This window comes from Caproicibacter fermentans (genome assembly GCF_014303955.1).
In the GTDB taxonomy this organism is placed as follows: Bacteria; Bacillota; Clostridia; order Oscillospirales; family Acutalibacteraceae; genus Caproicibacter; species Caproicibacter fermentans.
The window spans coordinates 688,369-745,777 of the sequence record NZ_CP060286.1; the positions used below are offsets into that span (position 1 = coordinate 688,369).

Sequence of the window (57,409 nt, forward strand, 5' to 3'; positions counted from 1 at the left end):
CATGTATCTCATAGCGGCCGTCAAGCCGTTTGCCGGTGTATTTATCCATGCAATCAACTCCTTAGCGGCTCAGTTTTCTACGACGGTTACAGTGATATTGTCGCTTCCCCCAGCCTTCTTAGCCAAGGCAACAAGCCGTCCGGTCAAATCATCCGCGTCCAATTCCTGAGCAAGTCGAAAAATCTGCTCCTCATCAACATAGTTTGTAAGGCCGTCCGTACAAATTAAAAGCCGGCTGCCTTCCGGGAACGGAACCTCACAGTAATCAGCTTGAAGAAAGGAATCGACTCCGAGCGCCCGGGTGATAACGTTCTTCTGCGGGTGCTTTTTCGCTTCCTGAACGGTCAAATCTCCTTTATCCACCAGCTCCTGAACCATGGAATGGTCGGTGGTCAGCTGCCGAATTCCGTCCCGGGTAATCAGATAGGCTCGGCTGTCGCCGGCATGCGCGATACGCGCCACGCCACGGGACACCACCGCGACCACAACCGTGGTTCCCATTCCGCTCAGAGCTTCATCGGTGCCGGCACGGGCGTGAACCTCGTCGTTTGCGTTCAGGACCGCTTCCGAAATCAGGTTTTGAATCTCCTCTTCACTGATTTCGGCGGAATAGCCGGTCAAAATCTGTTCGGAAATGCGGTCGACGGCAATCCCGCTGGCAACGTCGCCGCCGTTCGCTCCGCCCATCCCGTCGCAGACGACAGCCCAGGCCGCCCCATCGGGAAGAATCCCGCTTTTGCAGGCATCCTCGTTTGATTTTCTGACAAGGCCAATATCACTTTTACTAAAAATCCTCAACATTGGCCACCTCCTCTTTGAATCTGCGCTTCAACTGCCCGCAGGAGGCCTGAATGTCCGCCCCCAGCGTTCTGCGCACCGTCGCGGTAATTCCATGATTCAGCAAAGTCGATTCGAAAGCACGCAGCCGTTCCAACGAACTTTTATGAAACGCAGAGCCTCCCACATGGTTCACCGGAATCAGATTGACATGGCAAAGAATTCCGCGCAGCCTGCGTGCAAGCTCTTCGGCATTCTCCGTACTGTCGTTGACTCCTTCTATCATGGCATATTCAAAAGAAATACGGCGCCCTGTCAATTCGATATAGGTCCGGCATGCGCGGAGAAGCTCGTTCAGATTCCACCGGCTGTTGACCGGCATGATGCGGGAACGGATCTGATCGTTCGGCGCGTGCAGAGAAACCGAAAGCGTCAGCTGGTATTTCTTTTCTGCTAAATCATAAATTTTGTCCACGATTCCGCAGGTGGACAGAGAGATATGACGCATCCCTATATTCATTCCCTCTTTTGAGGAAACAAGATCCAAAAAGCGGAGCACCGCTTCGTAATTATCCAGAGGCTCTCCCATGCCCATTAAAACAATATTGGAAATTCTCTCCCCCGCGTCCATCTGTGCGGTCTGGACCTGCGAAAGGATTTCTGAGGCCGTCAGGTTGCGGGAAAAACCGCTCTTTCCGGTGGCGCAGAACGCGCAGTTCATTTTACAGCCGACCTGAGTGGAAATACAGACGGTACGGCCGTGGTGGTAGCTCATGAGTACGCCTTCCACCATTTCCCCATCGTTCAAGCGAAACAGGTACTTCACCGTATCGTCCAGTTCGGAGCAGTATTTTCGCTCGATTCGGGCGGCGGCTATGTAATACTCGGCCGCCAGTAGGTCGCGGAATTTTTTAGGCAGATTCGTCATTTCCTCGAAATCGGAAACGCCCCTGTGAAGCCAGCGGTAAATCTGTAACGCGCGAAAAGAGGGCTGGCCGGCAAAAGCCGTTTTCATTTCATCCAGCGTCATCGATTTCAGGTCCGTACGATTCAAAGTATCCTCCTATTTTTTGCGAAACGCCGCAACAAAAAATCCGTCCGTGCCGTGAACATGCGGCAAAAACGTCATCTGATTTTCCGGCTCCGCCACAGCACGCGGAAAACTCTCCGGCAATGAAATCGCCTTTGGCAGAAACCCCGGATGCTCGGAGAGAAAGCGGTCGGCAACCCGCCCGTTTTCCGCCGGATTCAGCGTACAGGTACTGTAGAAAAGGGTTCCGCCGTTTTGTACGAGTTCGGAAGACTTACACAGAATAAGGTACTGCAAATCAGGCAAACTGTCAATAGGGCCCGGTAATTTAAAACGTATCTCCGGTTTACGCCTGATCACGCCGAGACCGGAGCACGGAACATCGCACAGAACCCGATCCGCCTTTTCCGGGTTTTCCTCGGGATGCGCGGCGTCCCGAACCGAAGCCCTGACGCAGGAAAGGTACAGCCGATGCGCCCCCTCGCGGACTAACTTGACCTTTTGCGGATATTTATCATAGGCGAAAATTTTTCCGCGGTTCTCCATCCGTTCCGCAAGGGTAAAGGTCTTGCCGCCCGGCGCGGAGCAAACGTCCGCCAACGTTTCCCCCGGCTGAGGATCAAGCAGGGCACACAAAATCTGGGAGGAAAGGTCCTGAATATGGAACAGCCCGTCCCGGTAGCAGCCGCTTTCCGCAACGTCGATACCCTTTAGAAACCGCAGCGCATGATCGGGCCACAAGACGCTTTCCGCGCCCGTTCCCTCTTCCCGAAGCCTTTCGATTAATTGTTCCTCCCCGACGCGGGTATTATTCACCCGGGCGAAAAGTTCAGGCTTCTGCGCCATACCTTTCAATAGTCCCAGCGCCGTTTCATCTCCGTACGACCGGCTCCACAGCGAAATCATCCATTCCGGACACGAGTATTCCACGCTGAGCCTCCGAACAGAGTCCGTTTCCGGCGCAAGCGGGGGGATTTTCGCGCCGCTTCTGAGAAAGTTCCGAAGGACGGCGTTGACAAAGCCGGACGCCCGCCGCGCCCCGCAGGTTTTCGCCAGATTGACGGACTCGTTGACCGCCGCCGACGGTGGAATCTTTGACAGATATAAAATTTGATATACGCCGATCCGGAGAAGTTCGAGCGCGACCGGCATGATTTTTTTCAGCGGAGTGCTGGAAAAACGGCTGATCACATAGTCCAGCGTGATTCTTTTTTCCAGTACTCCGTAGAAAATCGTTGTTGCAAGGGACCTTTCCCGCGGCTCCAGGCGCAGGCCGGTAAGAATATGATCCAACGCCAGATTGGAGTAAGCCCCTTCCGAGTCGACGCGGAGAAGAGCTTTCAGCGCCGCTTCACGCGCGCTTGTCATCAGCGGCGGCCCCTCCTGTTGCCGGCGATCAAGACAAAACGGAGAAGCGTAAGCAACGCCGTAAAACTTGCCGCCAGATAAGTCATTGCGGCTGCGCGCAAAACCTTTTTTGCTCCCTCCAACTCATCCGGGTAAAGAATTCCGGCATCGTTCAGCGCGCGAATCGCGCGCGAGCTCGCGTTGAATTCGACCGGCAGGGTGACAAGCTGAAACAAAACGACAAGGCTGTACAAAATGATTCCGGCATAAACGATAAAATCGTACTGAACGGGCAGAATCAGCCCGATAATGATCAGCGGCATGGAAAGATGAGAGCCGAAATTGGTCACAGGCACCAGCGCCGCCCGGATTTTATTCGGGAAATAGCCTTCCGCGTTTTGAATCGCGTGGCCCGCTTCGTGCGCCGCAACCCCGACCGCCGAAATGGATACGGAGGAATAGACGGATTCCGACAAACTGATGGTATCGTTCCGCGGATCGAAATTGTCGGTAAGATTTCCCGCGACCCGTTTGATGAAAATCCGATTGACTCCGCCGAAACGCGCGACGCGCTCCGCGGCCTCTTCGCCGGTGATCTGATTCATCGTGCGCACGCGGGAATACTTCGCGAAGGTCGAATTCACCCGCGATTGTGCGATCATGGTGACGATGAGCGCGGGCACCATGATCCAGAAGTATGTAAAATTGAAAAAATAAAAACCATACATTCCGGCATCCTCCTTTATCCGTTTCCTAAAATCACGCCTTCAGCGGGATGTCCCCGCAGAAAATCCGAACCCTTCATTCTTTTGCCGCCCTCCGGCTGAACCTCCAAAAGCTCAAGCACAGTACCGCCGCCGCAAACGGCCTTCAGCTCCGCTCCCGGAAGAATCTGCCCGGGAACGCCGCTGCTTTTCCCCGCCGCACGGGTTTTGTGTAGCTTCAGCTTTTTCCCTTCAAAAAGCGTACTGGCACCCGGCCACGGAGACAATCCCCGCACCTGGTTGTGAATCCGGTCCGCCGGCCGGCTCCAGTCAACCGGAGACAGCTCTTTACTCAGCATCCCGGCATAGCTGGATTCCCGATCGTTCTGCGCGACCGGAGCAATGCCGCCCTTTTCCAGAGCGTCCAGCGTGCGGACGATCAGCCGGGCCCCAATTTCGGCAAGCCGCGCGGTCAGTTCGCCGGATGTCTCATCCGGGCCGATTTCCGTGCGGTCCTTCATCAGAATATCGCCGGTGTCCAGCCCTTCCGCCATTTGCATCGTTGTAACGCCGGTCACCGTTTCGCCGTCCAGAACCGCCTGCTGAATCGGCGCCGCCCCGCGGTACTTCGGCAGCAGGGAAGCGTGGACATTTACGCAGCCCAGGCGCGGAAGCTCCAAAATGTTTTTCGGCAGAAGTTTTCCGTATGCCGCAACGACGATAACATCCGGCCTGAGACGGGCAATCGCAGTCTGCGTTTCCTCTCCCCGGAGAGTATCCGGCTGGAACACCTCTATTCCGTTTTCAACCGCCAGAACCTTAACTGGCGGCGCCTGCAGAATCTGTTTTCTGCCGACCGGTTTGTCTTTCCGGGTAAAGACCGCCGCGATTTCATGTCCTGCTCCGATCAGCGCCGAGAGAGAGGGAACGGCAAATTCCGGGGTTCCCATAAAAACAATCCTCAATTTCAGCCCTCCGAAGAATTCATATGTTCCAGTTCTTCCTTCGTCAGCATCCTGATCACATGGGTCAGGAATAAAATTCCGTCCAGATGGTCGATTTCATGGCAGGAAGCCGTCGCCAGAAGGTCCTCCCCCTCATATTCGAAAAACTTTCCGTTGCGGTCCTGCGCGCGAACTTTAACGTGCTTGGGGCGCTTTGTGATCCCCCATTTCCCGGGGATGGAAAGGCAGCCCTCCATGGGCTCCTGCTCCCCCGATTTTTCAAGAATCACGGGGTTGATCAGCTCGCGCACCCCATTGCCGTCGCCGACATCGATAATCACGGCCCGGCGAAGAACACCAACCTGAATCGCCGCCAGCCCCACGCCGTTTTCTTCGCGAAGCGTATCCGCCATATCGTCCAGCAAAGTCCAGAGACGTTTGTCGAACTTTACAACCGGGCGGCATTTTTTATGAAGAAACGGATCCTCATCCGTTATAATGTTCCGTATTGCCAATGTTATTCCCCCATCTTATAAAATTGTTTCCGGGTTCATATCCGGAAATACCGTCACATCCGAATAGCTCCTGTCGGATGAAAAGCGAATCAGCAAATCGGAAATCATTCTGCGGATCCGCTTATTGTCGCGGCACTTTAAGATCAGCTTGTAACGGTACCGGTTGCTGACGCGCCCGACCAGAGCGGGAGACGGGCTCAGCACCCGCAGCGGCTGGTCCGCGTAATCCTCCTTGGCCGTCCGGCATAACAGCGTGAAAAAAGTCTCGCTCGCCGCGCGGACCTTTTCTTCTTTCCTTCCGACAAAGCCGATCACGCAGATGTCGGAAAAGGGAGGGTACAGCAGCGATTTTCTCAGAGCGATTTCCCTTCTGTAAAACTCTGCGTAATTCTGGTCCGCCGCGAGGCGGATAATATCGTTTTCCGGAGTAAAGGTCTGGATGACGGCTCTCCCGGTAAATTTCCCCCGTCCCGACCGGCCGACCACCTGCGTCAGCAGGTCGAACGCCCGCTCGTAGCTTCGGAAATCGTCGCCGTACAGCGATTGGTCCGCCGATAAAACCCCTACTAACGTTACATTTTCAAAGTCGAGCCCTTTCGCAACCATCTGGGTTCCGACAATGATATCATATGCTCCTTCGGAAAACTGTTTCAGCTTTTTGTCATAGGCAAACCGGGTCATCGTCGAATCCGCGTCCAGCCTTAAAATCCGGGCTTCCGGCAGCAGCTCCGCCAGCTGCTGCTCCGCGCGCTGAGTCCCGAACCCCGAATAGCGCATCTGCTCTTCACGGCAGTTCGGGCACTCCCGCGTGAACGGAACCGAATATCCGCAGTAGTGACACATCAGGCGGTTGTTCGCCGCATGGTATGTAAGAGAGATGCTGCAGTTCGGACAGGTCGCGACATGCCCGCACGCCCGGCAGGAGACAAAGGTATTATACCCCCTTCGGTTCAGCAATAAAATGGACTGCATCCCGTTTCGAAGGTTTTCCCGCAGCGACTCCGCCAGAAGGCCGCTGAGGATTCCGGCGTTGCCCTGTTCCGCCTCTCCGTTCATGTCGACCACGTCGACCTCGGGCAGGTGCGCGGAACCGTAGCGCTCGGGAAGGACATTCAGGGTATATCTGCCCGCCTGCGCGTGATAGTAGCTTTCAACGGACGGCGTGGCGGAGGCCAAAACCAGCAGGCACTTGTGATAGGCACAGCGGTATTTGGCGGCCTCGCGGGCATGATAGCGGGGAGATGATTCGGATTTGTAAGTGCCCTCCTGCTCCTCGTCCATGATAATGAGCCCGAGATTCTGAAACGGCGCGAACACCGCGGACCGGGTCCCTACGGCGATGGAAGCGTCCCCGTTCCGGACGCGCTTCCACTCGTCCAGCCTTTCGCCGAGGGACAGCCCGCTGTGGAACACCGCGACCCCCGCACCGTACCGGGCATGGAACAGGGAGATCGTCTGCGGAGTCAGGGAAATCTCCGGAACCATGACGATGACGCCCCGTCCGTCTTCCAGAACACGGTCGATCAGCCGCATAAAAACCTGTGTTTTCCCGCTGCCCGTGACTCCGTACAGAAGCGAAACCCCTCCCTGACCGGCGCGGTACTGCCTGTACAGGCTTCGATACGCCTCGTCCTGTTCTGCGGTCAGCTTTGCCGGCGGTGAAGCCGACCCCTCCGGAACGTCGCCGTACGGATTCCGGTATACCTCCGCGTCAAAATACTGGGCGGCTCCCTTCTTGACCAGAGCGTCCACCACCACGGGAGTAACGCCGGAAAAATAACAGATTTCCTTTAACGAGGCGCATCCGGCGCCTCGCAGTACTTCAAGAGCGCATTTTTGCCTTGGGGTCAGTTTCGGCAGCTCCTGCGGATCCGTAAAGCGAACCATCTTCCGGGTGGCGTCCCCAACCTTTCGGAACGTCACGCTGTTTTTTTGAAGCAGGCCCTTTCGAAGCATTCGCTCCGGAAGGCTGCTGTCCGCCGCAAGTCCAACGTCACGCAGAAGCTTATCGCGCCGGACCGCCCTCTTTCGGGACAGATAAGCGACGATTCTCGCTTCCTCTCCCTCCTCCGCTCTGGCGGCAATTTCGCCGGCGGGCCCGGCAAGAAGGTATTCCGTGGTGACCTGAAAAAGGATGCCCGCCGGAAAAAAGAGCCTTGCCGCGTCAAAGAGCGTGCAAAAGGTATGCTCTCCGATCCAGGGAATCATCTGAAGCGCCTCCGGCGTCAGGAGTGGTTCCTTATCCAGTACGGATTCAATGGGTTTCAGCTTCTGGTCCGGCTCCCCCTCCTGTTCCGTCCTTTCCAGAATCATTCCCTGCCGTTTGGAATTTGCAGTGCCGAACGGAACAAGGACACGGCAGCCTTCTTTTGCCTCGGACAGAAGAGAAGTCGGAATGCGGTAATCAAACAATTTATCAAAATGATAAACCGTGTTCTCCACCGCGACTTTTGCGACGGCCACGGACATCCTCACCTTTCAGGCATTTTTCAGTCATCCGTGTCGTCGTTCTCCGTTGTTTTTTCAATCATGGTAAACTCATGGTTCACGTATTCCTGAACCGCTATCTCCACCGGTTTTTTCTCCAGAACTTCCCGGTTTTTTTCCGCAGTCTCCGCAATTTCACGCGCTCTTTTCGCAATGGCGACCACAAGGGAGTAACGGCTCTGGTCCGGCGTCAGAATTAAATCGGCAATCGGCTTAATCATTTCTTCAGGATCCTTTCAATCAGTTCTTGATTTCTGCTGGTTTTGTTTTTTTCCGCGTGGATGATTGCTTGAATCTGTGCCACCGCGGATTCAACCGTATCGTTGATGACAATATAATCGTAGTGAACGGCTGCCTGAATTTCCCGGCGCGCAGCCTGCAGACGGCCCCGGATTCCTTCTTCCGTTTCCGTTCCGCGCTGACGCAGGCGGTGCTCCAGTTCCTGCAGGGAAGGGGGAAGAATAAAAATCCCAACCGCATCCGGCCTTTTTTGCTTTACCTGCGCGCCACCCTGAACTTCAATATCCAAAACGACGTCCAGGCCCTGAGCAGTCCACTCTAAAATGGGTGTGAGCGGCGTACCGTAGCAATTCCCGCAATACTCGGCGTTCTCCAGCATTTTTCCATCGGCGGTTATTTCATGAAAGCGTTCCCGCGTCAGAAAAAAATATTCCTTCCCGTCCGTTTCACCCGGCCGCGGCGCGCGCGTTGTGGCGGAAACGGAAAAGCGGATACTCGGATCCCCCGCCATAAGGTTTTTCACCACCGTTCCCTTCCCCGTGCCCGAGGGGCCCGAAAGAATCAGCAGGAGCCCTTCATTCGTCATCCTCGTCGAGCTCCTCTTCCGAAAGTTCGTCGCGGTCATTCAGTCGGTTGGCCACCGTTTCCGGCTGAACGGCAGACAAAATCACATGGTCGCTGTCCGTGATGATAACCGCTCTGGTTCTGCGGCCGTAGGTAGCGTCAATCAGCGCCCCGCGCTCCTTGGCGTCCTGAATAATACGCTTGATCGGAGCCGATTCCGGGCTGACAATAGCAACCAGGCGATTGGCGGAAACCATATTGCCAAAACCGATGTTGATCAACTTCATAATAATCCCCTTTTGCTTTTTCTATTCGACGTTCTGAACCTGTTCTCGGATTTTTTCTATTTCGGCCTTCATGTCCACAACCAGATGTGCAATTTCGGCGTCCACACATTTGGAACCTATGGTGTTCGCCTCCCGGTTCATCTCCTGGACCAAAAAATCAAGCTTGCGGCCGATTGCCTCACCGGTTTCCAGCATGGAATGAAACTGGCTGATGTGGCTGCGCAGACGAACCGTTTCCTCCGCCACGGAAACCTTGTCGGCGAAAACCGCGGCCTCCGTCAGAATCCTCTGCTCGTCAATGTTCACGTCCGTCAGCATCTCATGCAGCCGCTGGAGAAGTTTTTCCCGGTATTCCGTCACCGTTTTCGGCGACCTTTCCTCCACCTGACCGACAAGCTCCAGAATCGTTTTTGTGCGCTTGAGGAAATCGTCTTTCAGATGGCTCCCCTCCGTCTGCCGCATTGCGGAAAAGGACTGGAACGCTTCTTCGGCAACCCCCGGACGGCCGTCCAAATTTCCTCTTCATCTTCTGGAGCCTGATGCACTGTAAAAAGGTCGGCATAGCGGGCCACCGTCATCACCGACAGGTCGTCGCGCAGACCGTAGCGCTTTTGCAGGTCGCGCAGAGCGGCAATATAACCCGACGCCAGGGAATGATTGACCAGCACTTCGGCATCGGCGCTTTCCAGCGTTTCAACCGAAACATAAAGATCGAGTTTTCCCCGCGCGACCCTGTCCTGGAGAAAAGACTTCAGCTTGGCGTCCAAAAAACCGTACCCGCGGCTGATGCGGGAAGAATAATCGAAATACCGGTGATTGACGGATCGGATTTCAACCGCGATATCCCGCCCTCCGACGATTTTCTCACTTCTGCCAAAGCCGGTCATGCTCTTAATCAAACTTATCATCTCATCTCTTTATTCTTCCTAATAAATCATAGTGATAATAAAAAAACTTATTCAGAAACAAATCATAATCCTATTTATTTTATCAGCTTTCCGACCATATTGTCAACTGCGGTTCCAAAAAGCCGGAATATAAAAAAACAGCCCCGTGAAAAAGAAACACGGAGCTGAAAAATCAAAAAATCAGACGGGGTGGATCATTTCCTTCCGATCGGCATGTTTTCCGTCAATCCCGTACTTTTTTTCGGCACGTTTTTTAAAGAAGTCCGTCGCAACCTTTGGGAACTGCGCGTAGGACAGCACGTCTTCTTCCTGCTCGGTCCACTCGGCGCATTCCTTTCTCAGGCTTTCGAGTTCCGGCTTGAGAAGATCCGCCGGACGACAGGTGATCCGCGGAGCGTCCCCGATAATTTTCTTGACGAATTCGTCGTCGACAGGGACAGGGGTCGTCCCGTATTTCCCGGCAACCAGATCTTTGAATTCGTTGGTGCACATCTTATACCGTTCTCCGGTAATTACGTTAAACACCGCCTGTGTGCCTACAATCTGGGAGGTCGGCGTGACCAGCGGCGGATACCCGGCATCTTTGCGAACGCGCGGAACCTCTTCCAGAACCGCTTCGAACCTGTCCTCCTTGCCCGCCTGTTTTAACTGCGACAGCAGGTTGGACAGCATCCCGCCCGGCACCTGATAAACCAGAGCCTTCGTATTGGTCGCAAGCATTTTGGGGTCAATGAGACCGCTTTTGATATATTTATCGCGCAGAATCATGAAATACTCACGGATTTCATTGAGAAGAATCAAATCAAGCCCCGTGTCGTACGGCGTGTCTTTGAGAGCGGCGACCATGGATTCTGTCGGCGCATGGGACGTACCCAGCGCGAGCGGCGACATGGCGGTATCCAGCAGATCCACTCCGGCCTCCACGGCTTTGAGTTCACACATGGAAGCAAGACCGGACGTATAGTGCGTATGCAGCTGAACTGGAATCTTTACCGCCGATTTGATTGCCTTGACCAAGTCATAGGTCTTATACGGCGTCAGAAGGGCGGCCATGTCTTTAATGCAGATGGAGTCCGCGCCGGCGTCCTCGATTCTTTTCGCGTAATCGACATAATACTCTTCGGTAAATACCGGGCCCGTCGTATAGGAGATTGCCACCTGGGCATGGGCGCCTTCCTTTTTTGCGGCCTTGATAGCTACGTTGAGGTTTTTGATGTCGTTGAGCGCGTCAAAAATACGGATAATATCGATGCCGTTGGCAACCGAACGCTGTACAAAATACTCCAGAACATCATCCGCATAATGACGGTAACCAAGCATATTCTGTCCTCGGAACAGCATCTGCAGCTTGGTGTTGGGGCAGTTTTTGCGGATGATTCTCAAACGCTCCCACGGGTCTTCATTCAGAAAGCGAAGGCAGGCGTCGAAGGTAGCGCCGCCCCAGCACTCCAGAGAATAGAAACCCACCTGATCCATTTTGCCAAGGATCGGCAGCATGTCGGAAAGCGGCATGCGGGTTGCCAGCAAAGACTGGTGCGCGTCGCGCAGAACAACTTCTGTAATTCCAATTTTCTTATTCATTGCTCAGCCCCCTTACTGGAGGGTAACAAGGGGGGTCCCGCTCTCAACGCTGTCCCCTTTATTCACCAGAACGGATGCGACCTGCGCGTCATGCGGCGCCATAATCTCGTTTTCCATCTTCATGGCTTCCAGAACAACAAGGACGTCGCCCTTTTTGACGCTTTGCCCCGGTTTTACGTTTGCCGAGACAATGGTCCCGGGCATCGGGCTGGAAATCGTCTCTCCGCCGGCAGGCGCCGCTGGCTTCGGAGCAGGCGCGGACTTTGCCGGAGCGGGAGCGGCCGCTTTGGATGCGGGAGCGGCGGCAGGGACCGCCGCGGGAGCAGGTGCAGCCGGTGCGGGCGCCGCAGTTGCGCCAAGCTCTTCCACCTGAACGTCGTACGCCGTACCATTTACCGTAATTCTAAGATTTTTCATACTGATAGATCCCCCTGTCCTTCTCAATTAAAGCTGAATATCGGCATGCTTTTTCGGCAGGGTGGATACCCGTTTTCCGCTGAGCATGTCCAAACCCGCCAGAATTTCCGCGCGTGTTTCTTCCGGAGCAATAACCGCTTCAATGATCCCATCCGCTGCGGCTTTTTGCGCGGATGCTTCTGTTTTTCTGTACTCTTCAATCAGTTTTTTCCGGTCTTCCACCGGATTTTCCGACCCGGCAAGACGGTCGTTCCAAAGGAAAACCGCTCCCGTTTCCGGAGAAATTGCCGAGACGACGGCGTCCGGCCATGCCAGTGTAAAGTCCGAGCCGGCCCCTCTTCCCGCAATGGCGATATAAACGGGGCCGTACGCCGAGCCGGTCACAACCGTGATCTTTGCGGTCGTGGCTTCCGAATAAGCGCTGGAAAGCTTGGAAGCTTCCCGAAGCGATTCAAATTTTTCCGCGTTCACAATCGTAATAGCCGGAATGGAAAATGAATCGCAAAACCGCAGAAAACGCGCGGCCTTGGAGCAGGAATCTGGATCTATCACGCCCGAAAGGGCCGTAAAGCCCGCGACGGAACCGCCCATATAGGCCAGCCCCGTTACTGCGGAACAGCCGAATTGGGGGCTAAGCTCCAAAAATTCCCCGCCGTCGCAGATGGAGCCGATCAATTTACCGGCATCCGTTTCGCCCGCGGAGGGAGTCCCCGCAGGAGCTCCTGCGCCCTCGGACAGCAGCGCGGAGGACAGATTGTTGGATGGAAGCATGGAAAGAAGTCTGTGCGCGGCCTTGATTGCTTCCGTTTCATCCGCCGCGGCAATCTGGCACAGGCCGAGCTTTTCCGCTTCTTTTGCCGTACCGCCCTCGCCGTTCGTCGCGATGGTGAGTTCCCCCTTGTCCGACATCACGACAAAGTCCGCTCCGGCAGCGATCATCGCCGACGTGCCCGTGCAGGGACCCAGGATCACAGAGATCTGCGGCACCACGCCGGAAAGATTGTTTGCGTGCAGCAGAATTTCACCGTACGCCTCGAGGATGTCTCCATTCTCGTTCAGGCGCCCTCCGGCGGAATCAAAAATTCCGACGATCGGAGTTCCTGTTTTAACAGCCAGATGATAAATCTTTTTTATTTTGGAGGCCTGTGCTTTCGACATGGTTCCCCCATCTACATCGCTGTTCTGAGAAAAGACGCAAACCGGGCTTCCCTCCACAGTGCCGTAACCAGCCACCGCTTCCGCATACCCGCCCTGGGATTTCGCAAGGCCGTCTACCTCATGAAAGCTTCCATCGTCAAGCAGCGAAACAATGCGCAGATAGCCCTTGGTGTGCTTCACATCCTGCCCCGACTGCGCTGTTTCGGCATGACCGACATTCTTCATTTCCATTCCTCCGTTTTCGAGATTTCCCACCTGTTCAAGAAAAAAATAATTGTATTCATTATAAACGATTCCCATTTAATTGGCAAGTCATTCTTGCCCCGGGAACGGATTTAACGGCCTTTCCCGCCTCTTGAATCTTGATTTCTTTTCTCGCGCGTTCCGCGCGAAGTTTTTAAAGCGGAGGCCGCTTTCCGGATCGGAGCAGCCGGCCCTGTCAGGCGCCGAACCTCTTCACCGGTCAGCAGACGCCACTTTCCAGGCGGAAGCATGCCCAGCTTTAAAAAACCGACCGCGGTACGGCGCAGACGTGCGACCTCCAGTCCAAGCTGCTCGCACATTTTCCGGATCTGGCGGTTCCGTCCTTCTCTGAGGATAATTTCCAGCACGGCTCGTCCGGGTTCCTGAGAAAGAACATGCACCACGGCGGGCGCCGTTTTTCTTCCGTCGATCACCATGCCGGTTGACATCTGAACCAGCTGTTCTTCCGTCACTGAAGGACGCACGGTTACACGGTATACCTTCGGAACATGATGCGACGGATGCATCATCGAGTTGGCAAACTCACCGTCGTTCGTCATCAGAAGAAGTCCCTCCGATTCCCGGTCGAGCCTGCCGACCGGGAATACGCGTTCCGGCACGTCCCGCACCAGTTCGGCCACGCATTTGCGGTCCATTTCGTCACTCATCGTGGTGATGTATCCCCGAGGCTTGTGGAGCATCAGATACACCTTCTCCACTTTGGTTTCAAGCGGTTTTCCATCCACGGTAATCCGGTCTCTGCCGGGGTCCGCCCGGCCGCCTATTTCAGCGACAATACCGTTCACACGGACTTTGCCCGCAAGAATCAATTCTTCCGCTTTCCTGCGGGAAGCGACTCCGGCTTCCGAAAGCAGTTTCTGCAGTCTGATTTTTTCGCCCAATCGATTTGCACATCCTTCAGACCGAAAACAAAACGCGGATCCGGTCCCATAGTTTTTCAAAGATATTCTTTTTCACCGCTTGGCGGGAAACGTTCCCGCCGGCTAACAGCTTTGTGGTCGAAACCGTGCCGGTTTCGTTTTGATACCGGACAAGCCCGAGAACCTGCCCCCGCTTGACCGGAGCATATAAAAATTGCGGCAGTTCAACCGTGCGGCGAAGGTTCTGCACCTCGTCGGGCGGCAGGAGCGCGGCTGCGCCCGCCGTTCCCAAAACCGAAACGCTGCCCGCGGTCCCGCCGACCACGGGGAGATTCAGACGGAATTCGGAATCATCCGCCTGAAAACAGGTCAGTCTGGAAAAACCATAATCCAGCAGTTTTTCGTGATCCTCCCAGTCGTTCGGATCGCTGAGGGTAACGGCAACCAGCTGAACGCCGTCGCGCTGCGCCGCCGAAACAAGGCAGCGTCCAGACTTTTTCGTAAAACCCGTTTTGACCCCGTTACAGCCGGCATACATGCTTAAAAGCTTATTATGATTGGTATAGGTCACGGTTCGGTCTGGATCGGAAAACCGGACCTGTATTTTTTTCTGCGATACGATCCTTGCGAATTCCGGATTCTTCAGCGCGGCCGCGGTCAGCTTCGCCAGATCACCCGCCGAGGAATAATGCTCCGCATTATCCAGCCCGGACGGGGTGACATAATGTGTTTCGGACAGGCCGAGCTGAGCCGCCTTTTGATTCATGAGCGCAGCAAATCTTTCAGTGGAGCCGCCCACGGCGATCGCGGCGGAATTTGCCGCGTCGTTTCCCGACACGGAAAGCATCCCTTCCGCAAGCGCGGTCAGAGTGAGCTTATCACCGGCTTTCAGCCCCATGGATGATCCTTCCACCCGAATCATTTCCGGTGTGATCAGCACCGTCCTGTCATTTCGTGACGCGGCTTCCAGGGTAAGAAGAGCCGTCATGATTTTTGTCGTGCTTGCAATCGGAAGCTTTTCACGACTGTTTTTTTCATACAGGACCCGCCCGTCGGCAGCGCTGATTACCACAGCCGATTTTGCCGACACGGAGGGGGGAAGCCTCGGCGCCGGCCGGACAGGAAAAAGAAGCCGCCGTCAGGGCGGCAAGAAAAATGGAAATCGCTTTTTTTAACAAATCAACCACCTGCCGGTTTATTTATATGCAGGCGGTTGATGCGCTACCATTCAATTTTAGATTTGGGGATCCCCGGCCATTTCTTCAGCCGGAACGGAATGCTTTTCCGTCTTCTCCTTTTTGCCGTCCTTATGAAACACGGAGGATACCTTGTCGATCAGCTCGGGGGCCAAATCGATCATGCGGTCTACCGACGTGTTGCCGGGGTCGACGCGCAGCAGCTTGACGCCCCCGTTCGAAATTGTTAAAAACGCCACCGGGTTAATGGTGACGCCGGCACCGGACGCACCGCCAAACAGCTGTTTTTCTGGGGCTTTCCCCGGAAAATCGGACCCGCCGGACGCAAAACCGTAACTGATTTTTGAGATAGGGACGATCACCGTCCCGTCCGGCGTCGTAATCGGGTCGCCGATCACCGAATTTACGTCTACCATTTGTTTAATTTTTTCCAGCGTTGTGTCCATCATGCCTTCGATCGGATGGTCAGCCATTTAAAGCACCGCCTTTTCTTTCTGATCCGGATGTCCGGATTTTTTTCCATATTTTAAATATACTTTGATAAAGCCAGTCAGAGCCGACAGCGCGGCGGAAAAGAGAAAAAACAGCCTGACCGTGGCCCGGACGCGAAACCTTACTCTGTTTTCTCCCTTTTGAAAATCCGGAGCAACGGTAACATTCCGCTCTTTGCAGTTTGCGACGGAAAGCAGAGCCGTCAGCGCGGTCGATACGGCGCCGCATGCTCTTCCGTAATTCAAAGCCGTTTGCGCAGCGTCGTCTCCGCCGACGGTAAGATCAAGGGAGAGTTTTCGGACCACCGTGTGGGAAAGCAGTTTCTTCGCGCCTGTGTACGCCACACGGGTAAACGCCTTCAGAAGTTCCAGAAAACCGCCAAGGCCCTTCTGGTGAAAGAGCTCTTTTATTTTAGAGGGCTTTTTTTCCGGCGCTGGTTTCTCCTTTTTTTGTATCTTTGGTCCGGTCGGCTTCTCCTCCGGACGGGGCAGGAGGCGGTAGTGCAGAAAAAGGAATCCAATCCGCGCGGAAAATTCTTCTTCGAAACTTGCCTCAACAAAAACGGAGCAAAAGAGCAGCACCGCAAGCAGAGAAAAAACGACTCCTGTTATGATCAGTCCGGTCATTCGGCTGTTCCTTCTCCCTGCTGAAGAACTTCTTCCCGGCTGCCCTCAGCGTCCGTTTCCTCCTGATGCTGCTCCTTCTGCGGCTGCGGCAGCTCGGCAAGGGAAGAAATTCCGAGACACCGCAAAAAATCCGTGGTGGTGCCGTAAAGAAGCGGACGGCCCGGCAGTTCCAGCCTGCCCCGTTCTTCGACCAGGCCCTTTGAAACAAGGCCGCTGATAACCGCGGAGCAGTCCACCCCCGCGCACCTGTTCCACAAACGCCTTGGACACCGGCTGGTTATAAGCAACGACAGCCAGCACCTCCAGCGCGGCCTGAGTCAGCGGCATATTGCGGCGGATTTCAAGCGCGGCGCGCACCGCAGCGGCATGTTCCGGGTTCGTGCACATCTGATACCCGCCTTCCAGCCGTACGATACGGATTCCTCCGTGTTCGGTGCGGTACCGGTCCGCAAGGTTCTCCAGCATCTTGCCCGCCGTCGACCGGTCTATTTCCAACGCTTCCGCGATGCGGTCAAGAGAAACCGCTTCCCCGCTGGCGAACAGAATCGCCTCAATGGCTCCCTGAAGCTTTTTAATCTCCATGCCTTACACCGCCGTTTATCAGTTTTATTTCCGGATTTTGTTCCCCGTTCAGGTGAACCCGCTTCCCTTTGATCAGTTCCAGAATGGCAAGAAAGGTCGCCACACGCTCCGAGTGATCCAGGATGCCGTCAAATAAAGCCGTATAGCTTTGAACGCTCCTCTGCCGGAGCCTGCGCAGCACAAAAATGATGCGGGAAGATACGGAAACAATCCTGTGGGAAACAATCGCGGTAAAAGCCTCCTGGGGCGGAGGAAGGAAGCGTTTTCCCCGGCCCGCCGCGCTCAGATACGCCGCATAAAGCTCCTGCGGAGTATGGTGGCCCCGGTATCTGCGGTCCGGTTCAATTTTTTCCGGCTCACGGGGATAAGAGTCAAAACTGAACCGCTCCCCCAGCATGGCGGCCACGCGTTTGCAGTCCCTGTACTCAATCAGCTGACCGCTCAGCTCTCGTTTGAGCTGTTCAGCCTCCTCATGCTTCGGCAAAAGCGAAACGGTCTTGATATAAATCAGTCTTGCGGCCATTTCCAGAAATTCGCTGGACACGTCCATTTCCTGTTCCTGCATCGCCTGAACCTGCTCCAGATACTGATTCACCAACTCTGTAATTTGTATGTCGAAAATGTCGAGCTTGTTTTTTGCAATCAACGTTAACAGCAGATCAAGAGGGCCCTCGAACGTTTCCAGTTTATAACATATTTTATCCATCATTGCGCAATATATTTATACAAGTCCGAATAACCGGTACGGAAGAAGCGAAAGCCACTCAACGCCGCCCATTCCCAAGTTTACCAGCGCCCAGATGGGCCCGTCGAGCATTCCGCTGAACAGGACGACAAACGCAACCATAACGATGATATTCTGGTAACGGTAATAATTATAAAGGGCGCGGCTGGAAAGAAATGCGCCGAGGATTTTCGATCCGTCAAGCGGAGGAATGGGCAAAAGGTTGAAAACCGCCAGCGCAACATTGATATTGATGTATGCCGAAAAGAAAATATACAGGAAATTCGGCATGGCGACTTTGCCCACAAAGATCAGGCCGAAATAAATCAGTCCGCCGGCCCATGCCGCCAGAAAATTGGCGAGCGGCCCGGCCACGGCGGTCAAAGCCATATCTCGTTTCGGATTTTTAAAATAGCGGGAATCGACCGGAACAGGCTTGGCCCATCCGAAGCCGAACAGAAGAAGGAAAAGCGAGCCGATCGGGTCAAAGCTCGCAAGAGGATTCATCGTCAGGCGTCCGCTGTATTTCGCGGTGTGGTCGCCCAGTTTTCCGGCAGCCCAGCCATGCGCGAATTCATGCAGGGGAAGGATGCAGAAAATAATAAACAGCGTTGCAAGAATCTGGGAAATGACAGACATCAAGTCCACGGATCCGCCGGAAAAAAGACTTCTTAACAGATCAATCAGCATAAACATTCTCCTTACTTTGCTTATGATTATAATACGGAGAGGATAAAAAGGCAAGCGGCGCATGGATTTTCGGGCAAAACCGGCAAAAACACTTTTTTCAGCGTAAAACAGGAAAAAAAGCTTGCATTTGCAGGATAAATCTGATAACATAATACTGTTGCGATGAAAAGCCCTTTAAAGGAGGTGCAGACCTATGGCAAAATGTGAAATCTGCGGCAAGGACATTGCTTTCGGCATTAAGGTATCCCATTCTCACAGACGTTCCAACCGTACCTGGAAGCCCAATGTAATGCGTGTCAAGGCGATCGTGAACGGTTCTCCCAAACGTATTTACGCCTGCACCCGTTGCCTTCGTTCCGGCAAAGTGACCCGCGCCGTCTGATGCCTGACCTCGTTTTTCTAAATAAATAATAGAAAAGTAAAAGGAACCGTGATTGCGGTTCCTTTTTTCCATACCCGTTGCCCCTTGGAAGTTCCTTCGGGAGTGCGAATAATTTCATAGCCGATGAACCCCGGGTTCTCATCCATTTTTTAATAGAAGGCTGTGTCGGCAGAAACACCTGCCGACGCGGCCTTTCTAAACAGATCAATACCGTCCGTGTCGCGGCAAGGGGCATGGCGCCGTTCTATTTTTCGCCGCGCTCGCGGATCAGGAAACGGATCGGGGTTCCCTCGAAGCCAAAGGTGTCCCGGATCATATTTTCAAGAAAACGCTGATAGGAAAAATGGAACAGTTTCTTGGAATTGACAAAAAACACGAAGGTAGGCGGCTGAACGGAAACCTGGGTCATATAATAAATCTTCAGCCTGCGTCCCTTGTCCGTCGGCGGCTGGACTCGAGCGACCGCCTGTGCCAGCACTTCGTTCAGCATCCCGGTTGCAACGCGGCGGGTATTGGACGCCGCCGCCTCCCGAATGGCCTGGAACAGCCGATCCAGCCTCTGGCCTGTCTTCGCGGAAATAAAAAGAATTCCGGCGTACGGCATAAAGGAAAAATCTTCCCGCAGCTTTTTCTCGTACGCGTTCATAGTATAACCGTCTTTTTCCACCGCGTCCCATTTGTTCACGGCAATGACGCAGGCCTTGCCCGCCTCATGAGCCATGCCGGCAACCTTGGAGTCCTGCTCCGTAAATCCGACGGTGCCGTCGATCATAATGACGCACACGTCCGAGCGCTCCACCGCCATCTGCGCGCGCAGCATGCTGTACCGTTCAATATTGTCGTCCACCCTGCTTTTGCGGCGAAGGCCCGCGGTATCAATCAGAAGAAAACGGCCGAACTCATTTTCCACGGCGATGTCCACCGCGTCACGCGTTGTTCCGGCCACATCGGAAACAATGCAGCGCTCTTCACCGGCAATTTTATTGACCAGCGACGATTTTCCGGCATTCGGCTTGCCGATCACAGCGACCCGGATCATCTCATCGGGCCCCGCGTCGCCGTTTTGATCCGGAAATAATGAAACCACGCGGTCCAAAAGGTCGCCGGTGCCATGACCGTGAACGGAGGACACCCCAACGGGGTCGCCCAATCCCAGATTGTAAAACTCGTAGAATTCGGCCGGCGGATCGCCGATGCTGTCACATTTATTGACGCACAGCACGACGGGCTTTCCGCTTTTCATCAGCATGGCGGCGATCTCGTGGTCGGCGGCAACCGGCCCGGTGCGAACATCCGTCACAAAAACGATTACGTCGGCCGCTTCCATTGCAAGGCGCGCCTGCGCCCTTGTCTGAGCAAGAATCACATCCTCGCCCGGTTCGATGCCGCCCGTGTCCACAATAGAAAACCGACGGGATTCCCATTCGCTTTCCGCATACACACGGTCACGAGTCACGCCGGGCGTATCATCTACAATGGAAAGGCGCTGCCCCGCAAGTTTATTAAAAAGAGTCGATTTGCCGACGTTCGGCCGGCCGACAATCGCAACTACCGGTAAAGCCATAATTGATTACCCCTCCCTGCTTATCATCTTTTCCAGCCCCCGAAAAACTATGAATCGGGGACATTTTTCCTTGGTCCGGTATTTTGGGCAGTCCCGCAGACAAAAAAGAAGAGAAGGATTGCTCCTTCTCCGACTTTCTAAAACGGAAACGAATTACGCTTCCTTTTTAATTACTTCCCTGCCATTGTAGTAACCGCAGTTGCCGCAAACTTTATGCGGGACTGTCAGTTCTCCGCATTTCGGGCATTTTACCAGAGCGGGCGCGCTAATTTTCCAAACATTGGAACGCCTTTTGTTCTGTCTGGCGCTCGACTGTTTTCTTTTTGGTACCGCCATCCTCAGCACCTCCTTACAAGATCTATTCCATTAATGAAGCAGTTTTTCCAAAACTTCCAGCCGGGGATCCGTGGGATGCCCGCCGCAATCGCAGGGCCCCTCATTCAGGTTTTTCCCGCAGATCGGGCACAGTCCCCTGCAGTCGTCGATGCATAAAAATTTGGTCGGAAGTTCAAGCAGAATATCTTCCCGCATTAGTTTGTCCAGATCCAGTTTTTCATCCCGAACCTCGATAAACCGGTCGTCGTCCTCGTTATTTTCAAGAGAACGGACAAGAACATGGGAAAAAGCAAAATCATAGTGCCTGTCGATCCGTTCCGCACAGCGGTCGCATGGAATTGAAAAATCGAACGAAACGTTCGCCTTCAGCCTTGCGGAACCGTCACGGCTCTCAACGATACCTTTCACAGCCACCGGGGAAACAAACGGAAAAACCCCGTTTAATCCGGTAGAAGACAGGTCCATGCTGTAATCGAATGAGCAGCTTTCACTTTCCTGAGAGAATATTTTTTTTAAATCCAGCAGCATACTCCACCTCGGCGCTACAGTTCTTAATTATAGAGATTTTTCCCTCTTTTGTCAATAAAAATTTATAGGTTCGGGTTTTTCCCCAAGAAAATGTGCCGGAGTACTGGTCTCCGGCACATTTTTGTTGCTTGACCCTCAGACCACAGCAGAAACAGCCTTGATTTCCTGCGGCAGAATACCCTCGTCCGCAGAAATCAACAGTGTAATTTTAATATTGGACAGAGAGGATAACGCATCCATTTTCTCCGCGAAAGAGGTGAGGCCGCCCATATCCTGGCCGATGATTTTCAGCGTGGAGTCCACATAAATATCCGTAACGTCATAGTTGCCGGCGCAAATGCCGCAGATAAACCCGCCAAGCGCATCCGCTCCCTGAATCCCGTATTCATCAATATCGATCAGCCGTGCGTCGTGGGAAATATCATAGGTCAGCTTATTGCCCTTTTCAATCACAACGACATTGCCGCTGGATTTCGAAACCGATTCGTTGGCGCGCTCAATCAGCTTTTTGGTTTTTCCGGACCCCTTTTTTCCTACGATAACATTAATCATGATGATGCTCCTCCTATATAATTTTTGCGTCCCCGGTAAAACAACCGGGTTTATTTCAGTCGGGCTTCCAACACGGCTTTTTCGTTTTCATAACCCGGCTTGCCCAAAAGAGCAAACATGTTTTTCTTGTAGCTTTCCACACCGGGCTGGTCGAAAGGATTAATCCCCAACAGATAGCCGGAAACCGCAACCGAACGTTCAAAGAAATAGATCAGTCCGCCCAGGGATTTTTCTGAAAAATCAGGAACCCGGATGACAAGATTGGGAACGCCGCCGTCCGTATGGGCAAGCACCGTACCTTCAAATGCCTTTTGGTTGACAAAGGACATTTTCTTTCCCGAAAGGAAATTCAGCCCGTCCGCATTGTCGGCGTCCTCTCCGATTGTGAAGTCGGCGGCCGGTTCGTCGACCAGGACCACGGTTTCAAACAGGTTTCTCTTTCCCTGCTGAATATACTGCCCCATGGAATGCAGGTCGGTGGAGAATACGACGGAAGCCGGGAAAAGCCCCTTGCCGTTCTTTCCCTCGCTTTCGCCGCAGAGCTGCTTCCACCATTCGCACATCATCTGAAAACGCGGTTCATAGCTGACAAGGATTTCGGTCTCCTTACCCTTTCGGTACAGGATATTCCTGGCCGCGGCATACAGGCAGGAGGCGTCGGACACGGGATCTCCGCTCAGTTCGGACCGCTCTTCGGCGGCACCTGCCATCAGTTCGCCGATATCGGCGCCTGCCACCGCGATCGGCAAAAGACCAACGGCGGTCAGAACCGAATATCTGCCTCCGACGTCGTCCGGGACAACGAAGGTTTCAAACCCTTCCCGGTCCGCAAGCTGTTTCAGCGTTCCCCGGGCACGGTCGGTTGTGCAGTAAATCCGTTCCGCAGCGCCCTTTTTGCCGTATTTCTTTTCCAGCAGGCCGCGGAAAACGCGGAACGCCACCGCCGGCTCCGTGGTGGTGCCGGATTTGGAAATCACATTAATAGAAAAGTCCTTCTCCCCACAAAGCTCCATGATTTCAGAAAGGGCGGAAGGACTTAAACTGTTGCCGGCAAAATAAATCTGAGGTCCGGCTTTTTTCAGACTGTTGTAATTCTGGGACTGCAGATACTCAATCGCGGCACGTGCCCCAAGATAGGAGCCGCCGATGCCGATGACGACGAAGACTTCCGAATCGGAGCGGATTTTATCCGCCGCAGCGCGAATGCGGGAAAATTCTTCCCGGTCATATTTTACCGGCAGATCCAGCCAGCCCAGAAAATCGCTGCCGGCGCCGGTCCCGTTAGAAAGCGTTTCTTGCGCAAGACGTACCTGAGGAGCGATTGCCGTAAATTCACTATCGTCGATAAAACCTGTAAGATGGTGCAAATCAATTTTAACAGACATTTCTTTTCCCCCTACCTATTGCAGTTCTTGCAACTATATTTTACAATAGGCGGGCTGAGTTTGCAAGGCGGATTCACATTATTCAGGAAAAATTAAGAATTTTTACGGGTCCATCATGGTCAGACGGAACAGCAGGAAGAACGCCGAAGCAAACGTAATGGCCTCCACCGCTTTCTTTGCGCGAATCTCCGATTCCTTCAAGACCTCATTATTCAACGAATAAGTGATTTTTCCAAGGACCTGCCCTTGCTCCACCGGCGCGCGGATTTCGCTGTTGAGAGAAACCTTGGATTTCACATCCCCGGCCTTTCCCTTTGGAACCAGAATGCTCTCGTTGCTGTTGACATTGGGCTCCACAACTGCGTTCATGCCGTTTTCCACAACGATCGGCACGTTTGCTTCCGGCGGTATCTGCGGTTTGACGACCGACCAGTTGGCGAAGCCGTAATCCAGCAGAGTTGATGCCGCGTTAAAGCGGTCGGATGTGCTGGAGCTTCCGAGAACCACCGCAACGAGGCTGACCCCGTCCCTCTCTGCCGTGGCGGAGATGCAGCTGCCCGCCTTGCCGGTCGTGCCGGTTTTCAGTCCTGTAATCCCTTTGTAGCTTTTCAAAAGCTTGTTGGTGTTAACCAGCTGGGTTTTTCCGCCTCTTACATTATCCATCCACGTTTTCGTGTAGTCGTAGATTTTTTTATGCTTGATTAATTCTTTTGACATCAGCGCGATATCATAAGCGGATGTTACATGCCCGTCTTCGTCAAGTCCGTTGACGTTTTTAAAGACGGTGTCTTTCATTCCAAGCTCTTTGGCACGCTGATTCATCTGCGCGACAAACTCGTCCTCGCTCCCCGCGACATATTCCGCCAGAGCCACTGCAGCATCGTTGGCGCTGGCAATTACCGTCGCTTTGAGCATGTCGTCCACCGTCATGCTTTCGCCGGGCTCCAGCCAGATATCGGAGCCGCCCATCGAAGCCGCGTGTTCACTTGCCGTTACGGTGTCGTTCAGGCCGATTTTTCCGCTGTCGATCGCTTCCATCACAAGCAGCAGCGTCATAACCTTGGTAATGGAAGCGCACGCGCGCTGCTCATGATCGTTTTTCTCGTACAGGACTTTGCCGGTCTGTGCCTCCATCAGCACGGCGGAAGGCGCCTTGACTTCCTCTTCCGACATCGCCGAAGCCCCCAGCGGCAGGCTGAAAATTACGGCCATGGCCGCGAGCAGGCAGGCCGACATTTTTTTCAACTTCATTTCCAGCACCTCCAATTTCATACTAATTCTTATGCCGTACGGGGACGTTCTATCCATAAAAAATGAGAGCCTTAAAGCAGCTCCCATCCTTTTTTCTGCAATTTTATTTTCGAACCGGAATTCCGCGCTGCGAAAGGTAATTTTTCAGATCCGGAATCCGGATTTCGCCAAAGTGAAACAAAGACGCCGCCAGCACGGCGTCCGCTTTCCCGCGGGTAAAAGCGTCGTAGAAATGCTCCGGTTTCCCGGCTCCCCCGGACGCGATTACCGGAATGGAAACCTTTTCGGATACGGCCGCGGTCAGTTCCAGGTCATACCCGTTTTTCACGCCGTCGCAGTCCATACTGGTCAGAAGGATTTCCCCCGCGCCGCGCCGCGCCGCTTCCCGCGCCCACTCTACGGCGTCCATCCCCGTGTCGACCCTGCCTCCGTTGCGGTAAACCGCCCAGCCGCCCTCCGCCCGGCGTTTCGCGTCGATTGCGCAGACAACGCACTGGCTGCCGAATTTTTCGGCTGCCGCGGAAATCAGGCCCGGATTTCGAATCGCGGCGGAATTCACGGAAACCTTGTCCGCCCCGGCACGGAGCAGAGCCGTAAAATCTTCCACCGTGCGGATTCCCCCGCCGACGGTAAACGGAATAAAAATGCTGTTCGCCACCTGCCCGACAAGATCGATGATAATGTTTCTCGCGTCCGAGGAGGCGGTGATATCCAAAAAAACCAGTTCGTCCGCGCCCTGTCGGTCATACTCCACCGCAGCTCTCACCGGGTCGCCCGCGTCGCGCAGATTCACAAACTCCATTCCCTTGACCACACGACCGTTATTTACATCAAGGCATGGAATAATTCGTTTCGCGTACATTATCAGCCCTCCGATTTCAGCGGCAGGGCAAAATTCCGGAGCATTCTCAGCCCCGCCGCCCCGCTTTTTTCCGGGTGAAACTGCGCGGCAAAGACATTGCCGCTGTGGATTGCCACATCCAGTTCCGCTCCGTAATCCGCCGTGGCGGCAACAAGACCGCGGTCGTCGGTTTTTAAATAATAGGAATGGTCAAAATAAACAAACGGATTTTCCTTCAAACCTTCAAAGAAAGCATCTTTGCGGAACAGATTTAAACTGTTCCAGCCGATATGCGGAATTTTTAGCCCGGAGGCGTCGGGGATGCGAAGAATTTTGCCTGGGAAAACAGAAAGTCCGCGCACCCCGGGCGATTCCTCGCTGCTTTCGAACAGAAGCTGCAGCCCCACGCAGATTCCGAGAAAAGGCTTTCCGGAACGAATAAAATCCAGCGCCGGCCCCACCATTTTGGAGCGTTCCAGGCAGCGCATCGCGTCCCCGAACGCGCCCTGCCCGGGCAACACTGCCGCATCCGCTTCCGCCAGGCGTTCCGGGTCGTCTGTAATGCAACATTCACAGCCGATATGCCGGAATGCCTTCACAACGCTCTGCAGATTTCCGGCCCCGTAATCGATGACTGCTATCATGATGTTTCCCCGCTTTCGTATAGTAATTCATTCTATCATGAAAGTGAAAAAAACGCAACAACAACTCCTGAAAATTCGGTTTTTGCCGAATGAATTGACAGAAAATCTGAAACAAGGTATGATAATTTTTAACGCTTGAATTCGGAGGGAAAGAATGGATTACGTTTCTCTGTGCGGGATTGGAATTGGCCTTGCGATGGATGCGTTTGCCGTCTGCATCACGAATGGGGCTATCACAAAAAAGGTAACGCCGTGGTTTGCCATGAAACTGGCGATTTGCTTCGGGCTGTTTCAGTCCGTAATGCCGCTGCTCGGTTGGTTGATCGGCAAAGCGGGAGAAAGCCTCATCAGCGCGGTGGACCACTGGGTCGCTCTGATTCTTTTGAGCTACCTGGGAATCGGCATGATCCGCGAAGCGCATAAAAAAACATACTGCGGAATCCATGACCGCAGGCAGAACGACATCAAGCCAAAAACTCTGGTCGCGCTCGCGGTGGCAACCAGCATCGACGCGCTCGCAACCGGAATTATTCTTCCCTCGGCGGTCGGTGCTTCCACCGTTTTTTTAATGGGCGTATCGGTCGCTGTCATCGGCCTGATTACTTTTTTTATGTGCCTGGCCGGCGTTTATATCGGCAAGAGATCCGGAGCGCTTTTCTCCTGCCAGGCGGAATATTTTGGCGGCGCCGTTCTAATTGGAATCGGAATAAAAATCTTTATCGATCACGTGTTTCTTTAAAACCCATAGGCTTTCCCAATGCATCGCACCCGCTCCGCCACCTGATCCCGTAACTTTTGCGGCGCCAGCACGCAGATTCGGTCGCCGTACTGCAGCAGCCATTCCACCAGACCCTCGCCCGCAAATACTTTGACCCGCACACAGAAAAATCCGTTCTCTCTTTCAGAAATTTTCAGATTGCCTCCGAATTTGTCCAGCAAAGGCTCCAAAGCCTCGTCGGCGCAGCGCAGAACGACCGTCTGCAGCTCACCGTGGTACAAATGAAACGTTTTGGCCGCGTAGTCCTCCGCGTCGAAGCGGTCCCGGTAACCGCTCACTTCTTGGAACGGCCTCGCGGCCCGCGCGGTAATCTCCGCGTGTTTGATCCTGTCCAGACGATAAACGCTGACATCGTTGTATTTCTCGTAATTTCCCGCCAGATAATATTTGTCGCTGTCCCAAATCAGCGCATACGGACTGATTACAAATCTTCTTCCTTCCTCCCGCACAATCCGGTTTCCCCGGATGACATGGCGGCGATAGAGGAAGGAAATTTTTTTCTTTTGGGCAACGGCCCGGCTGATGGCGTCAATCGTATAATAAATCTCCTCATTATCATATTTGGGCCGCAGATTCATGTGTGTTTTTCCCGCCGTTTCCCCGGCCTGGGTCCGGCTCATCAGCCCGCTCAGCTTCCGCATCAGTTCCGCGGTCTTTTTTTCCGTAAGAAACGGCGCGGCCTGCACCGCATCCATCAGCAGGCGGACCTCCGGCAGCTCAAACCGCCGTTCGGCGAGAAAAAATCCCGCTTTTGGCTTCCGCGAGAAAAGAATTTCAAACCCGTGCGCGCGCAGAGCGGAAACGTCCCTGTATACGGTTTTCCTGCCTGTTGAAATCCCCTGCTCCTGCAGCAGCCCGATCAATTCCTGGGAAGAGAGAGGATGCTCTTCATCCGTCAGTTCATCCAGAAGCTCGAGTAACGCCAAAATCCGGATTCTGCCGGTCTCATTTTGCCGCAAGCGATTCACCCCTGTCGTATGAAATTTTCCTGATAAAAAACGGCCGCGGGAAAAGCTTTTCCCACGGCCGTACCGGCGTTGTGCAAGCGGAACCTGTTTATTTCAAAAACTTTTCCGTCTCTTCCGCAATATGAGAAACACAAAGACCGAACTGCTCCAAAAGATCCGCCGCAGGACCGGAATGTCCAAACTGGTCGTTTACGCCGATTTTACGCAGCGGAATCGGGTATTCTTCGCTCAGGACGGCCGCAACCGCATCCCCAAGACCGCCGATCACATTGTGTTCCTCGACGGTAACGATCTTTCCGGTTTCCTTGGCCGCCTTTAAAATCAGTTCGCGGTCGATCGGTTTGATCGTGTGAATGTTGATCACGCGCGCATCGATTCCCTTCTGCTCCAGCAGCTTCGCTGCTTCCAGCGCACGGGAGACCATCAGGCCCGTCGCGACGATTGTCACGTCCCCGCCGTTACGCAGCGTAACGCCTTTGCCCAGTTCAAACCGGTAATCGTCGGAATTATTAAAGCTTTCCACCGCAAGGCGGCTCAGGCGAAGATAAACGGGGCCGTTATGCTCCGCTGCCGCGCGAACCGCCGCCAGTGTCTCGTAGTGGTCCGACGGACTGATGACCGTCATGCCCGGCAGGGAGCGCATCAGAGCGATGTCCTCCAAGCACTGGTGCGTCGCGCCGTCCTCTCCGACGGAAATCCCGGCATGCGTTCCGACGACCTTCACGTTCAGATGTGGATAGCACACGGAATTGCGGACCTGCTCAAAGGCACGACCGGTTGCAAACATGGCAAAAGAGGTCGCAAACGGAATTTTTCCGCAGGTTGCAAGACCCGCCGCTACGCCGATCATATTCGACTCCGCGATGCCGCAGTCCACAAAACGCTCCGGATACTTTTTTTGAAAATCCCCGTCTTGGTCGCCTCCGCAAGGTCGGCGTCCAATACGACGATCTGCGGGAACTCATCCCCAAGCTGAGAAAGCGCCATTCCGTAGCTTTCCCTTGTCGCTTTTTTCACCATTTCCGCCATTTATTCCGCCTCCAATCCGGCCAGGGCCTGTTTCAGTTCGCGCACGGCAACCGCGTATTCCTCGTCGTTCGGCGCCTTGCCGTGCCAGCCCGCCTTGTTTTCCATGTAGGAAACGCCTTTGCCCTTGACGGTTTTTGCGAGAATCACGGACGGTTTTCCCTTTACGGTTTTAGCGTGTTCAAACGCCTTTTCAATCGCGTCAAGGTCGTGCCCGTCGATGCCCTGAACGTCAAACCCGAACGCGCGGAATTTTTCATCGATCGGTTCGGGCCCCGCAACTTCGGCGGTCGGGCCGTCGATCTGCAGGCCGTTGATATCGACAATCAGGCACAGGTTGTCCAGACTGTGGTGCCCGGCAAACATGGAGGCCTCCCATACCTGGCCCTCTTCCAGCTCCCCGTCGCCCAGAAGAGCATAGACCCGGTAATCCTTCCGATCCATTTTGCCGGCAAGCGCCATGCCGCAGGCAGCCGAAATCCCCTGCCCGAGCGAGCCGGTGCTCATATCGATTCCGGGCGTTCCCTTCATATCCGGATGCCCCTGAAGCATCGCGCCGATCTGTCTCAGCTTTTTCAGTTCATCCTCTGCAAAATAGCCTTTGAGCGCCAGAGCCGCGTACAGTCCGGGACAGGTGTGCCCCTTTGATAAAACGAAACGGTCGCGGTCGGGCTCTTTCGGATTTTTCGGATTGACCCGAAGCTCCTGAAAATAAAGATAAGAGAAAATATCCGCCGCGGACAGAGAGCCGCCCGGATGCCCGGATTTTGCATGATAAACGCCTTCGACGGCGCCCAGCCGGATTTTGCACGCGGCAATTTCCAACTGCTTTTTCAGTTTTGTGTCCATTGCTAACCTCCTAAATTGAATCCGCTGCAATTCACTTTCATTATAGTATGAACCGCAGCATTATTCAATACCGTCGTAAAAGTTCGGCAGTTATTCGGCCGCTTCGGCGGAATCATCATAGTCGTTCGCCGCGTGAAGTTTGTCGATGATCCAGAAAATCAGGCCGAGCAGCATGGCGACAACGGCCCCGAGAGACATGCCGGTCAGCTTTACCTGCCCCAACTGAACAAATGCTCCGGAAAGTCCCGTTACCAAAACCACGCTCGTCATGGCAAGGTTGCGGGAACGGCTGTAATCCACTTTCTGATCAACCAGCAGCCGCACGCCGGAGGAAGCGATCATGCCGTAAAGCAGGAAGCTGACGCCGCCCATGACCGGGCCCGGAATGGATTGAATTACTGCGGAGACCTTGCCTAAAAAAGAGATGGCAATGGACAGAACCGCTGCCCCGCCGATCACCCAGACGCTGTACACGCCGGTCATTGCCATAACCCCGATGTTTTCGCCATAAGTTGTCGTCGGTACGGAGCCGCAAAGTCCGGAAATCATGGTCGACAGTCCATCGCCGAGCATTGTTCGATGCAGGCCGGGAGTCCGGAGCAGGTCACGGCCGACAATTTTGCCGGTTACGATCTGGTGGCCGATGTGTTCGGAAACCACGACCAGCGTCGCTGGCAGGATAATGGAAATGGCGTTCCAGTCAAACCGGGCGGGCTGGAAATTCGGAACGGCAAAGACCGGCGCGGCGGCTGCCGCCGAAAAATCGACCATTCCCATGCCCCAAGCGACACAATAGCCGGTAAGGATCGCAATCAAAATGGGGATTACCGCGAGGAACCTGCGGAACAGCACGCTGCCGAACACAGCCATTCCGAGCGTAATCAGGAAAACCGTAATCTTTTTCGGATCGATCTGTGTGTATGTATCGCTTAAAATCAGCCCGCCCATATTGGCTGCCGAACCGGAAAGCTCCAGTCCGATTAAAGCCACGACAGATCCCATCGCCGCAGGAGGCAGAATTACATCGATCCATTTTGTGCCGCAAAAACGGATGATGACGGCAACGATGCAGAACACCGCGCCGGAAACGACAAACCCGCCGAGCGCATAAGGGTAGCCAAGTCCCTTGGTTGCTATGATGATGCCAGCCGGCGCGAGAAAGGCGAAGCTGGACCCCAAAAATGCCGGAGCTTTCCCTCCCGTTACCAAAATGTAGATCAAAGTGCCGATTCCGTTCATAAAAAGAACCACGGAAGGACTGATGCCGAACAAAATCGGAACAAGGACCGACGCGCTGAACATCGCGAACAGATGCTGCACCGAAAGCGGAATCGCTTTCAGAATAGGGGGTTTTTCTTCTACCTGAATGATATGCTTTGCCATGGAATGAACACTCCTCAAACGTAATATATCAGTAAAAAGCATTGCTTTTTTACCCTAAATTGCCCAAAAAAAAAGCCCGCCCGGTGCAAAGCAACTGCATCGGTGTGGCTTTTCTATTACTGCTGTCGTTTAAATGCCGATTTCGGCGCCCCGCAAATGGGGCACACCCAGTCATCCGGAAGTTCCTCGAACGGAACAAAAGGATCGCTGTATACATAGCCGCATACGGTGCAAATCCAGCTTTCTCCGCCCTGCTCCTGAGCCGTTTGCTTTTCTTCGCGATAGGTGGGGGCGTTTTTTGGCGCCCTGCCTTTAATGACTCTGTGATAATACTCGTATGTCATCGGTTTGCCGACAGCCTTTTCACTGCCCGCGATCACTTCCGCGAGAAAAACGGTATGAGTCGCCGTTTCCGACGAAGTCAGCACCCTACAGAGAAACCAGCAGCAGGTATTTTCCTTAATTACGGGAATGCCTTCCGCAAGGACGCGGTGCCTTACGTTCTTTAATTTATCCGTATCGCGTCCGGAGGAAAATCCCAAAGCGCCGATCACAGCGCCGGAGGTGTCCTCCGACAGAACGGAAACGGTAAAAAGACCGTTCCTTTGAATGCATCGGCAACTGTAATTGTCGTGGTTCAGACTGACGGCAATGATGTTAGGCGTATTTGCGACCTGAATGACCGTATTGGCAATGCAGGCGGATTTTTTCTCCCCGTCCTTCACGCCAATCGCATACATACCGTAGGAAAGGCTGTTCAGAATAACATCGTTCAAGCCATATGCCCCCAAAAACGCATTTTTACTATTATATCTCAAAACCACCCGAAAATCAACAAAATTTTACTCTTCTTTTTTAATTTCCGCCCAGTATTTGCGAAAGGCCTGCTCCGTTTTATTTTCTCCCCACCGGTAGTAAACCGTGTCCTTCAAGATGTCCGGAAGATACTGCTGCCGAACCCAGTGATGCGGAAAATTGTGGGCATATTGATAAAACTGCCCTTTGCGCGGGTTATCTTCGCCGTCATAATGCTTATTTTGCAGTTGCCGGGGAATCGGCCCGGACTTTCCGGCCCGCAGGTCGGCGATGGCCGCGTCGATCGCGCAATAGGCGGAATTGGATTTTGGCGAACAGCAAACCAGAACCACCGCGTCGGCCAGCGGAATCCGAGCCTCCGGCAGACCGACCTGAAGCGCCGTGTCGACCGCCGCCTTGACAATCGGGATAATCTGCGGATAGGCCAGTCCCACGTCCTCGCAGGCGCAGACCATCAGCCTGCGGCAGGCGGAGGGAAGATCCCCCGCCTCCAGCAGCCGGGCCAGATAGTGAAGTGCCGCGTCCGGGTCCGAACCGCGCATCGATTTCTGGAACGCGGAAAGAATGTCGTAATGCTCGTCCCCCACGCGGTCGTATTTCATCGCGCTGCGCTGCGTAAGGTCCCTGGCGAGCTGTTCCGATACGTGACAGACGCCGTCTCTTTCTTCCCCGGACAAGGCGCATAGCTCCACTGCGTTCATCGCTTTGCGGACGTCGCCGCCGCACGCGGAGGCAATCACATCCAGGGCGGCCGGTTCCGCCTTGATTCCGCGGTGCTGTTCCTGCTCCAGAATTCCAAACGCCCGTTTCACTGCTTCACGGACATCCTCTTTTTGAACCGGTTTAAATTCAAACACTGTCGAACGGCTCAAAATCGCGCCGTAAACATAGAAATAAGGATTCTCCGTCGTCGAGGCAATCAGCGTAATCGACCCGTTTTCAATAAATTCCAGCAATGTCTGCTGCTGTTTCTTATTAAAGTACTGAATTTCGTCCAGATATAAAAGGACTCCGTTCGGCGCCTCCAGGGTGTCCAGCTGATTCACGACATTTCGGATATCCGCCGTGGAAGCGGTTGTGCCGTTCATTCTGACCAGTTTCCGGCTGGTCCTTGCGGCGATGATGGACGCAAGCGTTGTCTTGCCGATTCCCGATGGGCCGTAAAACACCATATTGGGAATCTGGCCCGATTCTATGATGCGAACGAGCGGCTTTCCGGGGTCCAGCAGATGGTGCTGACCGACAATTTCATCCAGACTTCGCGGGCGGATCCGATCCGCTAAAGGAGCCGACATCGGCACCATCCTTTCGCTAATTATTCATACAGCGGGTGACGGGCGCAGATTTCGCGGACGGTTCCGCGGATTTTTTCACGGTTCGCTTCAAAATCGAAAATCGCAAGAGCGATGCATTCCGCAATGAGGTCCATATCCGCCGCGTCCAGGCCGCGCGTGGTAACCGCCGGCGTACCCAGCCGCAGGCCGCTTGTGACAAACGGGCTGCGCTGCTCGTTCGGGACGGTGTTTTTGTTCGCCGTGATATTGACGGAATCGAGGCGCTGCTCCAGCTCCTTGCCCGTGAGTTCCAGCCCGGTCAGGTCGACCATCATCAGATGATTGTCCGTACCGCCGGAGACAAGTTTCACCTTGCGTTTGAGCAAGCCTTCCGCAAGCGCCCGGGCATTACCAACAATCTTATGGGCATACTGCTTAAATTCGGGTTTCAGAGCTTCTCCCAGACAGACGGCCTTCCCCGCGATGATATGCATCAGCGGGCCGCCCTGCGTCCCCGGGAAAATTGCTTTATCGATCGCTTTCGCGTATTCTTCCTTGCAAAGAATCAAGCCGCCGCGCGGGCCGCGCAGTGTTTTATGCGTCGTCGTGGTGACAATCTGCGCCCATTCGACCGGATTCGGATGCTCCCCGGCCGCGACGAGTCCGGCGATGTGAGCCATATCCACCATTAAAATCGCGCCGCAGGCATCGCAGATCTCACGGAAGCGTTTAAAGTCAATCACGCGCGGATATGCGCTGGCGCCCGCCACGATCATTTTCGGCTTCACCTTCATTGCCGTTTCATAGACCGCTTCGTAATCGATCCGTCCGGTTTCCGGGCTGACGCCGTAGGATACGAAATTGTAATAGCTGCCGGACATGTTTACGGGAGAGCCGTGGGTCAGGTGGCCTCCTTCCGAAAGGTTCATGCCCATGACGGTATCGCCGGGTTTTAAAAGGGCGAAATACACCGCGAGATTTGCCTGCGCGCCGGAATGCGGCTGCACATTGGCGTGCTCCGCGCCAAACAGTTCGCATGCACGCTTGCGCGCCAGATCTTCCACAATGTCAACGTACTGGCATCCGCCGTAATAGCGCTTTCCCGGGTAACCTTCCGCGTATTTGTTGGTCAGGACACTGCCCATTGCGGCCATCACGGCGGGAGAAACAATATTTTCGGACGCGATCAGTTCCAGATTCGCCTGCTGTCTTCCCAACTCCTTGGCCATCGCGGCGCCGACTTCCGGGTCGGCCTTCGAAACAAAGCCGATGGTATCCATGAGATCACTGTACATCGTATTCAAACCCTTTCCCGAACAAATTTATCAATATTATACCCTGTAACATGCAAAAACGCAACGGCGTTCCTGCAAAAAAGGCCCTGAAAACAGGGACGTTTCGCCATTGCCTTACGCCGAAGAAAATATTATAATGAAAAGGCAAATATTGATGCCGAGTGAAAGCCATTCTGCCAAACGGAGGATAAAAATGACCAAAAAGCAGCGTGCCATTCTTGCGATACAAGCGTTGAAAAAAGAATACCCGGATGCGATCTGCTCCCTGACCTACGCCGACCCGCTGCAGCTTTTAATTGCGACCCGGCTTTCCGCGCAGTGTACCGACGCGCGTGTGAACATGGTGACGCCGGAATTGTTTGAGCGCTTTCCCAATCTCGACGCATTCTGTAACGCCGCGGTGGAAGAGATTGAACCGATCATTCATTCCTGCGGACTCTACAAAACCAAGGCCCGCGATATTCTCGCCATGTGCCGCATGCTCAAATCGGATTTTGGCGGCACCGTGCCGGACACCATTGAGGAGCTGACAAAGCTGCCCGGAGTCGGACGAAAGACGGCAAATCTGGTCGCCGGGGACATCTACGGGAAACCGGCGGTCGTAACGGATACGCACTGCATCCGGATTTGCGGCCGGCTGGGCCTGAGCGAAGGCAAAGACCCGTTCAAGGTGGAAATGCAGCTGAAAAAGATTCTTCCGCCCGAAGAATCAAACGATTTCTGTCACCGCCTGGTGCTGCACGGAAGGACCGTCTGCACCGCCAGAAATCCGGCCTGCAGCAAATGCCGCATGAAGGAGTTCTGCAAAAATCCCGTTCAAGCCCCCTGAAACATCCGCAATATTAAGAAAAAATTCAGGAGCCCCTCATGGTTCCTGAATTTTTTCTGTCATGTGCTCTATTTAGATGCAAGCTGTAACTATATAAATTTTACGGCTTGCTGGCGGGACCCGGCCGCGGTTTCGTGCTATGGAATTATCCAAAGTTATGCGCAGCCTGCTTTTACAAAACGCTCATGCCCTTTCTTGGGGCTGGGCATTTTTCACACCTAACTTTCAGATAACTCTCTACTCATCATGTAAAGTAAAACGGATTCATTATGTTTTGCCCACCACACAGTTTCACAGCCATCTTGTACATTGCCTTTGCATGAATACGATCATGCCAAATAAACCTTCTGCATACCTTTCTAAGCGACCACTGTTCATCACAGCTTCCGTCATAGACCGTATTTAACAAGAAATCCGTCCTGTGCTCAAGCTTTTCAAATCCTTCTCTCCTGCATGAGAGAATGTCCGGTTCATTTGTTACAGGTATGTTGATTTCTCCAAAATAGTAGCTGTTTACATTCTTTGTGTGTTCATACATCTCTTTCGCTGTAATAGGAACATTGCCGTAAAAAGTTTTTCGAGGCTGCAGCACCGTATTGAATTTGTCTGGTATGGAATTATATAGCCGCAGAAAATCATCGGCGGATTTTAAAGCTAACTGCTTCAATTCAAGGTATTCCGACCGCGTAAGCAGCTGCTTTTCACTGTCAAATATCACATCGGAGTCTGCATCTTCAATTCGCAGAGAAGTACTCTTTTCCTGAACAACGGATATTTAGCATTCTTCTGCTGAAGGAACAGCTTTTCTTAGCCACCGTGTATACTGTTGTACTTCACTGGCGAATTTGTTCAGTGCTTCTCGTTGAGTTCTTCCACGGGCAAAAGCGCCTATATAATTTTCCGCATAAATGAGATGACCTTCAGAGTTGAACTCATCTATTGCCTTAATCAACATTTGTATGCCTCCGAAATCAATAGCATATCGTATATAAAATAGAAAAAGTCATGTGCGGATCAAATCCAACACATGACTTCACTTTCTGGAGCTACTGGTCAGACTCGAACTGACGACCTGCGCATTACGAATGCGCTGCTCTACCAACTGAGCCACAGTAGCACTTTTCACCGACTAAAGTATTATACTAAATAAACCCAGAATCGTCAAGTCCATTTTAATAAAAGCTTAAACTTTCGCAAATCTGTGAATAATAATCACGAAACTTATAACAGGCAAAAGAATGAATATATAATCGAATTAAGTTAGAAATCAATATTTACTTGGATAATATGTATTAAAAGGCGGAATTGCAATTGATGAAGATTCGCATTAATGAAAGGCTGCGCGAATTGCGTATCAAAAGCGGCTATACCCAGAATCAGATTGCCAAGATACTGAATATAGACCGTTCGACTTATTCTTATTATGAAATCGGCAAAACCATGCCGGACGTTTCCGCCCTGATGATTCTTGCAAAGGTATTTAATATCTCAATCAATGAGCTTTTAGAGGATGAATCCCGCCCGCATTCGGTTGCTGACAGCGGAATCCGGTCGGACTATGTTCACGGCAAAAAAAATTCCAGCCATATTTATGAACTGTCGCCACAGGAAAAAGAACTGGTCGGGCTTTTCAGAGCTTACCCGGACGACCAGAAAACGAGCCTGCTATTAAACCTGAAAGACCGCCTGAAAAATTCAAAAGACTCCGAATGATAACATCCCCGCTGCACGGCAGCGGGTTTTTGTTTTATATCCTGTTTTTCTCTCCTTTGCACAAACGCCATTCTGTGGTAAAATAATCAAAAAGAGGCAGGGGGCGCTTCAAGTGGCTTTTGATGCTTTTACCGCCGGAATCGAACCCGGCGGATTGAGGTCAAAAAACGAAATCAGAATTTTGATCTGCTATTTGCTTGACAGCGTTGGAGCCGCGCTGTCGAAAGCCGATATGATCAACATTATGCAGGACAACGCGCTTGCAAATTATTTTGAAGTAGCGGACGCCATTGCAGAAATGTCGGAAAAAGGGATTTTATGCAGTGACTCCGGCCGGCCGGACTTCTATACTCTTGGAAGCAGCGGAAAAATCATCGCCAAACAGCTGGATACCGCGCTGCCGCCTTCCGTCCGGCAGAAAGCCGCGGGCGCCGCAATCCGTCTGCTTGCCGATGCAAAACGCGAGCGCGAAAACCGCGTGGAGTTTATAAAATTCGACCGGGGATATCACGTGGTCTGCCATATTTCCGGCGGTGACATGGATTTAATGAATATTACCCTTTACGTGCCGGACCTTTATCAGGCCAATATGGTAAAAGAAAATTTCCACCGCTCGCCTGAAACTGTTTACCGGATGCTGCTGGCTCTTGTTACGGGCCGTAATGATATTGCCGCGGGTTTGATCCCTCCGGAGGAAAAGAATCATTAATCGTACGCTGCAATTTGTCTTTTTTGACACAGTAACCGGGAGTAAATATAACTATTTTTGTGTGGTTTTTATTGCCATTTTTGTGCTTTTATATAATTTTAACAAAGAATAACATTTCATGTGTTCTATTTTTGCTATGATTTTTTATATGGAACAAAAAATTTGAATTCTTTCTTGTTAATAATGATTGTTGAATCTTAACACCCGTTGCGTTACAATTTATTCACAATTAATTAATATTGGAGGGAGTTCAAATGATAACCTTTTTCGTAGCCTTGGTGCTCTTGATTGTTGGTTACCTGACCTACGGCAAGGTAGTAGACAAAGTGTATCAGCCTTATCAGGCGCCAACGCCTTGCGTAAAACACCCTGACGGCGTTGACTACATACCTCTTTCAACTCCACGGGCTTTCCTGATCCAACTGCTGAACATCGCGGGACTCGGCCCGATTTTCGGCGCTCTTTCCGGTGCTCTTTGGGGCCCGGTCGTGTATTTCTGGATCGTTCTTGGTTCCATTTTTGCGGGCGGCGTGCACGACTACACCAGCGGTATTCTTTCCATCCGCAACGACGGTGCCTCCATTTCGGAAATCGTCGGGATTTATCTTGGCAAAGTCATGCTTCAGGTGATGAGGGTTTTTTCGGTCATCCTTCTTGTGCTGATCGGCGCTACCTTCACAAGCGGTCCTGCCGGCTTAATTGCCATGCTGACCCCTGCGGCCCTAGGCAAAAATTTCTGGCTTGTGGTTTTGATCATTTATTATTTCACCGCGACGCTCTTCCCGATCGACAAGATTATCGGCAAACTGTATCCGATTTTCGGCATTCTGCTCATTATCATGTGCATCGGCGTCGGCGGCGGAACTTTGATTGAACGCACCGCAAGCATGCCTGAAATGCAGCTGGCTAATCTTCATCCGGCAGGCACTCCGATCTGGTCCATGATGTTTATCACCGTAGCCTGCGGCGCATGCTCCGGGTTCCATTCCACACAGTCTCCTTTAATCGCCCGCTGCGTCAGTGACGAAAAAGAAGCGCGTAAGATTTTTTACGGCGCAATGATTTCCGAAGGCGTCATTGCTCTGATCTGGGCGGCTGCCGGTATGTCTTTCTACAACGGCGGCACACAGGGACTTTATGACGCACTGAAAGCTATCAACAATAACCAGTCCCAGATGGTTTACAATATCGGTAAGGGTCTGCTTGGCCCTGTCGGCGTTGTTCTTACGGTTCTCGGCGTCGGTATTTGCCCGATTACTTCCGCGGACACGGCATTCCGCAGTGCAAGGCTTACAATCGCGGACTGGTTCCATATCGACCAGACTAAAATTCCGAAACGCCTGGCTATTACCATCCCGCTGCTGGGAGTTGGCGCGATTTTGACTCAGATGAACTTCTCCGTAATCTGGAGATATTTCTCCTTCTCCAACCAGACTCTTGCCATGATCGTCCTTTGGGCAGGCGCAGCTTATCTCTGCAAGTGGAAAAAGTCTTCTATGGTATCGCTCATGGCGGCTGTTCCCGCAACATTTATGTCTGCCGTGACCAGCACATACTTTGTCATGGCTCCTGAATGCCTGCATCTTTCCACTTCCATCGCCTATCCGGTCGGCATTATCTTTGCAATTATCTGTGTGGTGGTTTATGTCGTCAAGGGTATCCTTCCCAATTACAAAAATATTGATGATGCTCCAAAAGTTGCGAAAGCGTAATATCAATACTTTCTTCAGACGGGCGGCTCGGAAAATTTCCGAGCCGCTTTTTCTTGTGTATCAAATATAACCGGCTCCGCCGGTGGTATTTGATACACAAGAAAATAGGCTGCCGGAAATCCCGGCAGCCTATCTTAAAATGAGATTCAGCAAAAGAAGCATTGTGACCCCCGAAATTCCGGCAGCGCCTGAAACGCCAAGCGTTAAAGGACTGATCGGAAGGATCACTCCTGTAAAACATCCTGTCAGATCGACAACGGCAAGAGCGCATAACCCAGTTAAAACACCTCCGATCGCCTTTCGAACCGGGCGTTCTGCCTTTACGATCACCTGAATCACGACCAGCAATGCAAATACGCCGAGCGCGCAGGCGATCGCCGTAAAATCCTGCAATTTTACACCTCCGCTTCTTATTTCTGGAAGGAAGCGCAGTTAACACCCTTCTGTTTCGCCAGTTTGAGCAAATAACGATACCGGGATTTTAATTCTTCCCGTTGATAGATGCACGCATCAATCAGATTCTCGTCGGATTCCGTTTGAAACCAGCATTCGTTATATGCCAACTTGCGGGAAACGTCTCGGATTGAATCAATGATCTGCTGTTGATCCAGACCGTTTTGTACCTCCTCACAGTCCGTGGTGTGCTGCAATAGCTTTAATACCGATTCCATACTAACAATTCCGCCTTCCGGTTTCATACTTATGTCAGTAGGATGGGCATTTATTCCATTTTTTATGCAGTATAGGGAGTCAACACCAAATTAATCCGGATTTTCACAAGGAATAAAATCAATACGGCCTCCGGCGACATCCGCAGCCGCAACCTGAATTCGCAACGGCTGCCCAATCGTCAGCTTATGTCCGGTATTTCGGTCAACCTGAGTGATCATGCCGTCAAATTGATACGCGGCGTTCTGAAAGCTGTCCACCGGCACAAAGCCTTCCACAGTATTGGCAAGCTCCACAAAGATGCCGCGCTGAGTTACCCCGCTGATCACGCCGTCGTAAATTTCACCAATGTGCTGACCGGCATACTCAGCCATATAGCAGTCTTCCGTATCCCGTTCCGCCGCCATTGCGCGCACTTCGGCATTCGAGGATGCTTTTGCGGCGCCGGCCGCAAAATTTTGGAAGCGGCTGATTTGAGAAGCATCCTTGCCCAGCAGCAGTGCCGTCAGGATACGGTGAATCGCGAGGTCCGGATATCTTCGAATTGGGGAGGTAAAATGGCAGTAATCCTCCAACGCAAGCCCAAAATGCCCGATCGGCTGCGAATCGTAACGAGCTTTTGCCATTGTTCGAAGCAGCTGATGCGAAATAATTTTCTGAATCGGGGTATCCTTGGCCTGGTCCAGCACGGCTGCGAAATCGGCGGCTGTGAGCTCCCCTTTTTTCTTCAGGGTTCGTGAATTCAAGCCTACCGCCTCGACCAGTTGGATCAGCGTCTGTACCCGTTCCGGGTCAGGCTGTTCATGAACCCGGTACACAAATGGGATTCCCTTTGATTTCGCCAGTTTCGCCGCAGCCTGATTTGCCGTAATCATCAACTGCTCAATCATCTGTTCCGCTTCTCCGCTTTTACGGGGACGAACGTCCACACAGACTCCCTTTTCATCCAAAGTAAACTCGGACTCCGTGCTTTCTATATCAAAAGACCCGTTTTCTCCCGAACGTTTCTTCAGAATTTCCGCAAGCTCTTTCGCCGCATGTAAAGAACGGATCACCGGAGAGTATTTCTTTTTCAGCTCTCGGCCTGCCTGACCGGAAAACAGCTGGTTCACTTCTGAGTATACACCGCGAACGCGGGAGCAAATCACGCTCTTTCGAAAGCGGTAGGATAAAATCTCTCCCCGCGAGCTTAGGTCGATGATCGCGGAAAAGGTCAGTTTATCCTCCCCAGCATTTAAGGAACACGCCCCGTTGGAAAGCTCCTCCGGCAGCATCGGAACGACCCGGTCGGCGAAATAAACGGATGTTCCGCGCTCGAACGCCTCCTGGTCCAGAGCGCCGCCTTCCCGCACATAGTGGGAAACATCCGCAATGTGAACGCCAAGCCGAAAGCCTTTTTGCGTTTTGCTGACAGAGACGGCATCGTCCAGATCTTTTGCGCCGGCGCCGTCTATGGTGCAGATCGCAAGCTTTCTCAGGTCCAGTCTTCCTTTCAGGTCCTTTTCGGAAATGCCGGCCGAAGATGCACGTTTCGCCTCTTCCAGTATTTCCTTTTCGAACTTCGTGCGAATTCCGTATTGATCCAGTATCGCGTCCGCGCAAATTTTCGCGCTGTTCGATTTTCCGTAAATCTTAACGATTTCAGCCTGGAGCTCGGAAGAATTCTTTTGCCTGCTGATCTTCGCCTGCACTTTATCGCCGTTTTTCGCATTGCGGGGCACGTTCTGAACGACCCGGATCGGATAGCGGATTGCGTCGTCCGGAACCATTTCGCACGTTCCTCTTCCTTTGTTGAGGGTTCCTGTGATGATCCGGCTGCTCTTTTCAGAAATGGAGTCGACTTCTCCGCTGGGCCCTTTCGGACTCTGTCTGATTCGATAAAGCCGTACTTTGTCCTTGATAAATGCACTTTTCAGATGATCGGCATGGATAAAAATATCATTCCCGCCGCTCTCCGGCCGGGCAAAAGCAAAGCCTTTTGAAAGCGAGACAATGGTTGCGTCAACGGTTGATTTTTCTCTTACTTTACGGATTCTCCGACTCTTGCTGAGAGTAATTTTGCCCTCTTTCTCCAGTTCTTCCAGGGCTTTATAATAATCGTTTTTATTTGCTTTGACTCGTTTCAGCAAGTCGCGCGACGAGATACTCTGAGAAATTTTATTTAAACATTTTATAATTTTATCTTTTGTTTCTTCCAAATTATTTCCTCCGGTCAATCATTTCATAATAATTATCATTTCCCAAAAGTACGGCGATTAACAGAAAACAGATGTCGTCATCTTATTCCCAATCATCGAGTAAAATGAGAAACGCCCCGCTTTTGCCAAGCGGGGCGAAATTGCATCTGTTTAAGCTACAAAGAATAAATAAGCATTAATTGCAATAACAAGCAAAAAGAAACCGATCGCAATAACTTTCGTCCAGCGGGCCAGAAAGGCGTCTACCGACCGCGCCTTGTTTTTCGTCAGGAATGTATCCGCACCGCCGGTGACAACACCGACGTTTTGCTCATGGCCTTCCTGCAGTAATACGACGATTGTTATCGCAACGGAAAAAAGCATCAGCACTATTCCTAATATAATCTCGGCGACTGACATAAAATACCTCCAAAATCTTTACAATTCCTTATTTAAAATGGTATCACAAACAGAGTCCGTTTGCAAGGGGTGTTCCGGATATCTTTTGAAAAACAGACAGAAAAATGAATAATGGCCCTCAAATCAGGAAACTCTATGTCATGGACAAAGAAAAGTGTTTACGTTTCGGTTTGCGTTTGCCGCTCGAATTGTCCCACCGCTGAAAAGCTATTGGTTTTTCAGCGGCGTTTTTTATTTCACAGAGTCATCTGTTCGCCCTGGGTATCTTCCGCAGCGGGCATGGAGCCGGCTGCCGGAATCGTTTTACGGTAACGGTCCGGCTTTTGCAGGGACCCTTCCCGGTACGGGTCCGCGCGGAGCAGTCTGGCGCTCCGTTTAAGCGTCATGACCGCCACGCCCTGGGTCGATCTGGTTGTTTTGCTCTGGATTGCGCCCGAATGCAACAACAGCATTCTGCCCTGAGAAGATACCAGCAGAAATTCCCGGTCCTCTTCGACCTTTGTACAGGATACCAGAGGACTTTTATCGCTGTAGGCATTTACCAGCCTGCGTCGGTTTGTTTTTGTTTCATAAGAAGTAAGATCAACCTTGGACGCCTTGCCGTTTTCATAAAAAAACATCATAAAACCTGCATAATCCGTCGTGACCGCAAGATAAACCGGCGTTTCGCCGTCCTCCATCACGAGCCTTGCCGGGATATATTCGCCTAACACGCTTGCTTTCATATCCGGAAAATCAGAGGCTTTCGCCTTATAAACGGAACACCGGTTCGTAAAAAACAGCAGCTCGGCCGAGTTTGTGCTTTCAATATGCTGGCCGACCTCGTCGCCTTCCTTTAATTTTTGCTCTCCGCCCATCCGCAGCGAAAGCGGTGTGATCTTCTTAAAGTAGCCGTCTTTCGTCAGAAACAGGTTAACCGGGTAATCAGGAATCTCTTCCTCGGCATATTCCTCGATCTCGCCCGGATAAATCAGTTCGGACCGCCGTGGTTTTCCGTACTTTTCCGCCACCTGATTCAGCTCGTTGCATATAATTTTGCGGATTTCCGCTTCGCTGCCCAATATTTTTTGCAGCTTTGCAATCTCAAGCTCCAGCTGCGCCGTTTCTTCGGTCCGTTTCATAATGTATTCGCGGTTCAGATGGCGCAGCTTTATTTCGGCAACATACTCGGCCTGTGTGCGGTCAATGCCAAACCCGATCATCAGATTGGGAACTACTTCCTCTTCCCCTTCGGTCGAACGGACAATGGCCACCGCCTTATCAATATCAAGCAGAATTGCCTGAAGTCCTTTGAGCAGATGCAGCTTTTCCTGCTTCTTTTTCAGGTCGTATTCCGTCCTGCGGCGAACACACTTGACCCGGAATTTGCTCCATTCGTTCAGCAGTTCCCGAACGCCCATGACGCGCGGCGTTCCATTGACAAGGACGTTGAAGTTGCAGGAAAAGCTGTCCTCCAGCGGCGTCATTTTAAACAGGCGCAGCATCAGCTTATCCGGGTCTGTTCCCCGTTTCAGGTCGATGGTGATTTTCAGGCCGTCAAGACCCGTTTCATCTCGGATGTCTGAAATTTCCTTCACTTTTCCCTGCCGGACCAAGTCAACGACCTTTTCAACGATTACTTCCACCGTCGCGGTAGGAGGAATCTCCACCACGTCGATACAGTTTGCATCCGCGTCATAGCGATATCGTGACCGAACCCGAATGGAGCCGCGGCCCGTTTCATAAATTTTTTTCAGAGTGTCCCGGTTCATCAGAATCTGCCCGCCGCCCGGGAAATCCGGCGCAAGCAGCGTAGAGAAGATATCGTGCTGCTGGTTTTTCAGCAGAGCCACTGTTGTTTTGCAGACTTCCGCCAGATTGAACGGACAGATAGAGCTTGCCATACCGACGGCGATCCCCGTGTTTGCGTTGACAAGCACGGTTGGAAAGGTTGCCGGCAACAGTGTGGGCTCCTTCATAGTCCTGTCGTAATTGTCGACAAAATCAACGGTATCGCGGTCAATATCGCGGAACAGCTCTTCGCAGAGGTTGTCCAGCCGGGCCTCCGTATAACGGGAGGCCGCGTAAGCCATGTCACGGGAATAAAACTTGCCGAAATTGCCTTTGGAATCCACATAAGGGTGAAGCAGGGCCTCATACCCCCGGCTCAGGCGCACCATCGTATCATAAATCGGAGCGTCGCCGTGCGGATTCAAACGCATGGTCTGACCGACGATATTGGCGCTCTTGGTCCTGCCAGGCCCCAGCAGACCCATTTTATACATGGTATAAAGCAATTTTCGATGCGACGGCTTAAAGCCGTCTATTTCGGGAATTGCTCGGGAAAGGATGACGCTCATGGCATAGGGCATGTAATTCTTCTCAAGCGTATCCGTGATTCTTTCTTCAACAGTTTCGCCCGCGCGATTGATCACGCCGTGCGCACCGGTTCCGCGGACGGGTTCTTTCCTCTTTTTTGGCATGTGTTCTGCCGCACCACCATTTCGTTGGGATTTAATCAAGCACTCAGCTTAAATCCGATGTATCAATGTATTGAGAGCCGTTTTGAGCGATAAAATCTTTTCTGCCCTCCAGATTGTCGCCCAAAAGAAGGTCAAACACTCTGCTCGTCTGCTCCGCCTCATCCGGAAGCACTTTAATCAGCCGGCGCGTCGCCGGATTCATAGTTGTAAGATTCATCATATCCGGCTCGTTTTCACCCAAGCCCTTCGACCGCTGAATGGAAAATTTCTGACCTTTCAGCTTTTCCGAAAATTCTTCTTTCTCACGTTCCGTGAAAGCAAAATAGGTTTCATTTTTAGCCTGAATCTCATAGAGAGGCGATTCCGCGATAAAGACCTTGCCCTCCTCAATCAGCGCGGGTGTCAACCGGTACAGCATGGTCAGAAGAAGCGTACGAATCTGATATCCGTCCACGTCGGCGTCGGTGCAAAGAATGATTTTGGCCCACCGCAGAAGCTTGATATTAAAGGAGGAAAGCTCCCGGTTGGCTTTCGACTTCACCTGAACCCCGCAGCCCAACACCTTAATTAAATCAGTTATGATCTCACTTTTAAAGATTTTATCGTAATCGGCCTTCAGGCAGTTCAATATTTTGCCGCGGATCGGCATGATCGCTTGAAAATTCGGATCGCGGGCCTGCTTGCACGCGCCGAGAGCGGAATCGCCCTCCACGATAAATATTTCTCGTTCGCCGGTATCCCGGCTGCGGCAGTCGACAAATTTCGCGACCCGGTTCGTCAGGTCCAGACTGCTGGTCAGCTTCTTTTTCAGGTTCAGCCTTGTTTTTTCCGCGTCCTCGCGGCTGCGCTTGTTGATGAGCACCTGCGCCGCGATTTTTTCCGCGTCGGCGGGATTCTCAATAAAATAAACTTCAAGCTGATGGCGAAGCATTTCGACCATGGCTTCCTGAATTCCTTTGTTCGTAATCGCTTTTTTCGTCTGATTTTCATAGGACGTGCGGTTGGAAAAGGAGGAGATAATCAGGATCAGGCAGTCCTCGACGTCCGCGAAATTAATCTTACTCTCATTCTTATTGTACTTATTGTTCTGTTTAAGATAGGAATCAATCTGATAAACAAACGCATTCCGGGCGGCTTTATCCGGGGAACCGCCGTGTTCCAGCCAGCTGGAATTGTGGTAGTATTCAATTAAGCGGTTGCGGTTGGAAAAAGCAACCGCAACGTTTATTTTCACTTTATACTCCGGCTTGTCCGACCGGTCGCGCACCATGCGTTCCGACTGCCAGAACTGAACCGGAGTCAGGGCGTCGTTCCCCGCGATTTCCACCGCATAATCCGCAATTCCGTTTTCATAGAGAAATGTGGTTGTATCAAAACCGGTTTCGGTCTGGCTGCGGAACAGGAATGTGATTCCTTCATTGACGATTGCCTGACGCTTGAGCATATCCATGTAGTATTCGACGGGCACGTCGATATCCGTAAACACCTGCAAATCAGCTTTCCAGCGAAAACGGGAACCGGTGTCTTTCCCCTTGTATTCTTCCTTTTGCAGTCCGCCGATATTTTCGCCGTGTTCAAAATGCAGCCTATAACGAAAACCGTCCCGGCGAATATCCGCATCCATATATTCGGAGGCATACTGCGTGGCGCAGAGGCCGAGGCCGTTTAAGCCCAGCGAATACTCATAGCTCTCGTCCTCGCTGTTGTTATATTTCCCTCCGGCGTAAAGCTCGCAAAAAGCAAGTTCCCAGTTATAGCGCTTTTCATTCGGGTTGTAATCTACCGGACAGCCGCGCCCATGGTCTTCCACTTCCACCGATCGGTCCATGTACCTGGTGACTGTAATTTGTTTTCCGAAGCCCTCTCGCGCTTCGTCAATCGCATTTGACAAAATTTCAAATATGGAATGTTCGCATCCTTCGATTCCATCCGAACCAAAAATCACGGCCGGACGCCGCCGAACGCGATCAGCGCCCTTCAGAGAAGAAATGCTTTCATTTCCATAGGCCTGTTTTCGTGCCATTCAGGGGCCTCCCTAAGATTGTATTTTCATGAACTTATTTCCAATTTTTTAAGAGGCAGTCAAAAGGGGAATGCAGCTACATTCCCCTTGATTTTTATTGACCTTTTCAGCCGGCCTCTCCGACCATATGCCCGGCAGAAGCGCCGGGTGTGATTCCATCCTGCGGAGACGGTTCGGGGTCACCCTTCATCATCTTTGCAAATTCTTCTCCGCTCATCTTTTCGTTTTCAAACAGATATTTTGAAACTTCATGGAGTTTTTCCATATGGGATCTGAGAATGTCTTCCGTCTTGTTATAGGCCTCCGTCATCAGGCGTTTAATTTCGTGGTCGATCGCGGAAGAGGTATCCTCCGAGTAATTCCGGATATGTCCCATATCCCGCCCGAGGAAAGGCTCGCCTTCATCCTGTCCGTAGGTGATGGGACCAAGCTCGTCCGACATCCCGTATTTTGTCACCATACTGCGCGCCAGTTTGGTTGCGCGTTCAATGTCGTTGGAGGCGCCGGTCGAAATATCGTCCAGTGTAAGCGCTTCCGAAACACGGCCTCCAAGCATGACAACAAGGTCTTCTTCCATTTCCTTGCGGGAACGGTAAGCGCGGTCTTCCGCCGGAATCTGCATCGTATAGCCGCCTGCCATACCGCGCGGAATAATGGAAATCTGATGCACAGGGTCCTGTGTGGGGCAATAAAATGTTGCCACCGCATGACCCGCTTCATGATAAGCTGTAATTTTCTTTTCTTTATCGGTCATGACATGGCTCTTCTTTTCGGTGCCGACCACAACCTTGATCGTGGCCTCCTCAATTTCATCCATGGTGATGGCCTTCAGGCTTTTTCTCGCCGCAAGCAGCGCGGATTCATTGAGCAGGTTTTCGAGGTCCGCTCCGGTAAATCCGGCGGTGGATTTCGCGATGGTTTTTAGGTCGACGTCCGGGGCAACCGGCTTGCCGCGCGCATGGACCTTCAGGATTGCCTCGCGGCCCTTGATATCCGGGTAACCGACCATGATCTGGCGGTCGAAACGGCCGGGACGCATCAGCGCCGGATCAAGAATATCGGGGCGGTTTGTCGCGGCGATCATGATCACGCCCTCATTCGCGCCGAATCCGTCCATCTCAACCAGCAGTTGGTTCAGCGTCTGCTCACGTTCGTCGTGGCCGCCGCCGAGACCCGCGCCGCGCTGGCGTCCCACGGCGTCGATTTCATCAATAAAAATGATACAGGGCGAATTTTTCTTTGCCTGATCGAACAGGTCGCGTACGCGCGACGCGCCGACGCCGACAAACATTTCCACAAAATCGGAACCCGAAATGGAGAAGAACGGGACGCCCGCTTCTCCCGCGACCGCACGGGCAAGCAGGGTTTTACCGGTACCCGGAGGGCCCACGAGCAGCACGCCTTTCGGAATGCGGGCGCCCAGCTCGTTGTACTTGCGGGGATTCTTCAGGAATTCCACGATCTCCTGAAGTTCTTCCTTTTCCTCGTCCGCTCCGGCAACATCGGCAAATGTGGTCTTCCGCTTTTCGTCCGCCATCTGCTTGATTTTCGCCTTGCCGAAATTCATCTGTTTACCGGCGTCGCCCATGGAGGTGTTCAGGCGTTTCATCATGAACCACCAGAACAAAAGCATCACGGCCAGCGTCAGCAGCATCGGCAGCAGACTGGACAGCCATGTGGTTTCAGCCGGCCTCTTCCAGTTAAAGGTCATCCGGGCATTCGGGTGCTCCGCATTGTATTGCTCCACATAAGGACGGATATCTTCGACCATTTGTGCGGTGCTCGGCGCAACATAAGAAATCTGAGTTTTGTCCTTCAGATGGATAATCATTTCGCCGCTGCCAAGATCAAGGGAATAATCCGTAACCTTTTGGTCCTCAAAGTAATACAGAATCTCAGAATAATTATAGGTTTTATCAGAATGATTGTTTAAAACCATTGCAAGCAAAACCAGCAGCAGGATCGGTATGCCCAAAAACATGGCAATATTTTTTACGGTCTTTCTGTTGTCCAAACAAATTTCACTCCTTATAGGAATCGGCCCTCCCCTGTGCGGGTCAGCCTCCGTAAACCTCCGGTTTCAGAATCCCGACAAACGGTAGGTTCCTGTATTTTTCATCATAGTCAAGGCCATACCCGACAATAAATTCATCCGGAACAACCGTCCCAACATAATCCGCCTTGATGCCGACGGTTCTGCGGTCCGGTTTGTCAAACAGCGTGCAAAGCCGGATGCTTTTTGGCTCACGCGCCTGCAAAAGTTCCAGTATGTAGCTTAAGGTAAGGCCGCTGTCCAAAATGTCCTCCACAACTAAAACATCATACCCTTTCAGGTTGATGTCGAGATCCTTAATGATTTTGACGACACCGGAAGTTTTCATGCCGGAGCCATAGCTGGAAACCGCCATAAAATCGATGCTGCACGGAGTCGTAACGGAACGCATTAAATCGGACATAAATACAACGGAACCCTTCAAAATGCTGACCAGTAAAAGGTTTTTGTCTTTATAATCCTCACTGATTTTGGCCCCCATTTTTGAAACGATCTCGGCAAGCCGTTCCTCACTGAATAATACTTCCTGAATGTCATCGGTCATCTGATGCACGGGTTTCAGCACTCCTTGATGATTATTTCGGCCGCCCGTTCGGTGCGGTCTGTAACCGCGGCGCTTTGCGACGGGCCGATTCCTTCAATCCACAGAATTTCTCCGCCGCGTTCCAGAACCGCAAGTCTGCCGCGGCGAAACGGCGGAATTTTCCGTTCGTTTAATAATTTCTTCAAAGTTTTTGTGACTCCCCGCCCCGCGGGGCAAAACCGGTCGCCGGGCAGCCTGTTTCGAATAAAACTATTAGTATTCAATATTGTATCATAGTTGATTCGATTATTAAATAACAAATTATTAATTTTCTCATCATTTTTTCTCTTGAAAGATACCGGACGGATACAGATCGTCCTCCCGTCCGGAAGATAGGTATCCGGAAGCTGCAGCGGAACCCGCCACGGAACAGATCGCTCTTTTTCGGAATGAACAAAAAGAGTATTGCCGTTTGAAAGGCATTGTATTCCACCGGGAAGGGTCATATTCCCGCGCTCGGTACGGATCATTGCCATGACAGAAGCAACATGGTTATAATCGAGACGGGCTTTGGTCTGCTTCCGAACCGCCAGAAAAATCATACGGGAAAGGATGGAATCAGGCTGTTCCTTTAACTTTCGGATGGAATAGCCGCCGCAGACGTCGATTGATTGTTCCAGCCCGGTCCGTGCGATTTTCTGTAAATATTCCTCATCCTGCCGAAGCAGGCACGCGGCTCTGAAAAACGCCTGTTCAAAGCCGGGGTTCAGTTCCCGAAAAACAGGCGTCACGCCGTGACGGATACGGTTGCGCGCAAATTCTTCCGAAAGGTTTGAACTGTCCGTGACAAAGTCGAGGCCGTAATAACGGCAATAGGCCTCCACTTCTTCTCTTGTCACGCGAATCAGCGGACGCACGATTTCATTTCTGACCGGGGGAATCCCGGAAAGCCCCCGCGGCCCGGTCCCCTTCGCAAGATTCATCAGCGCTGTTTCGGCGCTGTCGGTCAGGGTGTGGGCGGTGGCGATCCGGCCGGCCGGCCCGCAAAGGCTGCGGAAAAAAGTATAGCGGACGTTCCGCCCGCATTCTTCCAATCCCTGTGAACTTTTTTTGGCCAGCGCCGAAATGTCGGCATGAAAGACCTTCAAGCCGACATGATTCGCCGAACACCACGCGGCGACAAACGCCTCCTCCGCGTCAGACTCCGCGCCGCGAAGGCCGTGGTTGACGTGGGCGGCGGTCAGGATCATTCCGTGCTTTCTGGAATAGCCGAGCAGAAAGTGCACCAGTGCCATGGAATCGGCGCCGCCCGAAAATCCGACGACAATCTGACAGCCTTCGGGCAGCATTTTTTCTTCCAAAATGGTATCTTCAATTTTCTGTTCCAGTTTTTTCATCCGGTCATTCACTGCGAACAACCTCCTGGGCGGTAAAGCGCATAAATTCGCCCTGCCAGTGCAGCGGCACCGTTTTGGTCTGACCATGACGGTTTTTGGCAACGATGCACTCGCTCTGGTTGCGGTCCCCGTCTTCCGAAGGCCCGCCGGTATCCTGATAGTATTCGTCCCGATATAAAAACAGGACGATATCCGCGTCCTGCTCAATGGATCCGGAATCGCGCAAGTCCGAAAGAACGGGGCGGTGATTGGTCCGTTTTTCGCTGTCACGGGCCAGCTGAGAAAGCGTCAGCACGGGCACGTTCAGTTCCTTCGCCATAATTTTCAGGTTTCTGGTAATCTGAGAAATTTCCTGTACGCGATTGTCAATTCTCATGGACGCGGTCATTAACTGCAGATAATCGATCACAACCAGGTCGACGTCGCGCAGCCGCCGCAGTTTCGCCTTGATTTCCGGCACGGTGATGCTGGGGTTGTCGTCAAAGTACAGCTGCGCTTTTGAAAGAATATCGCCGGCTTCAATCAGGCGAACCCATTCGTCCTCGCCCAGCTTTCCCGTACGCAGCTTTGTCCCCTCGACCAGCGCTTCCGTGGATAAAAGGCGGGAAACAAGCTGCTCGTTGCTCATTTCCAGAGAGAAAAAAGCGACGCGCTTTTTTGCCTTAAGCGCCGCGTGGCGGGCAATATTCAGGGCAAAGCTGGTTTTGCCCATGCCGGGGCGAGCGCCGAGCAGGATAAAATCGGAACGATTCAAGCCCGTGATGGTCTCGTCCAATTCCCGTATCCCGGTCGGAACTCCTTTATACAGGTCAGCGTCCGGAGAATTGAGAAGATCCAGACGGTCGAATTCATTGACAATGATCTCGTCGATCCGCTGCAGGCCCTGCATGTTTTTGCCGCGCCGGATGTCGAAAATACGCTGTTCCGCGCTGTCAAGCAAAGTCGCGGAATCAGCGGCGCCGGAAGAGGCTTCTTCAACAATGTCGCGCGCCGTTGTGATCAGCGTGCGAATGTCGTATTTATCACGGACGATTTTGGCGTAGGTCTCCACATTTGAAATAGAGGGCACCAGCTGCGCCAGCTGAAGGAGATAGGTTTTTCCACCGTTTTCCTCAAAGCCTTCCGTCTGCCGCAGCTTTTCCAGCAGCGTGATAAAATCCACCGGTCGGCCCTGAGTGAACAGTTCCAGCATAGAGGAATAGATCAGGCTGTTGTTGGTCTGGTAAAAATATTCCGGACGGGGAAGGATTTCCGCGACGCGGTCCAGACAGGAAGAATCCAGCAAAACCGCGCCGAGCACGGACTGTTCCGCTTCCGGACTGAACGGCAAATTCAGGCCTGCATAGGCGCCGGTTTGCATCGGTTCCATTTTACTTCCCCCTTTTTAAATTTCGGCGTTTTATATCCGTTTATTGCTGTTCCCCAACCAAAACATAAATTTTGGCGGTTACTCCGGAATACAGCTTTACCTCGCACTCATAGGTACCGAACGCCCGGATATCTCCATCCAGTGCGATCTTGCGTTTATCAACATCCACATGGAAGCTCTTCTTCAGTTCGTCGGCCACCTCTTTCGCCGTAATGGAACCGAAAAGCCTTCCTCCCTGTCCCGCTTTTGCAAACAGGCGCACTGTTTTTCCGCTGATGGAAGCAGCGGCGGCCTGAGCGTCTTCCATTTCTTTCTGAATACGCCATTTTTTGGCGGATTCGGCGCTTTTCAGCTCGCTCATTACCTGCGCGTTCGCTTCTTTCGCCAGCTTGCGCGGAAGGAGAAAATTCCTGGCGTAACCGTCGCTGACCTGAATCAGCTCTCCCCTCTTGCCGCTGCCTTTCACGTCCTGAAGTAATACTACTTTCATCGGGTACCTCCTTATGACTTTTCGTTCGTATGATTGGATGCTTTCTCTGTAAAATCGCGGATCGCCGCGATGAGCCGGTCACGGGCCTCGGATACCGAAAGGCCGCTCAGCTGAGCGCCCGCCATGGTCAGATGGCCGCCGCCGCCCAGAGTCTCCATAATCAGCTGAACATTGACGTCCCCAAGGGAACGGGCCGAAATATTGATGACGTCCCCCGCCGGGAACAGCACAAAGGACGCCTCAATTCCCTGAATGGAAAGCAGCTCGTCGGCTGCCTGCGCGGATGCGATCCGAATATCCGGAAACTCATGTTCCGTGGAAGCCACGGCGAAGCGGCCGAATATTTCCGCATTGGAAACAATTTTATATTTTGCCTTGTAAGCGTCGATGGAATCGGAAAACATACGCTTGACGCTGACCGTATCGGCTCCCTTCCGGCGCAGATACGCCGCCGCCTCAAACGTACGTGCCCCCGTTTTCAGCACAAAATTCTTAGTGTCCAGCATGATGCCGGAAAGCAAAGCCTCCGCTTCCGTCTGGGTCAGCTTGCTGTCCCCGATATACTGCAGAAGATCCGTCACCATTTCACAGGTGGAGCTGGCATACGGTTCGTGGAAAAAAACCAGGGCGTTTTCGATGTGGCGAACCATCATTCGATGGTGGTCTATGACCACCACGCGCGGCACCGTCTTCAAAAGCTCGGCACTCTCAACGAAATCCTGAGAATGCGTATCGACAACCACAAGCATACTTCTTGATGTTGCGAGCATCTGCGCTTCCTGCGGCGACATAAAGATCTTTTCGTCGGGATACGCGTTTTGAAGTGCGGTAATCTGCGGGGAGGCAAGGCTCTGCGTCAGATTCAACACGATATAGGAAGGGCGGCGCAGCGTTTTGCAGGCTACGTTCCACATTCCGATCGCCGCGCCGACGCAGTCCAGATCGGAATATTTATGCCCCATGACAAAAACTACGTCGCTTTCTTTGATATCGTCCGAGATGGACGCCGCGAAAACACGAGTGCGAACGGAGTCTCTCTTTTCCACCCCGTTGGACAGGCCCCCGAAAAACTCGTATGTATCGTTGGCCTGCTTGACCGCGACCTGATCTCCGCCGCGCCCAAGGGCCATGTTCAAAGCGTTTCTGGCCCAGTCGTCCGCTTCCTGCAGAGTTTTTGCTCCGCGGGCCACGCCGACCGAGACCGTCGCGCTCAGCCGGTCTCCCGCCTTGATGGCGCGCACGGAATCAAGAACCGGAAACCGTTTTTTCATCTCCGTCCGCAGGTGCGCTTCGTCGGTCAAAATCAGATACCGCCCGCTGCTCATGCGTTTCAGAAAACCGCCCAGCCCCTGCGCCCAGCGAGCCAGTACTTCTTCCACTTCCGAAGCAATTCTTGTTTCTTCACTGGAGCTGGAATCCCGGGTCAGCTCCTCCCGGTTGTCAAAGCTGGCCAGCATGACTATGGTACGGCTTTCCTCATAATTGCGGCTGATCTCCTGAAAAGCCGTGTCGTCAAGAAAGTACAGGACGCTTCCCGCTTCTGTCCGAATGCCGAACACCGTATATTGTCGGGAGCCAAACGTAACCTCCGTGCCGCCGGCTGAAAGAACCTGTTCCGTTGTTGCGGGATAAATAAATTTGAGAATGTTATCGCCGCGGCATTCCCGGTTCGCGCTGACCTGATCAAGAAACATGTCGTTAACCCAGATGATGTCTCCCGCTTCGCCAATCACCGCAACAGGAAGCGCAAACTGACGCAGGGAACGATACCTGTCGCCGGTTAAAACTTCCCCCACGCTTTTGAAGGCGAAGGCGATATGCGCTTTAAAATGCCTGTTGGCAATCAGCACGGCTGCAATGGACGCAACCGCGAGAGTGATTTCCGCTGTAAAAACAACGATGTTCCAAAACCAGCTGATACCGGCCGTCAGCAGCAAAACTGCTGAAATGACAAAAAAGACAGGAGAAGAAGCCCATACTTTTCGTTTCAAACTGATTACCCCTTAAAACCGATCCGGGATGACTATACTTCCATAATAATCGGCAGAATCATCGGGCTGCGGCGCGTACGATTGTAGAGAAGACGGGACAGCTCGTCTTTAATCCGAGTTTTCAGTGTTCCCCAGTCGTGAATTTTGTTCTCCGCGCATTCCTGCAAAACGGATGAAACCAGATCACGGGCCTCGTCGATCAGCGGTTCGGATTCACGGACATAGACAAAGCCGCGGGATACAACATCCGGGCCGGAAATGATGTGACCATCCGTGCAGGAAATGGTGCAGACAACCACAATCAGCCCGTCTTCGGCAAGGTGCTTGCGGTCCCGCAGAACAATACTTCCCACATCGCCGACGCCCAAGCCGTCTACCAGAATCCGACCGGCCGGAACCGGAGCAAGGCGTTTCATATAATCCTCGTTAAGCTCGACAACGTCGCCGTTATCGCCGATAAAGACGTCTTTCGGGTCCCTCCCCATGGCATAGGACAAGTCCGCGTTTTTCCGCAGCATCTTCTGTTCGCCGTGAACCGGAATAAAATATTTCGGCTTTACGATTCCCTGCATCAGTTTGAGTTCTTCCTGACAGGCGTGGCCCGAAACATGCACTTCATACATGGATTCGTAAACAACGCGGCATCCGCGCTTCATCAGCTCGTCGATCACATTTCCGATTGTTTTTTCATTTCCGGGAATCGGGCGAGCGGAAATGATGATAAAGTCGCCCGGACCTACTTCCACTTTGCGGTGGTCGGCAAATGCCATGCGGGTCAGGGCGCTCATCGGTTCTCCCTGACTTCCGGTTGTAACCAGAACGATCTGTTCCTTCGGATAACGGTTGATCATGTCAATGTCGATCAGCACTCCCTGCGGGACGTCGAGATATCCAAGCTCCACGCCGATCGTCATGACATTAACCATACTTCTGCCGGACAGAGCCACTTTGCGCCCGTATTTAACCGCGCAGTTAATGATCTGCTGAACGCGGCTCACATTGGAGGCGAAGGTTGCAATGATAATACGGCTGTCCTGCGCGCGTTTGAACAGCATGTCGAAGGAGCTGTCGACACTTTTTTCCGACTTTGTAAAGCCCGGCCGCTCCGCATTGGTGGAATCGGAGAACAGGGCCAGGACGCCCTCGTTGCCAAGCTGAGCAAGACGACCCAAATCAATCATTTTACCCATCGCGGGTGTACAGTCGATTTTAAAATCGCCCGTGTGGACGACGACTCCGGCCGGGGAATGAATAGCAACGGCAACCGCGTCGGGAACGGAGTGGTTGACATGGATAAATTCGATATCCATGCAGCCAAGCTGCGCGTGCTCGCCCGGCTGGACGACAACAGCCTTCACGGAATTCTGAAGGCCGTGTTCCTTTAATTTGCTGTTGATCAGCGCAAGTGTAAACGGCGTGCCGTAAATCGGAAGATTCACCTTTTTCAGCAGATAAGGCAGTGCTCCGATATGGTCCTCATGGCCGTGGGTTAAAATAATGCCGCGGATGTTTTCGGCGTTGCGTTCCACAAATGTGAAGTCCGGAAGCACAAGATCAACGCCCAGCATATCACCGTCCGGAAAAGCCATGCCGCAGTCCACGATCACCATATCGTTTTCGCATTCAAACAGCGTAAAGTTTTTGCCGACTTCGTTCAATCCGCCGAGAAAATAGGCTTTGATCGACGGTTTCTTCTGATTCTGACGTCCCCTGCGTCCGCGTTTGCTCTTCTGTGCGGCGGCTTCTTTTTTCTCTCTTGCCGCCTGTTCCGTCAAATACTGCTGTACGGTTTTTTGAATCGCCGTAAGGGGCTGCTGCTTCGCACCGTTTTTCTGCCTTCCGCCGCGCTGCTTTTCTCCGTTCAGCGGACGGATTCCCTTCTTCTCCTTTGGTCCGGCCTGCTGCTGTCTATCGGCAGCAATTTGTTTTCCAGGAACCTGCTGCTTTCCATCGGCAGCAATCGGTTTTCCAGAAGCCTGCTGCTTTCCATCGGCAGCAATCGGTTTTCCAGGAGCCTGCTGGTTTGTCTGAGCAGGCTGGCGTGTCTGAGGCTGGCGTTCATTATTCTGGCGTTCCGTATTCTGACGTTCCCCGTTTTCCTGTGCAGCAGAGGGCTTTTGGGTGCTTCTTCGTCTGCCCTGTCTGGCTGCGGCGGGACGCTGCTGCTGCTCCTGCTTCTTCTGCACCGGAAGCTGAGGCGGCGTGATCTTCTGATAAAGTTCGGGACGTTTTTCCTTGCCGGCTTCGGTGTTTTGATTTTCAGCGCCTTGACGGCCAGCCGAGCTGCTAGTGCTCTTATTTAATTGTTTTTCTGTCACAAAATGACCTCCATCATATTTTGGGCACAACCATTAAAATCCGTCGACAATCGGGTCAAACGAATCTGGTTTACCTCTATTCATTTTACCTTTTACGCTGCACCGGGCCCGCGCAAAAATGTATTAAATGCTTCTCTATGTGCTAAATAAACGGGAATAACCCGTGAATCGCTGAATCCGGACACTAATATCTTATTTATTGTACCTTGATTCACAAAGACTGTCAATACAGTTTTCTTTCCGCAGACTTTATTATGACCAATCCTGCGCTCTCTAATCAAATGAAAGA

The 57,409-nt window shown here is 52.6% G+C and carries 56 protein-coding genes, 1 tRNA gene and 3 pseudogenes (1 of these 60 cut by a window edge); 6 read left to right on the forward strand and 54 right to left on the reverse strand.

The features are described 5' to 3' along the window. From pknB to HCR03_RS03480, 23 genes and pseudogenes are all read right to left on the reverse strand, one after another. A protein-coding gene (gene pknB, locus HCR03_RS03375) for a Stk1 family PASTA domain-containing Ser/Thr kinase (RefSeq protein ID WP_066644096.1) crosses the window boundary here: on the reverse strand, positions 1 to 49 show its 5' portion. The gene continues 1,982 nt to the left of window position 1, outside the view; 49 of the gene's 2,031 nt are visible here — the first part of the coding sequence; its start codon is at positions 47 to 49; its stop codon lies off the left edge, out of view. Positions 50 to 69: 20 nt separating this feature from the next. Beyond that, the gene (locus HCR03_RS03380) at positions 70 to 801 is read right to left on the reverse strand and encodes a Stp1/IreP family PP2C-type Ser/Thr phosphatase (RefSeq protein WP_228725083.1); all 732 of its coding nucleotides are present in this window, start codon (positions 799 to 801) and stop codon (positions 70 to 72) included. Beyond that, the gene (gene rlmN, locus HCR03_RS03385) at positions 785 to 1,807 is read right to left on the reverse strand and encodes a 23S rRNA (adenine(2503)-C(2))-methyltransferase RlmN (protein ID WP_267459232.1); all 1,023 of its coding nucleotides are present in this window, start codon (positions 1,805 to 1,807) and stop codon (positions 785 to 787) included. Before rlmN ends, HCR03_RS03380 begins: the two co-directional genes overlap by 17 nt. Before the next feature lie 33 nt (positions 1,808 to 1,840). Then, positions 1,841 to 3,175: a 16S rRNA (cytosine(967)-C(5))-methyltransferase RsmB gene (rsmB, locus tag HCR03_RS03390; protein WP_066644094.1), complete on the reverse strand. Its 1,335-nt coding sequence runs from the start codon at positions 3,173 to 3,175 to the stop codon at positions 1,841 to 1,843. Then, complete coding sequence (locus tag HCR03_RS03395) at positions 3,175 to 3,882, reverse strand: zinc metallopeptidase (RefSeq protein WP_066644093.1); 708 nt, start codon at positions 3,880 to 3,882, stop codon at positions 3,175 to 3,177. The genes rsmB and HCR03_RS03395 overlap by 1 nt, the downstream gene beginning before the upstream one ends. 14 nt (positions 3,883 to 3,896) lie before the next feature. Then, positions 3,897 to 4,823: a methionyl-tRNA formyltransferase gene (gene fmt / locus HCR03_RS03400; RefSeq protein ID WP_187036662.1), complete on the reverse strand. Its 927-nt coding sequence runs from the start codon at positions 4,821 to 4,823 to the stop codon at positions 3,897 to 3,899. Between the two features lie 2 nt (positions 4,824 to 4,825). Next, positions 4,826 to 5,317, reverse strand: a complete 492-nt coding sequence (gene def, locus HCR03_RS03405) for a peptide deformylase (RefSeq protein ID WP_187036664.1) — start codon at positions 5,315 to 5,317, stop codon at positions 4,826 to 4,828. Between the two features lie 15 nt (positions 5,318 to 5,332). Beyond that, entirely contained in the window at positions 5,333 to 7,786 is a 2,454-nt protein-coding gene (gene priA, locus HCR03_RS03410) for a replication restart helicase PriA (RefSeq protein WP_187037990.1), read from the reverse strand. 20 nt (positions 7,787 to 7,806) lie between these two features. Beyond that, positions 7,807 to 8,025 (reverse strand): DNA-directed RNA polymerase subunit omega, encoded by a 219-nt coding sequence (locus tag HCR03_RS03415; RefSeq protein ID WP_066644089.1) that lies wholly within the window; start codon positions 8,023 to 8,025, stop codon positions 7,807 to 7,809. Next, complete coding sequence (gene gmk / locus HCR03_RS03420) at positions 8,022 to 8,630, reverse strand: guanylate kinase (RefSeq protein WP_156991401.1); 609 nt, start codon at positions 8,628 to 8,630, stop codon at positions 8,022 to 8,024. Before gmk ends, HCR03_RS03415 begins: the two co-directional genes overlap by 4 nt. Then, on the reverse strand, positions 8,620 to 8,895 hold the full coding sequence (gene remA, locus HCR03_RS03425) for an extracellular matrix/biofilm regulator RemA (protein WP_083209995.1): 276 nt from the start codon (positions 8,893 to 8,895) through the stop codon (positions 8,620 to 8,622). The genes gmk and remA overlap by 11 nt, the downstream gene beginning before the upstream one ends. A gap of 21 nt (positions 8,896 to 8,916) precedes the next feature. Then, a pseudogene (locus tag HCR03_RS20455) lies at positions 8,917 to 9,794 on the reverse strand (YicC/YloC family endoribonuclease). A gap of 189 nt (positions 9,795 to 9,983) precedes the next feature. Further along, positions 9,984 to 11,384, reverse strand: a complete 1,401-nt coding sequence (locus tag HCR03_RS03435; RefSeq protein ID WP_187036666.1) for an oxaloacetate decarboxylase subunit alpha — start codon at positions 11,382 to 11,384, stop codon at positions 9,984 to 9,986. A gap of 12 nt (positions 11,385 to 11,396) precedes the next feature. Beyond that, entirely contained in the window at positions 11,397 to 11,801 is a 405-nt protein-coding gene (locus HCR03_RS03440; RefSeq protein ID WP_066644084.1) for a biotin/lipoyl-containing protein, read from the reverse strand. A gap of 27 nt (positions 11,802 to 11,828) precedes the next feature. Beyond that, positions 11,829 to 13,184 (reverse strand): carboxyl transferase domain-containing protein, encoded by a 1,356-nt coding sequence (locus HCR03_RS03445; protein WP_187036668.1) that lies wholly within the window; start codon positions 13,182 to 13,184, stop codon positions 11,829 to 11,831. Between the two features lie 110 nt (positions 13,185 to 13,294). Next, positions 13,295 to 14,104: a pseudouridine synthase gene (locus HCR03_RS03450; protein ID WP_083209994.1), complete on the reverse strand. Its 810-nt coding sequence runs from the start codon at positions 14,102 to 14,104 to the stop codon at positions 13,295 to 13,297. Between the two features lie 16 nt (positions 14,105 to 14,120). Beyond that, positions 14,121 to 15,173 carry a D-alanyl-D-alanine carboxypeptidase family protein gene (locus HCR03_RS03455; RefSeq protein WP_187036669.1) on the reverse strand — a complete coding sequence of 351 codons (1,053 nt, stop codon included), beginning with the start codon at positions 15,171 to 15,173 and terminating at the stop codon, positions 14,121 to 14,123. 144 nt (positions 15,174 to 15,317) lie between these two features. Continuing rightward, positions 15,318 to 15,752, reverse strand: coding sequence for a GerW family sporulation protein (gene ytfJ, locus HCR03_RS03460; RefSeq protein WP_066644081.1), 435 nt, complete (start codon positions 15,750 to 15,752; stop codon positions 15,318 to 15,320). Beyond that, on the reverse strand, positions 15,753 to 16,397 hold the full coding sequence (locus HCR03_RS03465) for a DUF2953 domain-containing protein (RefSeq protein WP_066644080.1): 645 nt from the start codon (positions 16,395 to 16,397) through the stop codon (positions 15,753 to 15,755). After that, positions 16,394 to 16,633, reverse strand: coding sequence for an SMC-Scp complex subunit ScpB (locus HCR03_RS20020; protein WP_267459216.1), 240 nt, complete (start codon positions 16,631 to 16,633; stop codon positions 16,394 to 16,396). Before HCR03_RS20020 ends, HCR03_RS03465 begins: the two co-directional genes overlap by 4 nt. Before the next feature lie 61 nt (positions 16,634 to 16,694). After that, a pseudogene (scpB, locus tag HCR03_RS20025) lies at positions 16,695 to 16,979 on the reverse strand (SMC-Scp complex subunit ScpB); the annotation flags it as partial. After that, positions 16,969 to 17,688: a segregation and condensation protein A gene (locus tag HCR03_RS03475; protein ID WP_228725084.1), complete on the reverse strand. Its 720-nt coding sequence runs from the start codon at positions 17,686 to 17,688 to the stop codon at positions 16,969 to 16,971. The gene HCR03_RS03475 and the pseudogene scpB, both read right to left, overlap by 11 nt. A 12-nt stretch (positions 17,689 to 17,700) precedes the next feature. After that, entirely contained in the window at positions 17,701 to 18,393 is a 693-nt protein-coding gene (locus HCR03_RS03480; RefSeq protein WP_228725085.1) for a site-2 protease family protein, read from the reverse strand. A gap of 193 nt (positions 18,394 to 18,586) precedes the next feature. Here HCR03_RS03480 and rpmB point away from each other — a divergent pair, with 193 nt between their 5' ends. Continuing rightward, positions 18,587 to 18,775 (forward strand): 50S ribosomal protein L28, encoded by a 189-nt coding sequence (gene rpmB / locus HCR03_RS03485; RefSeq protein ID WP_066644078.1) that lies wholly within the window; start codon positions 18,587 to 18,589, stop codon positions 18,773 to 18,775. Between the two features lie 244 nt (positions 18,776 to 19,019). Here rpmB and der read toward each other — a convergent pair whose 3' ends face one another. From der to hisH, 8 genes are all read right to left on the reverse strand, one after another. Next, positions 19,020 to 20,339, reverse strand: a complete 1,320-nt coding sequence (gene der / locus HCR03_RS03490; RefSeq protein ID WP_187036671.1) for a ribosome biogenesis GTPase Der — start codon at positions 20,337 to 20,339, stop codon at positions 19,020 to 19,022. Positions 20,340 to 20,492: 153 nt separating this feature from the next. Next, positions 20,493 to 20,675 (reverse strand): 50S ribosomal protein L32, encoded by a 183-nt coding sequence (rpmF, locus tag HCR03_RS03495; protein WP_066644076.1) that lies wholly within the window; start codon positions 20,673 to 20,675, stop codon positions 20,493 to 20,495. 30 nt (positions 20,676 to 20,705) lie between these two features. Then, positions 20,706 to 21,203, reverse strand: a complete 498-nt coding sequence (locus tag HCR03_RS03500; RefSeq protein WP_066644075.1) for a YceD family protein — start codon at positions 21,201 to 21,203, stop codon at positions 20,706 to 20,708. A 135-nt stretch (positions 21,204 to 21,338) separates the two neighbouring features. After that, positions 21,339 to 21,755: a hypothetical protein gene (locus HCR03_RS03505; RefSeq protein ID WP_066644074.1), complete on the reverse strand. Its 417-nt coding sequence runs from the start codon at positions 21,753 to 21,755 to the stop codon at positions 21,339 to 21,341. A 50-nt stretch (positions 21,756 to 21,805) separates the two neighbouring features. After that, positions 21,806 to 23,140 (reverse strand): glucose-6-phosphate isomerase, encoded by a 1,335-nt coding sequence (locus HCR03_RS03510; protein WP_066644073.1) that lies wholly within the window; start codon positions 23,138 to 23,140, stop codon positions 21,806 to 21,808. A 102-nt stretch (positions 23,141 to 23,242) separates the two neighbouring features. Beyond that, entirely contained in the window at positions 23,243 to 24,391 is a 1,149-nt protein-coding gene (locus tag HCR03_RS03515) for a D-alanyl-D-alanine carboxypeptidase family protein (RefSeq protein WP_066644072.1), read from the reverse strand. Positions 24,392 to 24,494: 103 nt separating this feature from the next. After that, entirely contained in the window at positions 24,495 to 25,253 is a 759-nt protein-coding gene (hisF, locus tag HCR03_RS03520) for an imidazole glycerol phosphate synthase subunit HisF (RefSeq protein WP_187036673.1), read from the reverse strand. Positions 25,254 to 25,255: 2 nt separating this feature from the next. Then, a complete protein-coding gene (hisH, locus tag HCR03_RS03525) occupies positions 25,256 to 25,876 on the reverse strand; it encodes an imidazole glycerol phosphate synthase subunit HisH (RefSeq protein WP_187036675.1) in 621 nt (206 codons plus the stop codon). 154 nt (positions 25,877 to 26,030) lie between these two features. Here hisH and HCR03_RS03530 point away from each other — a divergent pair, with 154 nt between their 5' ends. After that, on the forward strand, positions 26,031 to 26,615 hold the full coding sequence (locus HCR03_RS03530) for a manganese efflux pump MntP (protein WP_066644069.1): 585 nt from the start codon (positions 26,031 to 26,033) through the stop codon (positions 26,613 to 26,615). On the opposite strand, the gene HCR03_RS03535 is transcribed toward HCR03_RS03530, so the two are convergent. The 7 genes and pseudogenes from HCR03_RS03535 to HCR03_RS03565 form a co-directional block, all read right to left on the reverse strand. After that, a complete protein-coding gene (locus tag HCR03_RS03535) occupies positions 26,612 to 27,613 on the reverse strand; it encodes a helix-turn-helix transcriptional regulator (protein ID WP_187036677.1) in 1,002 nt (333 codons plus the stop codon). The two genes, HCR03_RS03530 and HCR03_RS03535, sit on opposite strands and share 4 nt — an antisense overlap. Before the next feature lie 97 nt (positions 27,614 to 27,710). Next, a pseudogene (locus HCR03_RS03540) lies at positions 27,711 to 28,651 on the reverse strand (transketolase family protein). Further along, on the reverse strand, positions 28,652 to 29,497 hold the full coding sequence (locus tag HCR03_RS03545; RefSeq protein ID WP_066644066.1) for a transketolase: 846 nt from the start codon (positions 29,495 to 29,497) through the stop codon (positions 28,652 to 28,654). A gap of 90 nt (positions 29,498 to 29,587) precedes the next feature. Continuing rightward, complete coding sequence (uraA, locus tag HCR03_RS03550) at positions 29,588 to 30,880, reverse strand: uracil permease (RefSeq protein WP_156991398.1); 1,293 nt, start codon at positions 30,878 to 30,880, stop codon at positions 29,588 to 29,590. A gap of 116 nt (positions 30,881 to 30,996) precedes the next feature. Then, the gene (locus tag HCR03_RS03555; protein ID WP_207708901.1) at positions 30,997 to 31,656 is read right to left on the reverse strand and encodes a flavin reductase; all 660 of its coding nucleotides are present in this window, start codon (positions 31,654 to 31,656) and stop codon (positions 30,997 to 30,999) included. 66 nt (positions 31,657 to 31,722) lie between these two features. Beyond that, a complete protein-coding gene (locus tag HCR03_RS03560; protein ID WP_066644064.1) occupies positions 31,723 to 32,991 on the reverse strand; it encodes a replication-associated recombination protein A in 1,269 nt (422 codons plus the stop codon). Positions 32,992 to 33,011: 20 nt separating this feature from the next. Then, positions 33,012 to 34,265, reverse strand: coding sequence for a serine hydroxymethyltransferase (locus tag HCR03_RS03565; RefSeq protein WP_187036678.1), 1,254 nt, complete (start codon positions 34,263 to 34,265; stop codon positions 33,012 to 33,014). A 193-nt stretch (positions 34,266 to 34,458) separates the two neighbouring features. Between HCR03_RS03565 and nth the strand changes: the two genes are divergently transcribed. Then, positions 34,459 to 35,094, forward strand: a complete 636-nt coding sequence (gene nth, locus HCR03_RS03570; RefSeq protein WP_066644062.1) for an endonuclease III — start codon at positions 34,459 to 34,461, stop codon at positions 35,092 to 35,094. A gap of 244 nt (positions 35,095 to 35,338) precedes the next feature. Here nth and HCR03_RS19635 read toward each other — a convergent pair whose 3' ends face one another. The 3 genes from HCR03_RS19635 to HCR03_RS03580 form a co-directional block, all read right to left on the reverse strand. After that, positions 35,339 to 35,761: a hypothetical protein gene (locus HCR03_RS19635; protein ID WP_228725086.1), complete on the reverse strand. Its 423-nt coding sequence runs from the start codon at positions 35,759 to 35,761 to the stop codon at positions 35,339 to 35,341. A gap of 108 nt (positions 35,762 to 35,869) precedes the next feature. Beyond that, on the reverse strand, positions 35,870 to 36,049 hold the full coding sequence (locus tag HCR03_RS19640) for a hypothetical protein (RefSeq protein ID WP_228725087.1): 180 nt from the start codon (positions 36,047 to 36,049) through the stop codon (positions 35,870 to 35,872). Between the two features lie 86 nt (positions 36,050 to 36,135). Continuing rightward, a tRNA-Thr gene (locus HCR03_RS03580) sits at positions 36,136 to 36,211 on the reverse strand. A gap of 197 nt (positions 36,212 to 36,408) precedes the next feature. On the opposite strand from HCR03_RS03580, the gene HCR03_RS03585 reads away from it, so the two are divergent. The 3 genes from HCR03_RS03585 to HCR03_RS03595 all read left to right on the forward strand — a co-directional run bounded on the left by HCR03_RS03585 (position 36,409) and on the right by HCR03_RS03595 (position 39,228). After that, the gene (locus HCR03_RS03585) at positions 36,409 to 36,807 is read left to right on the forward strand and encodes a helix-turn-helix transcriptional regulator (protein WP_066644061.1); all 399 of its coding nucleotides are present in this window, start codon (positions 36,409 to 36,411) and stop codon (positions 36,805 to 36,807) included. A 112-nt stretch (positions 36,808 to 36,919) separates the two neighbouring features. Beyond that, the gene (locus tag HCR03_RS03590) at positions 36,920 to 37,516 is read left to right on the forward strand and encodes a DUF4364 family protein (RefSeq protein WP_066644060.1); all 597 of its coding nucleotides are present in this window, start codon (positions 36,920 to 36,922) and stop codon (positions 37,514 to 37,516) included. A gap of 254 nt (positions 37,517 to 37,770) precedes the next feature. Beyond that, a complete protein-coding gene (locus HCR03_RS03595) occupies positions 37,771 to 39,228 on the forward strand; it encodes a carbon starvation CstA family protein (RefSeq protein ID WP_066644059.1) in 1,458 nt (485 codons plus the stop codon). 129 nt (positions 39,229 to 39,357) lie between these two features. On the opposite strand, the gene HCR03_RS03600 is transcribed toward HCR03_RS03595, so the two are convergent. The 13 genes from HCR03_RS03600 to HCR03_RS03660 form a co-directional block, all read right to left on the reverse strand. Beyond that, positions 39,358 to 39,621 carry a pro-sigmaK processing inhibitor BofA family protein gene (locus HCR03_RS03600; protein ID WP_066644058.1) on the reverse strand — a complete coding sequence of 88 codons (264 nt, stop codon included), beginning with the start codon at positions 39,619 to 39,621 and terminating at the stop codon, positions 39,358 to 39,360. Between the two features lie 17 nt (positions 39,622 to 39,638). After that, positions 39,639 to 39,899: a DUF2508 family protein gene (locus HCR03_RS03605; RefSeq protein WP_156991397.1), complete on the reverse strand. Its 261-nt coding sequence runs from the start codon at positions 39,897 to 39,899 to the stop codon at positions 39,639 to 39,641. Between the two features lie 90 nt (positions 39,900 to 39,989). Next, a complete protein-coding gene (gene rnr / locus HCR03_RS03610; RefSeq protein WP_066644056.1) occupies positions 39,990 to 42,095 on the reverse strand; it encodes a ribonuclease R in 2,106 nt (701 codons plus the stop codon). 150 nt (positions 42,096 to 42,245) lie between these two features. Continuing rightward, positions 42,246 to 42,494 (reverse strand): preprotein translocase subunit SecG, encoded by a 249-nt coding sequence (secG, locus tag HCR03_RS03615; protein ID WP_066644055.1) that lies wholly within the window; start codon positions 42,492 to 42,494, stop codon positions 42,246 to 42,248. Positions 42,495 to 42,730: 236 nt separating this feature from the next. Beyond that, on the reverse strand, positions 42,731 to 44,956 hold the full coding sequence (locus tag HCR03_RS03620) for a DNA gyrase/topoisomerase IV subunit A (RefSeq protein ID WP_187036680.1): 2,226 nt from the start codon (positions 44,954 to 44,956) through the stop codon (positions 42,731 to 42,733). Positions 44,957 to 44,999: 43 nt separating this feature from the next. Then, entirely contained in the window at positions 45,000 to 46,979 is a 1,980-nt protein-coding gene (locus HCR03_RS03625) for a DNA gyrase/topoisomerase IV subunit B (RefSeq protein ID WP_187036682.1), read from the reverse strand. A gap of 106 nt (positions 46,980 to 47,085) precedes the next feature. Next, entirely contained in the window at positions 47,086 to 48,960 is a 1,875-nt protein-coding gene (gene ftsH / locus HCR03_RS03630) for an ATP-dependent zinc metalloprotease FtsH (protein ID WP_187037991.1), read from the reverse strand. 76 nt (positions 48,961 to 49,036) lie between these two features. Continuing rightward, a complete protein-coding gene (gene hpt, locus HCR03_RS03635; RefSeq protein ID WP_066644233.1) occupies positions 49,037 to 49,576 on the reverse strand; it encodes a hypoxanthine phosphoribosyltransferase in 540 nt (179 codons plus the stop codon). A 14-nt stretch (positions 49,577 to 49,590) separates the two neighbouring features. Further along, the gene (gene tilS / locus HCR03_RS03640; RefSeq protein ID WP_187036684.1) at positions 49,591 to 50,964 is read right to left on the reverse strand and encodes a tRNA lysidine(34) synthetase TilS; all 1,374 of its coding nucleotides are present in this window, start codon (positions 50,962 to 50,964) and stop codon (positions 49,591 to 49,593) included. Further along, entirely contained in the window at positions 50,957 to 52,321 is a 1,365-nt protein-coding gene (gene dnaB / locus HCR03_RS03645) for a replicative DNA helicase (RefSeq protein ID WP_066644051.1), read from the reverse strand. Before dnaB ends, tilS begins: the two co-directional genes overlap by 8 nt. Before the next feature lie 40 nt (positions 52,322 to 52,361). Further along, positions 52,362 to 52,811: a 50S ribosomal protein L9 gene (gene rplI, locus HCR03_RS03650; RefSeq protein WP_066644050.1), complete on the reverse strand. Its 450-nt coding sequence runs from the start codon at positions 52,809 to 52,811 to the stop codon at positions 52,362 to 52,364. An 11-nt stretch (positions 52,812 to 52,822) separates the two neighbouring features. Beyond that, positions 52,823 to 54,802 (reverse strand): DHH family phosphoesterase, encoded by a 1,980-nt coding sequence (locus HCR03_RS03655; RefSeq protein ID WP_187036687.1) that lies wholly within the window; start codon positions 54,800 to 54,802, stop codon positions 52,823 to 52,825. Between the two features lie 32 nt (positions 54,803 to 54,834). Next, the gene (locus tag HCR03_RS03660) at positions 54,835 to 57,120 is read right to left on the reverse strand and encodes an RNase J family beta-CASP ribonuclease (protein ID WP_228725088.1); all 2,286 of its coding nucleotides are present in this window, start codon (positions 57,118 to 57,120) and stop codon (positions 54,835 to 54,837) included. Positions 57,121 to 57,409 lie beyond the last annotated feature (289 nt).

Excerpts from the sequence above, each read along its gene's own strand:
- HCR03_RS03380 (WP_228725083.1), bottom strand. The coding sequence starts at position 801 with ATGTTGAGGATTTTTAGTAAAAGTGATATTGGCCTTGTCAGAAAATCA.
- rlmN (WP_267459232.1), bottom strand. The coding sequence starts at position 1,807 with ATGACGCTGGATGAAATGAAAACGGCTTTTGCCGGCCAGCCCTCTTTT.
- rsmB (WP_066644094.1), bottom strand. The coding sequence starts at position 3,175 with ATGACAAGCGCGCGTGAAGCGGCGCTGAAAGCTCTTCTCCGCGTCGAC.
- HCR03_RS03395 (WP_066644093.1), bottom strand. The coding sequence starts at position 3,882 with ATGTATGGTTTTTATTTTTTCAATTTTACATACTTCTGGATCATGGTG.
- priA (WP_187037990.1), bottom strand. The coding sequence starts at position 7,786 with ATGTCCGTGGCCGTCGCAAAAGTCGCGGTGGAGAACACGGTTTATCAT.
- HCR03_RS03415 (WP_066644089.1), bottom strand. The coding sequence starts at position 8,025 with ATGATTAAGCCGATTGCCGATTTAATTCTGACGCCGGACCAGAGCCGT.
- gmk (WP_156991401.1), bottom strand. The coding sequence starts at position 8,630 with ATGACGAATGAAGGGCTCCTGCTGATTCTTTCGGGCCCCTCGGGCACG.
- remA (WP_083209995.1), bottom strand. The coding sequence starts at position 8,895 with ATGAAGTTGATCAACATCGGTTTTGGCAATATGGTTTCCGCCAATCGC.
- HCR03_RS03435 (WP_187036666.1), bottom strand. The coding sequence starts at position 11,384 with ATGAATAAGAAAATTGGAATTACAGAAGTTGTTCTGCGCGACGCGCAC.
- HCR03_RS03440 (WP_066644084.1), bottom strand. The coding sequence starts at position 11,801 with ATGAAAAATCTTAGAATTACGGTAAATGGTACGGCGTACGACGTTCAG.
- HCR03_RS03445 (WP_187036668.1), bottom strand. The coding sequence starts at position 13,184 with ATGAAGAATGTCGGTCATGCCGAAACAGCGCAGTCGGGGCAGGATGTG.
- ytfJ (WP_066644081.1), bottom strand. The coding sequence starts at position 15,752 with ATGGCTGACCATCCGATCGAAGGCATGATGGACACAACGCTGGAAAAA.
- HCR03_RS03465 (WP_066644080.1), bottom strand. The coding sequence starts at position 16,397 with ATGACCGGACTGATCATAACAGGAGTCGTTTTTTCTCTGCTTGCGGTG.
- HCR03_RS03475 (WP_228725084.1), bottom strand. The coding sequence starts at position 17,688 with ATGATGGATAAAATATGTTATAAACTGGAAACGTTCGAGGGCCCTCTT.
- HCR03_RS03480 (WP_228725085.1), bottom strand. The coding sequence starts at position 18,393 with ATGCTGATTGATCTGTTAAGAAGTCTTTTTTCCGGCGGATCCGTGGAC.
- rpmB (WP_066644078.1), top strand. The coding sequence starts at position 18,587 with ATGGCAAAATGTGAAATCTGCGGCAAGGACATTGCTTTCGGCATTAAG.
- der (WP_187036671.1), bottom strand. The coding sequence starts at position 20,339 with ATGGCTTTACCGGTAGTTGCGATTGTCGGCCGGCCGAACGTCGGCAAA.
- rpmF (WP_066644076.1), bottom strand. The coding sequence starts at position 20,675 with ATGGCGGTACCAAAAAGAAAACAGTCGAGCGCCAGACAGAACAAAAGG.
- HCR03_RS03500 (WP_066644075.1), bottom strand. The coding sequence starts at position 21,203 with ATGCTGCTGGATTTAAAAAAAATATTCTCTCAGGAAAGTGAAAGCTGC.
- HCR03_RS03505 (WP_066644074.1), bottom strand. The coding sequence starts at position 21,755 with ATGATTAATGTTATCGTAGGAAAAAAGGGGTCCGGAAAAACCAAAAAG.
- HCR03_RS03510 (WP_066644073.1), bottom strand. The coding sequence starts at position 23,140 with ATGTCTGTTAAAATTGATTTGCACCATCTTACAGGTTTTATCGACGAT.
- HCR03_RS03515 (WP_066644072.1), bottom strand. The coding sequence starts at position 24,391 with ATGAAGTTGAAAAAAATGTCGGCCTGCCTGCTCGCGGCCATGGCCGTA.
- hisF (WP_187036673.1), bottom strand. The coding sequence starts at position 25,253 with ATGTACGCGAAACGAATTATTCCATGCCTTGATGTAAATAACGGTCGT.
- hisH (WP_187036675.1), bottom strand. The coding sequence starts at position 25,876 with ATGATAGCAGTCATCGATTACGGGGCCGGAAATCTGCAGAGCGTTGTG.
- HCR03_RS03530 (WP_066644069.1), top strand. The coding sequence starts at position 26,031 with ATGGATTACGTTTCTCTGTGCGGGATTGGAATTGGCCTTGCGATGGAT.
- HCR03_RS03545 (WP_066644066.1), bottom strand. The coding sequence starts at position 29,497 with ATGGACACAAAACTGAAAAAGCAGTTGGAAATTGCCGCGTGCAAAATC.
- uraA (WP_156991398.1), bottom strand. The coding sequence starts at position 30,880 with ATGGCAAAGCATATCATTCAGGTAGAAGAAAAACCCCCTATTCTGAAA.
- HCR03_RS03560 (WP_066644064.1), bottom strand. The coding sequence starts at position 32,991 with ATGTCGGCTCCTTTAGCGGATCGGATCCGCCCGCGAAGTCTGGATGAA.
- HCR03_RS03565 (WP_187036678.1), bottom strand. The coding sequence starts at position 34,265 with ATGTACAGTGATCTCATGGATACCATCGGCTTTGTTTCGAAGGCCGAC.
- nth (WP_066644062.1), top strand. The coding sequence starts at position 34,459 with ATGACCAAAAAGCAGCGTGCCATTCTTGCGATACAAGCGTTGAAAAAA.
- HCR03_RS19640 (WP_228725087.1), bottom strand. The coding sequence starts at position 36,049 with ATGTTGATTAAGGCAATAGATGAGTTCAACTCTGAAGGTCATCTCATT.
- HCR03_RS03585 (WP_066644061.1), top strand. The coding sequence starts at position 36,409 with ATGAAGATTCGCATTAATGAAAGGCTGCGCGAATTGCGTATCAAAAGC.
- HCR03_RS03595 (WP_066644059.1), top strand. The coding sequence starts at position 37,771 with ATGATAACCTTTTTCGTAGCCTTGGTGCTCTTGATTGTTGGTTACCTG.
- HCR03_RS03605 (WP_156991397.1), bottom strand. The coding sequence starts at position 39,899 with ATGGAATCGGTATTAAAGCTATTGCAGCACACCACGGACTGTGAGGAG.
- secG (WP_066644055.1), bottom strand. The coding sequence starts at position 42,494 with ATGTCAGTCGCCGAGATTATATTAGGAATAGTGCTGATGCTTTTTTCC.
- HCR03_RS03620 (WP_187036680.1), bottom strand. The coding sequence starts at position 44,956 with ATGCCAAAAAAGAGGAAAGAACCCGTCCGCGGAACCGGTGCGCACGGC.
- HCR03_RS03625 (WP_187036682.1), bottom strand. The coding sequence starts at position 46,979 with ATGGCACGAAAACAGGCCTATGGAAATGAAAGCATTTCTTCTCTGAAG.
- ftsH (WP_187037991.1), bottom strand. The coding sequence starts at position 48,960 with ATGTTTTTGGGCATACCGATCCTGCTGCTGGTTTTGCTTGCAATGGTT.
- hpt (WP_066644233.1), bottom strand. The coding sequence starts at position 49,576 with ATGACCGATGACATTCAGGAAGTATTATTCAGTGAGGAACGGCTTGCC.
- dnaB (WP_066644051.1), bottom strand. The coding sequence starts at position 52,321 with ATGGAACCGATGCAAACCGGCGCCTATGCAGGCCTGAATTTGCCGTTC.
- rplI (WP_066644050.1), bottom strand. The coding sequence starts at position 52,811 with ATGAAAGTAGTATTACTTCAGGACGTGAAAGGCAGCGGCAAGAGGGGA.